Annotated in this window: 39 protein-coding genes and 3 pseudogenes (1 of these 42 running past the window's edge); 25 read left to right on the top strand and 17 right to left on the bottom strand. The window is 68.4% G+C overall.

Annotation, left to right across the window (positions count from 1 at the left end; genetic code table 11):
• Positions 1-706 precede the first annotated feature (706 nt).
• The 4 genes and pseudogenes from IM689_RS15180 to IM689_RS13335 all read left to right on the top strand — a co-directional run.
• A pseudogene (locus tag IM689_RS15180) lies at positions 707-899 on the top strand (DJ-1/PfpI family protein); the annotation flags it as partial.
• A gap of 274 nt (positions 900-1,173) precedes the next feature.
• Positions 1,174-1,968 carry an aldo/keto reductase gene (locus IM689_RS13345; protein ID WP_319803892.1) on the top strand — a complete coding sequence of 265 codons (795 nt, stop codon included), beginning with the start codon at positions 1,174-1,176 and terminating at the stop codon, positions 1,966-1,968.
• A gap of 108 nt (positions 1,969-2,076) precedes the next feature.
• A complete protein-coding gene (locus IM689_RS13340; RefSeq protein WP_193644352.1) occupies positions 2,077-3,249 on the top strand; it encodes a low temperature requirement protein A in 1,173 nt (390 codons plus the stop codon).
• 166 nt (positions 3,250-3,415) lie between these two features.
• Complete coding sequence (locus IM689_RS13335; RefSeq protein ID WP_193644369.1) at positions 3,416-3,901, top strand: DinB family protein; 486 nt, start codon at positions 3,416-3,418, stop codon at positions 3,899-3,901.
• Between the two features lie 407 nt (positions 3,902-4,308).
• On the opposite strand, the gene IM689_RS13330 is transcribed toward IM689_RS13335, so the two are convergent.
• Positions 4,309-4,944 (bottom strand): hypothetical protein, encoded by a 636-nt coding sequence (locus IM689_RS13330; protein ID WP_193644351.1) that lies wholly within the window; start codon positions 4,942-4,944, stop codon positions 4,309-4,311.
• Between the two features lie 524 nt (positions 4,945-5,468).
• Between IM689_RS13330 and IM689_RS13325 the strand changes: the two genes are divergently transcribed.
• The 4 genes from IM689_RS13325 to gdhA all read left to right on the top strand — a co-directional run bounded on the left by IM689_RS13325 (position 5,469) and on the right by gdhA (position 9,427).
• Entirely contained in the window at positions 5,469-5,831 is a 363-nt protein-coding gene (locus IM689_RS13325) for a zinc ribbon domain-containing protein YjdM (RefSeq protein WP_193644350.1), read from the top strand.
• 80 nt (positions 5,832-5,911) lie between these two features.
• Positions 5,912-7,189 carry a TerB family tellurite resistance protein gene (locus tag IM689_RS13320; RefSeq protein ID WP_193644349.1) on the top strand — a complete coding sequence of 426 codons (1,278 nt, stop codon included), beginning with the start codon at positions 5,912-5,914 and terminating at the stop codon, positions 7,187-7,189.
• Between the two features lie 65 nt (positions 7,190-7,254).
• Entirely contained in the window at positions 7,255-8,019 is a 765-nt protein-coding gene (locus IM689_RS13315; RefSeq protein ID WP_193644348.1) for an SIR2 family NAD-dependent protein deacylase, read from the top strand.
• A 58-nt stretch (positions 8,020-8,077) separates the two neighbouring features.
• Positions 8,078-9,427: an NADP-specific glutamate dehydrogenase gene (gdhA, locus tag IM689_RS13310; RefSeq protein ID WP_193644347.1), complete on the top strand. Its 1,350-nt coding sequence runs from the start codon at positions 8,078-8,080 to the stop codon at positions 9,425-9,427.
• 57 nt (positions 9,428-9,484) lie between these two features.
• Here gdhA and IM689_RS13305 read toward each other — a convergent pair whose 3' ends face one another.
• The gene (locus IM689_RS13305) at positions 9,485-10,084 is read right to left on the bottom strand and encodes a hypothetical protein (protein WP_047310338.1); all 600 of its coding nucleotides are present in this window, start codon (positions 10,082-10,084) and stop codon (positions 9,485-9,487) included.
• A gap of 71 nt (positions 10,085-10,155) precedes the next feature.
• Here IM689_RS13305 and IM689_RS13300 point away from each other — a divergent pair, with 71 nt between their 5' ends.
• Complete coding sequence (locus IM689_RS13300) at positions 10,156-11,424, top strand: alpha-hydroxy-acid oxidizing protein (protein WP_193644346.1); 1,269 nt, start codon at positions 10,156-10,158, stop codon at positions 11,422-11,424.
• Positions 11,425-11,455: 31 nt separating this feature from the next.
• Here IM689_RS13300 and trpB read toward each other — a convergent pair whose 3' ends face one another.
• Together trpB and IM689_RS15095 are read right to left on the bottom strand one after the other, a co-directional pair.
• The gene (trpB, locus tag IM689_RS13295; RefSeq protein WP_193644345.1) at positions 11,456-12,661 is read right to left on the bottom strand and encodes a tryptophan synthase subunit beta; all 1,206 of its coding nucleotides are present in this window, start codon (positions 12,659-12,661) and stop codon (positions 11,456-11,458) included.
• 131 nt (positions 12,662-12,792) lie between these two features.
• Positions 12,793-12,993, bottom strand: a pseudogene (locus IM689_RS15095) (AMP-dependent acyl-CoA synthetase); the annotation flags it as partial.
• Positions 12,994-13,275: 282 nt separating this feature from the next.
• On the opposite strand from IM689_RS15095, the gene IM689_RS13285 reads away from it, so the two are divergent.
• Entirely contained in the window at positions 13,276-14,613 is a 1,338-nt protein-coding gene (locus IM689_RS13285) for an MFS transporter (protein WP_227484848.1), read from the top strand.
• Between the two features lie 19 nt (positions 14,614-14,632).
• Here IM689_RS13285 and IM689_RS13280 read toward each other — a convergent pair whose 3' ends face one another.
• Positions 14,633-15,847, bottom strand: coding sequence for an MFS transporter (locus IM689_RS13280; protein WP_227484847.1), 1,215 nt, complete (start codon positions 15,845-15,847; stop codon positions 14,633-14,635).
• Positions 15,848-15,883: 36 nt separating this feature from the next.
• Between IM689_RS13280 and IM689_RS13275 the strand changes: the two genes are divergently transcribed.
• From IM689_RS13275 to IM689_RS14775, 3 genes and pseudogenes are all read left to right on the top strand, one after another.
• A complete protein-coding gene (locus IM689_RS13275; RefSeq protein ID WP_193644343.1) occupies positions 15,884-16,861 on the top strand; it encodes a mycothiol transferase in 978 nt (325 codons plus the stop codon).
• 60 nt (positions 16,862-16,921) lie between these two features.
• Positions 16,922-17,155: pseudogene (locus IM689_RS15165) on the top strand (NAD-dependent epimerase/dehydratase family protein); the annotation flags it as partial.
• A gap of 107 nt (positions 17,156-17,262) precedes the next feature.
• Entirely contained in the window at positions 17,263-17,667 is a 405-nt protein-coding gene (locus tag IM689_RS14775; protein ID WP_227484865.1) for a hypothetical protein, read from the top strand.
• Between the two features lie 89 nt (positions 17,668-17,756).
• Here the strand turns inward: IM689_RS14775 and IM689_RS13265 are convergent, their stop codons facing one another.
• The gene (locus IM689_RS13265; RefSeq protein WP_193644342.1) at positions 17,757-18,479 is read right to left on the bottom strand and encodes a S1 family peptidase; all 723 of its coding nucleotides are present in this window, start codon (positions 18,477-18,479) and stop codon (positions 17,757-17,759) included.
• Between the two features lie 136 nt (positions 18,480-18,615).
• Positions 18,616-19,017, bottom strand: a complete 402-nt coding sequence (locus tag IM689_RS13260) for an SMI1/KNR4 family protein (protein ID WP_193644341.1) — start codon at positions 19,015-19,017, stop codon at positions 18,616-18,618.
• Positions 19,018-19,173: 156 nt separating this feature from the next.
• Between IM689_RS13260 and fumC the strand changes: the two genes are divergently transcribed.
• Complete coding sequence (fumC, locus tag IM689_RS13255; protein WP_193644340.1) at positions 19,174-20,571, top strand: class II fumarate hydratase; 1,398 nt, start codon at positions 19,174-19,176, stop codon at positions 20,569-20,571.
• A gap of 78 nt (positions 20,572-20,649) precedes the next feature.
• Here the strand turns inward: fumC and IM689_RS13250 are convergent, their stop codons facing one another.
• The 3 genes from IM689_RS13250 to IM689_RS13240 form a co-directional block, all read right to left on the bottom strand.
• Entirely contained in the window at positions 20,650-21,594 is a 945-nt protein-coding gene (locus tag IM689_RS13250) for an L-lactate dehydrogenase (protein ID WP_193644339.1), read from the bottom strand.
• Positions 21,595-21,642: 48 nt separating this feature from the next.
• Positions 21,643-22,311, bottom strand: coding sequence for an HAD-IA family hydrolase (locus IM689_RS13245; RefSeq protein ID WP_193644338.1), 669 nt, complete (start codon positions 22,309-22,311; stop codon positions 21,643-21,645).
• 91 nt (positions 22,312-22,402) lie between these two features.
• Positions 22,403-24,046 carry a VWA domain-containing protein gene (locus IM689_RS13240; protein ID WP_193644337.1) on the bottom strand — a complete coding sequence of 548 codons (1,644 nt, stop codon included), beginning with the start codon at positions 24,044-24,046 and terminating at the stop codon, positions 22,403-22,405.
• 261 nt (positions 24,047-24,307) lie between these two features.
• Here IM689_RS13240 and panD point away from each other — a divergent pair, with 261 nt between their 5' ends.
• On the top strand, positions 24,308-24,718 hold the full coding sequence (gene panD / locus IM689_RS13235; protein WP_118912186.1) for an aspartate 1-decarboxylase: 411 nt from the start codon (positions 24,308-24,310) through the stop codon (positions 24,716-24,718).
• 50 nt (positions 24,719-24,768) lie between these two features.
• On the opposite strand, the gene IM689_RS13230 is transcribed toward panD, so the two are convergent.
• Positions 24,769-25,491, bottom strand: coding sequence for a VIT1/CCC1 transporter family protein (locus IM689_RS13230; protein ID WP_193644336.1), 723 nt, complete (start codon positions 25,489-25,491; stop codon positions 24,769-24,771).
• 251 nt (positions 25,492-25,742) lie between these two features.
• Between IM689_RS13230 and typA the strand changes: the two genes are divergently transcribed.
• The 7 genes from typA to IM689_RS13195 all read left to right on the top strand — a co-directional run bounded on the left by typA (position 25,743) and on the right by IM689_RS13195 (position 35,776).
• The gene (gene typA / locus IM689_RS13225; RefSeq protein WP_193644335.1) at positions 25,743-27,656 is read left to right on the top strand and encodes a translational GTPase TypA; all 1,914 of its coding nucleotides are present in this window, start codon (positions 25,743-25,745) and stop codon (positions 27,654-27,656) included.
• A 115-nt stretch (positions 27,657-27,771) separates the two neighbouring features.
• Entirely contained in the window at positions 27,772-28,719 is a 948-nt protein-coding gene (locus tag IM689_RS13220) for a PIG-L family deacetylase (protein ID WP_193644334.1), read from the top strand.
• A complete protein-coding gene (locus IM689_RS13215) occupies positions 28,716-29,219 on the top strand; it encodes a flavin reductase family protein (RefSeq protein ID WP_129662533.1) in 504 nt (167 codons plus the stop codon). Before IM689_RS13220 ends, IM689_RS13215 begins: the two co-directional genes overlap by 4 nt.
• Before the next feature lie 108 nt (positions 29,220-29,327).
• Positions 29,328-31,046 carry a VanW family protein gene (locus IM689_RS13210; RefSeq protein WP_193644333.1) on the top strand — a complete coding sequence of 573 codons (1,719 nt, stop codon included), beginning with the start codon at positions 29,328-29,330 and terminating at the stop codon, positions 31,044-31,046.
• An 81-nt stretch (positions 31,047-31,127) separates the two neighbouring features.
• Complete coding sequence (locus IM689_RS13205; RefSeq protein WP_193644367.1) at positions 31,128-34,040, top strand: FAD-binding and (Fe-S)-binding domain-containing protein; 2,913 nt, start codon at positions 31,128-31,130, stop codon at positions 34,038-34,040.
• A gap of 611 nt (positions 34,041-34,651) precedes the next feature.
• Positions 34,652-35,167 carry a hypothetical protein gene (locus IM689_RS13200; protein ID WP_193644332.1) on the top strand — a complete coding sequence of 172 codons (516 nt, stop codon included), beginning with the start codon at positions 34,652-34,654 and terminating at the stop codon, positions 35,165-35,167.
• A gap of 123 nt (positions 35,168-35,290) precedes the next feature.
• Positions 35,291-35,776, top strand: a complete 486-nt coding sequence (locus IM689_RS13195; protein WP_193644331.1) for a hypothetical protein — start codon at positions 35,291-35,293, stop codon at positions 35,774-35,776.
• Positions 35,777-35,815: 39 nt separating this feature from the next.
• Here IM689_RS13195 and IM689_RS13190 read toward each other — a convergent pair whose 3' ends face one another.
• From IM689_RS13190 to IM689_RS15090, 4 genes are read right to left on the bottom strand one after another with little or no spacing between them, the layout of a single operon-like run.
• Positions 35,816-36,682, bottom strand: a complete 867-nt coding sequence (locus tag IM689_RS13190; RefSeq protein ID WP_193644330.1) for a 5-oxoprolinase subunit C family protein — start codon at positions 36,680-36,682, stop codon at positions 35,816-35,818.
• Entirely contained in the window at positions 36,679-37,302 is a 624-nt protein-coding gene (locus tag IM689_RS13185; RefSeq protein ID WP_319803891.1) for a 5-oxoprolinase subunit B family protein, read from the bottom strand. The genes IM689_RS13190 and IM689_RS13185 overlap by 4 nt, the downstream gene beginning before the upstream one ends.
• Positions 37,299-38,081 (bottom strand): LamB/YcsF family protein, encoded by a 783-nt coding sequence (locus tag IM689_RS13180; protein ID WP_193644329.1) that lies wholly within the window; start codon positions 38,079-38,081, stop codon positions 37,299-37,301. The genes IM689_RS13185 and IM689_RS13180 overlap by 4 nt, the downstream gene beginning before the upstream one ends.
• Positions 38,082-38,112: 31 nt before the next feature.
• Positions 38,113-39,180: a GNAT family N-acetyltransferase gene (locus IM689_RS15090; RefSeq protein WP_193644328.1), complete on the bottom strand. Its 1,068-nt coding sequence runs from the start codon at positions 39,178-39,180 to the stop codon at positions 38,113-38,115.
• 119 nt (positions 39,181-39,299) lie between these two features.
• On the opposite strand from IM689_RS15090, the gene fdxA reads away from it, so the two are divergent.
• The 3 genes from fdxA to IM689_RS13160 all read left to right on the top strand — a co-directional run bounded on the left by fdxA (position 39,300) and on the right by IM689_RS13160 (position 42,263).
• Entirely contained in the window at positions 39,300-39,623 is a 324-nt protein-coding gene (gene fdxA / locus IM689_RS13170) for a ferredoxin (protein WP_047310317.1), read from the top strand.
• Positions 39,624-39,763: 140 nt separating this feature from the next.
• Entirely contained in the window at positions 39,764-40,879 is a 1,116-nt protein-coding gene (gene dapC, locus IM689_RS13165; protein WP_193644327.1) for a succinyldiaminopimelate transaminase, read from the top strand.
• 121 nt (positions 40,880-41,000) lie between these two features.
• Positions 41,001-42,263 carry a citrate synthase gene (locus IM689_RS13160; RefSeq protein ID WP_187035790.1) on the top strand — a complete coding sequence of 421 codons (1,263 nt, stop codon included), beginning with the start codon at positions 41,001-41,003 and terminating at the stop codon, positions 42,261-42,263.
• Between the two features lie 71 nt (positions 42,264-42,334).
• On the opposite strand, the gene IM689_RS13155 is transcribed toward IM689_RS13160, so the two are convergent.
• Together IM689_RS13155 and dapD are read right to left on the bottom strand one after the other, a co-directional pair.
• The gene (locus tag IM689_RS13155) at positions 42,335-42,541 is read right to left on the bottom strand and encodes a hypothetical protein (RefSeq protein WP_129662554.1); all 207 of its coding nucleotides are present in this window, start codon (positions 42,539-42,541) and stop codon (positions 42,335-42,337) included.
• 152 nt (positions 42,542-42,693) lie between these two features.
• On the bottom strand, positions 42,694-42,758 hold the end of the coding sequence (dapD, locus tag IM689_RS13150; RefSeq protein ID WP_129662556.1) for a 2,3,4,5-tetrahydropyridine-2,6-dicarboxylate N-succinyltransferase. Its footprint extends 865 nt past the window's final position; the window shows 65 of its 930 coding nt (coding positions 866-930); the start codon falls outside the window, past its right edge — the gene reads right to left on this strand; the stop codon is at positions 42,694-42,696.

Below are 42,758 nucleotides of genomic sequence, written 5' to 3'. Positions count from 1 at the left end.
CGCAAGTCCTGGTCGTACTTCTTGGGCATGGTCCGATTCTCCTTCAGGAAGGACGGAACCAAACCCAGGGCGCTTCAGGGGTCCTATGCGGGCCAGGTCAAATGCATCTACATCGATCCGCCGTACAACACAGCACCGCGGCCACGGTTACGTAGACGAGATCCTCGAGTGCATCACCCGATTCCATATCGGGGATGGAGCTCGACGAATTACCGCGACCACAGATGCGGTCAATACCCCGATGGCGGCGGCGTTCGACCCGGGCCGGTTACAAGCTTGGTCGAGGTGCGCATCGACCTGGAGCCGTCCCAGATGTACTGACCGGCGACGACGGCACCCGCCAGCGGGCGAGGACTATTCTTCGCAGACCCCGCTGATCATCCGGTTCGGCGAAGAGTTCGCCGCGTGTCCTGTGAAATGTTCGATGCCGATGACAGGCGATCAGCAGGCCAAGAACCTCGAGCTCGCGGTGGGCTAGCCCGTGCAGGTCCTCGCAGGGTGAGAGCACGACGACCAGGCTCAGGTGGCGGGGAGCGTCTTGAGGCATGCCCAGAGCCATGACGCGCAGGTAGCCGCCGGGTTCGGTTGGCGCGGGCAGCAGGAACGAGGTCCGCGGTCCGCCGAGCATCGCGCGGGGCCGCGGCCAGTACTGGCGAGCGGGGGCGGAAAGTGGGGTGGTCGGGCAGACCGAGCAGGGCCATGACGTCTCGTGACCGGCTGGACCCTGACCTCATTCCCCAGCATCCGCACCGACCTGCGCAACACCGGCGCGAATGTGGTGGACCATGGGGGTGGCTCGAGACGGGAACCTGGTCACCAGCCGCTCACCCGATGATCTCTTCCCTCTGTTTCGCCGTGGGAGTACTGTTCAGTCCACCGACGCCGGAAACTGCTCGTGAGCAGCCCGGTACGCCACATGGCGCAGGCGGGGCTGACTAGCAGCTCGACACCCGGCACCTCGGTAGCTCCAACCCTCCTGGAGGTAGGTAGCGCATGAGATGAGCTGCGTACGGGCCGTCTTCCAAGTCGACCGATGACCCACGCAGTAAGCCAGCACCGGTCTCGGATGCGCCGGCCCTTCGAGGATCGCAGCCCACGTCCCACCTCAGGACAACCAGAAGGAAGTGATCGCGGATGCGACGGATAACGCTGCCGAGCGGGGAGTCCATCCCTGTGCTGGGCCAGGGCACCTGGGGCTGGGGAGAGGACCCCGGCCGCCGCGGCGACGAGGTCGCCGCGCTGCACGCCGGCCTCGAGCTGGGCATGACGCTGGTCGACACCGCCGAGATGTACGGCGACGGCGGCGCGGAGGAGGTGGTCGGTGAAGCATTGGCGGGTCGCCGCGACGAAGCATTCGTGGTCAGCAAGGTCCTTCCGTCCCACGCCTCCCGTTCCGGCACGATCGCGGCCTGCGAACGCAGCCTGAAACGCCTGGGCACCGATCGGATCGACCTCTACCTGCTGCACTGGCAGGGCAGGTACCCGCTGCAGGACACCGTCGCGGCCTTCCAACAGCTCGTCGAGGACGGGAAAATCCGATACTGGGGCGTCAGCAACTTCGACCACCGGGCCCTCGCCGACCTGCAGGACGTGCCGGGCAGCAGCGGGCTGGCCACGGATCAGGTGCTGTACAACCTGTCGCGGCGAGGACCGGAGTACGACCTCCTGCCGTGGTGCGCCGACCACCAGCTGCCGGTCATGGCGTATTCGCCGATCGAGCAGGGCCGCATCCTTCACGACACGACACTGAACGACGTCGCGGCGCGTCACAGCGTCAGCGCCGCGGCGGCGGCCATCGCCTGGGTGCTGCGCCGCGACTCGCTCTGCACGATCCCCAAGGCGAGCAGCCCGCAGCACGTGCGAGACAACGCAACAGCACTGGACGTGGAGCTGACCCGCGAAGACCTGGATGCTCTGGACCGTGCGTTCCCGCCCCCGAGCGGACCGCGACCACTAGAAATGCTGTGACCCTGACCAAGGGCGCAGCCCGGTTGGTCCGGACAGCGCTCCGGACAGCGCGGCAGCACCGTCGGTGAGGATGGGAGTTGTCGGGCTTGAAAGAGGATGATTTCGCGGATGTCAGAGAACTCTGAGCCGGGCAGCGAGGCCGACTCGCGGGACAGCGACAGCGGGTCGGTGGGCAAGCTAGAGCTGTTCTTCGACCTGGTGTTCGTGTACGCCATGGCGCAGCTGACCGAGCTGGTGCGGGACGACGTTTCGTGGCGGGGTTTCGGTCATGGTGTGCTCGGCCTACTGGCGGTGTGGTGGGCCTGGGTCTGCTACACGTGGCTCACCAACACCTTCACTACGAATCGGGTGGTATTTCGCTGCCTGGTCATCGCCGCCATGGCTGCGATGCTGCTGGCCGCAAGCGCACTCCCGACCGCGTTCAGCACCGGAGCCCTCGTCTTCGGGCTTGCCCTGCTCGCCATCCGCGTCATCCACCTGGTCTTGTTCGTCGTGGACGCCTCCCACGACGACGAACACCTCCGCGCAGGCCTCCTGCGGCTGGCCCCGAGCCTGCTCATCGCACCAGTCCTGATCGCCGTCGCCGCCGCCTTCCCGGCCCCCTACCGAGAGCTGCTCTGGATCGGCGCAGCCATCATCGACTTCGGCGGACCCCTGGTCGCCGGGGTCGGGGTTTTCCGGGTAGTGCCCTCCTACTTCGTCGAGCGCCACGGCCTCATCATCATCGTCGCGCTCGGTGAAGCCGTCGTCGGGCTGGGCACCGGGGCCAGCGAGCACCTGCAGCAACCGGTCGTGCTCGCCGCCGCCGTCCTCGGAGTCCTGATCGCCGCCTCGTTGTGGTGGACCTACTTCGGTCTGACCGCCGGCGCCGAGCAACGCCTCAAAGACGCCGACGGGCCCGAACGCGCCCGACTGGCCCGCGACGCCTACAGCTACCTACACCTTCCCCTGGTCGCCGGGGTCGCCTTCTTCGGCTTCGGCGCCAGCGTGGCGCTTGAGCACGTGTTCGACCCGTTACCGCTGCTGCCGGCCATCGCCCTCAGTGGCGGGGTGGGCCTGTTCTACGCCGCCGATGTCGCCTACCGATGGCGCGATCACCATCAGCTCGTGCCGGACCGCCTCCTCACGGCGGCCGCATCCCTGCTCATCATCCCGCCAGCACTGATCATGCCCGCATGGTCGGTTTTGACGGTTCTCACCGCGGTCGGCGCCCTGCGCCTGACGTGCGAACTCGTGCGACGGCCGCGGATCGGTCCCGCAGCCGCCGGCCAAGTCCACTGAGGCCGGAACGCCTAGGGCGTGTCTGACAATGAATCCAGGGGTCGGCTGGCACCGTCGAAGACGTGTCCGCAGTTCCCGACTCGCTGAAGCTCAAGGGTGCCGCTTTGTCGGCAGGGGCCTGCGGGACGCAGCGGCGCGCTGAGGACGCCGAGGGACTGCGCGGGGCCTGGGGCGCGTAAAAGGCTCATGGCGCCAGACGACCGACCGCGCATCGGCGCTCCCGGACGGCGCAGTCGACGTCTCGGTCGAGGGAGAGTGGTGCTTCTCCCAGACCCTGCGCCACCTCGTCTTCGCGACCGGCGCCTGGCTGAGCCGGGGGATTCAGGGCGCCGAGGAGCCGTTCCACCCGCTCGGCCAGCCCCGCGCGGGTTGGGAGGACGATGGTGTCGACCTCGCCTTCTTCGCGTCCACGCCCCCGCCCTACGAGGAGATGCCCGCGGTGCGGTCCGAGCGCCTGGCCCAGGTCCGCGAGTTCCTGGCGTCCGTGGACGACGCCGGCCTGGACGAGGAACGCCGCCACCCGTGGAGCCCCGAGTATCCGGAGACGGTGCGCTCGTGCTTCCGCGTGATCCTCGAGGAGGAGTGGGAACACCTGCGCTACGCCCTGCGCGACCTGGACGCCCTCGACGACGCCGCGGCCCAGGGGCGCTGAACGACCACGGTCGTCGCCGCATCAGTCCCTGACTGCGGCAGTGGGAGTGCCGCCTGGATGCTTCTCGCTCACCCGCGCCAGGATTTTCCGGCCGGCCAGGCCACCACCGTCCTCCGCACCCTCGCTCCCGTCGGCGTCGAGGAGACGCGCGTGAGTCTCACGGCTGAAGTACCTCTGGACCAGTGCGGATATCACCCGGCGCACCTCAGGCGTGGACGGCAACTCTGAGGGCGGCACGGCATACGGTGGAGTTCCGCTTCAACGTGTGACGAGTGAGTCGCCCGGCGGTCAACCGCCGCGTCTCCGCCAGGCACACGAGAACGCCCGAGGTTGGGAGTTTTTCAGCCGATGCCGAGTGCATTTGGTGAAAAACTCCCAACCTCGGGCGTTTGCCGTGACGGTCGGGGTCAGCCGCGCACCACGTCCTGGCCGTGCTTCGACGTCAGGGTGACGCCGTCGAGGTCGATCTGACCCTTGTCGGAGACGCGTGCGGCGTCGGAGCCATCACCCTCGGCCTCGATACCGCCGTCAGCGGCGAAGCTGCCGACCTTGCCGTCGACCTCGAGCGTCGTGACGTTCGAGCCGCTCGTCGCGAGACGACCACCGATGTTCAACTCGTCGACGACGCCGGTCTCCTTGACGCTCAGCGCGACGGCCTGCAGGGTCACCTGAACGCCCTTGACGAGGCTGAGTCCCTCGCCGCCGGTCGTCGTGACGTCGCCCGCCACCGACAGCTTCGGCAGCGGCTTGCTCACCTGGATGCCGATCGAGCCGTCACCCGTCGTCGCGATGCTCGCGAAGCGCGCTTCGTTGAGCGAGCCGTCGTACAGGTTGAACCCGCGCGCACCCTTGCCCGTCGTCAGGATCGGGGCCTGGACGTCGAGCACGTCGATGTCGCCGAAGTTGACGAACCCGATGCCGCTCGGGCCGTGCGACGCAACCTGCTCGCTCGCCGTCCACGTGCCGACGTTGCCCCAGTTGTCGAGCACCATGTCGTTCTGGCCGTAAGTCGTGACTCGGCCGACCGAATCGACCTTCTCCACGTTCGCGCCCGTGATGACGAAGACGGGCCCGAGGTGAGGTCCGGCGTCCCCGGCACGATGCCGCCGTCAGTGTGCACCTCACCGGTGCGCAGCGTCGTGACGTCGATCGTGCCGCCGTCGTCCTTGCCTTCCCAGTCGCCGTGCCCGCCGACGAAGATGCCGGAGCCGCGCACCGGCTTCTCCTCGGAGCCGACCGCGATGTCGAGTAGCTCGGCGGTGAGCTTCCCAGCGGCGTCGGCCTGACGGTTCCACAGCGTGAAGCCCCCTTGGAGCGCCTCCACGCCGAAGCCGTGCGGGCGGTGGAAGCGGCCACGCACGTCGGCCGGCATCGGCGCCGTGCACGCTGCGACGGGGGAGTGCTCTGTGCCGCTGGCTGTCCTCGGCCTGCTCCTTGTGGTTCAGCTCGTGGCAGGTGTGCTGGCCAGCCGCACCAGGTTCGTCGGGCAACGCCGAGGCTCCGGCGGTCAGTAGGTCGGGCTGGCGACTCGCGGGCGCCGTGACCTCCGGCATGCGAGAGCTTTCCCGTGTGTGACGAGACGCTTCCCCCGTGCCCTGAGTGTTCCGAGCCGTACACCTACGAGCAGGGCTCCCTGCTCGTGTGCCCCGTGTGCGGGCACGAGTGGTCACCGGAAGATACCGGTGGCGATGCCGCTGACGCGCCTGTCATCCGGGATGCTGTCGGCAACGTTCTCGTCGGCGGTGACGCAGTGACGATCGCCAAGGACCTGAAGCTCAAGGGAGCCGGTGGCGGCGCGCTCAAAGCGGGTACGAAGGTGCGCAGCATCCGGCTCGACCCCTTCGGCCCCGGCGGGCACGACATCGACGCGCAGATGCCCGGCTTCGGGCGCATGCATCTCAAGTCGAGCGTCGTGAAGAAGGTCTCGTAACCGCGCTTTCTCGGAGGTGATGCAGATTAGTCTGGGCCTGCCTCCTCCGGTCGGAGACGGCGGAAGACTCGGAGGATCACATGACGAACTCGAACGACGAACTCAACCTGGACGACGTCGACCTCGCGGAACTTGATGGGGCCGAAGCCCCCGACGCTGCCGACAAATCCGTCGTGATCAAGCAGGTCGATGAGATTCGCGACTTCGTCGGCGGTCTGTCGATGGATGACATCAAGAGTGGCGATTGGTTCGCGCGCCTTCTGAAGGTCTCACTGGCTCAATACTCCGAGCAAGTGACGGCGGAATGGTTTCGCGAGAAATACCCGCACCTCCCCGCAGACGCGATCGTCGATGCTCGCATCAAGCTCGCGGCTAAATATGCGGGCATCGAGGGTGGTCTGTCAGCTGCTGCGTACACCGGTGCCGTCGCCGCCACGATCGGTTCACTGGGCGGTGCGAGTCCTCTGACGGCCCCTGCTGCAGTAGGCAGCTTCGTCGTCGATCTGGCTTACACGACGCGTCTCCAGCTTCGTCTCGCGCACGACATCGCAGTGCTCTACGGAGTGCCGATCGACGTCAACGATTCCGAAGACCTCTGGAAACTCATCAGAATCGCACTTCTCATCAAGTCGGGAGAGGCCGGTCGCGGCGCCGTGTCGAAGGGCGTCCCCGTCGTGCTCCGCCCGGTCATCAAGAAGATCTTCAGCGGCTCCACGCTGACGGCAGTGAAGAGCCTGCCGGTCGTAGGCAAACACCTTCTGCAGCGCAACATCATCAAGTTCTCAATTCCCGGCGTGACGGTTCCCCTTTCCACCGCGATCAATTACTGGACGACGAAGTCAGCCGGCGACTATGCGCGCTCGTTCTTCCGAACGCAGGCCCAGATCACGGAAATCGTCGGAAGGATGATGGCCAAGACACCGCATCATGAGGAACTGTTGTGGGCGACCTGGCTCGTCATTCAGGCTGACGGGAAGGTGGCGGAGGAAGAGAAGCTCCTTCTCCACCACGTCACGTCATCCATCTCGGATCGCAATCCCGCGAGTGTGGCTCTCGTGCAGCTGCGCGAAACCATCGATGCCGACGAGGCGGAAGTGTTGGCCAAGTTCGAGCCTTTGGACGGCGACCTCCAACCTCTGTACGAGTGCGCGGTGTTGGTGGCGGGAATTGACGGAAAAACCGGCAAGGACGAGCTCGCTGTCCTCGACCGCCTTGCCGAGGCGTGCCGTGTCGAGTCGCCCACACACCGTGAGGCAACCTCGGGCCGAGACTTCACGGCGGTGCGCGCGCTCGGAGGACGCATGGCGGGGCGGTTCTCGAAGCGAAAGGGTGAGCGCGAGACGCCGTCCGACGAATGAGGCCGGCGGTGTCGCTGGGCTTGCGGCGATTCAGAGTTGAGCGCACGACTTACTAGGGTGGGCGCATGCGCGTTCCCGAGGAAGTTCTCGAACTCGCCCGCACGGCCAAGGGCGTCACCGTCCTCACCGGTGCCGGAATGAGCGCCGAGAGCGGTCTCGCCACCTTTCGCGATGAACAGACCGGGCTGTGGGCGAACCAGGATCCCGCATCCCTGGCAACTCCGGAGGCGTGGGAGGCCGACCCCGCCCGCGTCTGGGCCTGGTACCGCTGGCGCATGACGCTCATGACCCGCGCCCAGCCCAACGCTGGGCACCGGGCGCTCGCCGAGTGGAGCGAGGTCGGCGATGCACACCTGTGGATCGTCACCCAGAACGTCGACGACCTGCACGAACGCGCGGGCAGCGACGTGCTCGCCCACCTGCACGGCAGCATTTTCGCGCTGCGCTGCTCCCGCTGCGGGCAGGACGCCGAAGCCGTCGGCGAACCGCTCACCGAACCAGTCGAGCGCCTCGACCCGCCCGTCTGCGTCCACTGCGGCGGCCTCGTGCGGCCCGGCATCGTCTGGTTCGGCGAAGCACTCCCGCAGGATGCTCTGGAACGAGCCGAGGCCGCGACGCTCTCCGCCGACCTCGTCCTCGTCATCGGCACCTCCGGGATCGTCTACCCCGCAGCCGGCCTGCCGATCATGGCGCACCACCGCGGTGTTCCTGTCGTCGAGATCAACCCTGAGGAGACCGACCTCAGCGACATCGCCACCGCCACATGGCGCGTCCCAGCAGGTGAAGCCCTGCCGGCGCTGCTCACGGCTCTTCGTGAGAACACGGCATAATCGATCAAAACCCCACACGATCCGTCGGCGTGATCCGTCGGCGCTTAGGAGGCACGCCATGTCCCCGACTCTGCACCCCCGGCTCGAGCCGGTCCGCGAGACGATCCTCAAGCGCAACCCCGGTGAGGCCGAGTTCCACCAGGCCGTGGACGAGGTGCTCACGAGCCTCGGCCCGGTGCTCGAACGTCGCCCCGACTACGTCGAGGCCAGCATCATCGAGCGCCTCGCCGAGCCCGAGCGTCAGATCATCTTCCGCGTGCCGTGGGTCGACGACCAGGGCCGCGTCAACGTCAACCGCGGCTTCCGCGTCGAGTACAACTCGGCCCTCGGTCCGTACAAGGGCGGTCTGCGCTTCCACCCGAGCGTCTACCTCGGCATCGTGAAGTTCCTCGGCTTCGAGCAGATCTTCAAGAACTCCCTCACCGGCCTGCCCATCGGCGGCGGCAAGGGTGGCGCCGACTTCGACCCCAAGGGCAAGAGCGACGCCGAGGTCATGCGCTTCTGCCAGTCGTTCATGACGGAGCTCTACCGCCACATCGGTGAGTACACCGACGTCCCGGCCGGCGACATCGGCGTCGGTGGTCGCGAGATCGGCTACCTCTTCGGCCAGTACAAGCGCATCACCAACCGCTACGAGGCGGGCGTACTCACCGGTAAGGGCCTCTCCTGGGGCGGCGCCGCGGCGCGTACCGAAGCCACCGGCTACGGCACGGTCTTCCTCACCCAGGAGATGCTCGCGACGAAGGGTCGCTCCTTCGACGGCACGAAGGTCGTCATCTCCGGCTCCGGCAACGTGGCCATCTACGCCGCGCAGAAGGTCGCCCAGCTGGGCGGCACCGTCATCGCGATGAGCGACTCCGGCGGCTACGTCGTCGACGAGAACGGCATCGACCTCGAGATCGTGCGCGACCTCAAGGAGAACAAGCGCGCCCGCATCAGCGAGTACGCCGACCTGCGCAAGCAGTCGACGTTCGTCGCCGACGGCTCGATCTGGGACGTCGCCTGCGACGTCGCGCTGCCGTGTGCCACGCAGAACGAACTGCCGGCGGACGCCGCGAAGACGCTCGTCAAGAACGGCTGCGTCGCCGTCGCCGAGGGCGCCAACATGCCCACGACGCCGGACGCCACCGACATCCTCCAGGAGGCCGGCGTCCTGTTCGCGCCGGGCAAGGCTTCCAACTGTGGTGGTGTGGCCGTCAGCGCCCTTGAGATGCAGCAGAACGCCTCGCGTGACTCGTGGACGTTCGAGCACACCGAGAAGCGTCTCGAAACCATCATGAAGGGCGTCTTCGAGCGCTGCCAGAGCACCGCCGACGAGTTCGACGTGCCCGGCGACTACGTCAAGGGCGCCAACATCGCCGGCTTCGTCAAGGTGGCCGACGCGATGCTCGCCCTCGGCGTCGTCTGACCCGGACGCTTCGCCGCAGAGCCCGCCCGAACCTTGCGCTCGGGCGGGCTCTGCGCGTTAGAGCCGCCAACCGGTGCGGTAGCCGTGCAGCGCCGCCCGAAGGATCTCGGGCAGCTCGCGCTGGTACTTGAAGATCGTCGGCACGGTCCACACCTGGGTACCGACGACTGCCGCGTCGGCCCGGGCCAGGCCCCGCGCGACCGCCCCCGACGTCGCACGCCGGAGATCGGCCGCCTCGGGCGTGAGGACACAGTTGGTCATCGACGTACTCCGGTGACGGAACTGGCTGACCTCAGCGACGTTCTGCCACGCCAAGGCTGCAACCTGGCGCCCATCACCGCGCAGCACGCGTACCCCCTCGCGTTCGATGACGAGCGTTTGGCGACGTAGGAACTGGATCGTCAACGACGGGATGCCGAGCACCCCGAAGAACAGCACCGCGACGAGGCACACCCACGAGCCCGGTGTGCTCGTGAACGCGCCGAGCACGCCGCGCTCGCCGATGACGACCGTGAGACCGGCGCCGCCGATGGCCGTGAAACCGAGCGCGCCGACCATGCACGCCACGAGCTTGCCGGTGCTCGACGCGATACGCGTCGCGCCCGTACGCCACAGCTCCTGCACGTGGGCGTCGATGATCTCGGGGCGCGCCTTCATGCCTCCCAACCTAACGAAGCGGTAAGCGCCTGCGGACCCGTTGCAGGGGAGGGACTTCTACCGTGGGTGGCATGGACGCGATCAACCTCGGACGCAGGATTCAGGGTGCCATCTACGGCGCCGGTGTCTACGGACGCACCCCGGTGGTTCCCGTCGAACCGGGGCGACTGCGCGAGGCCGCCCGCAAGGCAATGAGTGATCGTGCGTTCGCATACGTCGACGGCAGCGCGGGGCGGGGACGCACGAACGACGCCAACGTCGAGGCCTTCGCGCGCTACCGCGCGGTGCCCCGCATGCTGCGCGACGTGCGTGAACGCGACCTCGGCATCGACCTCTTCGGCCGTCGCTACGCGCACCCGCTCCTGCTCGCGCCCATCGGCGTCCTCGAAATGGCGCACCCGCAGGCCGAGCGCGCCGTGGCGAAGGCCTCCGTGTCCACACAGACGCCGATGATCCACTCGACGCAAGCCAGCGTCGCCATGGAGGAGGTCGCCGCCGAACTCGGCGAGACGCCGCACTGGTACCAGCTGTACTGGAGCAACGACGACGACCTGGCCCGTTCGCTCGTCCAGCGCGCCGAGGCGTGCGGTGCGGAGGCAGTCGTCGTCACGCTCGACACGCACCTCATGGGGTGGCGGCCCGAGGACCTCGACCTCGGGCACCTGCCGTTCGCGCGTGGCCAGGGCCTCGCGCAGTACCTCAGCGACCCGGTCTTCATGGCGCGGGTCGAGGAGCGCGCAGCCCGCGGATCGGCCCGACCGACCGAACGTCCGACGCCCGCGGCGGCCCGCTCGCTGGTGTCGATAGCCCGGCACTACCCGGGCGACCTGCGCGAGAACCTCCGTTCGCCGCTGCCTCGCGCCGCGGTCGAGACGTTCCTCGACGTGTTCCCCTCGAGCGGTCTCACCTGGGACGACCTGGCCAAGCTGCGCGAATGGACGTCGCTCCCGATCCTGCTCAAGGGCATCCAGAGCGTCGACGACGTGCGCCTCGCCGCCGACCAAGGGCTTGACGGCATCGTCGTGTCGAACCACGGCGGTCGGCAGGTCGATGGCGCCGTCGCCTCGCTCGACGTCCTCGCGAGCCTGGGTGACGAGGTCGGCGATCTCACCGTGCTCTTCGACTCCGGGGTGCGCTCGGGCTCGGACGTTTTCACGGCGCTCGCGCTCGGGGCAGACGCCGTCATCCTCGGGCGGCCCTACGTCTACGGTCTGGCGCTCGCGGGCGCCGAAGGGGTGCAGGCCGTCGTCGAGCACACCCTCGCCGAGCTCGACCTCACGATGGCGCTGACGGGTCATGCGTCCGTGGCCGAGATACACCGCGGCGCGTTCGCTCGGTGACCGAACGAACGCGCCGCGACGAGGCTCGCGCTCAGGAGCGCGGGTGCTCCGCGAGGTACTCGGCGACGTAGTCGACATCCTTGTCGCCGCGCCCCGAGAGGTTGGCGACGACGATGCCGTCCTCGCCCAGCTCGCGAGCCAACTTCATGGCGTGGACGATGGCATGCGAGCTCTCCAGCGCCGGGATGATGCCCTCCACTCGCGAGAGGGTGCTGAAGGCATCGAGGCACTCGTCGTCCGTGGCCGTCACGTACGTGACGCGGCCCAGCGACGCGAGGTACGCGTGCTGCGGGCCCACGCCCGGGTAGTCGAGACCGGACGCGATGGAGTGCACCGCCGACGGCTCACCGGACTCGTCCTGCAGCACCGTGGTGGCCATGCCGTGCAGGGTGCCGGGGGTGCCCTTCGTCATCGTCGCGGCGTGACGGCCGGGCACCTCGACGCCCTCGCCGGCCGGCTCGACGCCGTAGAGCCGGACGCCCTCGTCGTCGAGGAAGCCGCTGAACAGGCCCATCGCATTCGACCCTCCACCGACGCACGCGACCGCGGCGTCCGGCAGGCGGCCCTCGAGCGACAGGATCTGCTCGCGCGCCTCGCGCCCGACGACCGACTGGAATTCGCGCACCATCGACGGGTACGGGTCGGGGCCGACGACGGAGCCGATGCCGAAGAAGACGTCCTCGAAGTCGCGTGCGTAGGTGTCGAACGCCGAATCGACGGCCTCCTTGAGCGAGCGTCCGCCGAACTCGACCGGCACGACCTTCGCGCCGAGCATCTCCATGCGCACGACGTTCGGGTGCTGCTTGGCGACGTCGATCGCACCCATGTGGATCTCGCACTCGAGACCCATGTACGCGGCCGCCGTCGCGAGAGCGACGCCGTGCTGGCCGGCACCCGTCTCCGCGATGAGCTTCTTCTTGCCCATGCGCTTCGCGAGCAGGGCCTCGCCGAGGCAGTGGTTGATCTTGTGCGACCCGGTGTGGTTGAGGTCCTCACGCTTGAGGTAGATGCGCGCGCCGCCGACGTGGCGCGTCAGGTTGTCGGCGGGGAACAGCACCGACGGGCGGCCCGCGTAGAGGGTGAGCAGACGCTCGTACTCGCCGAGGAACGTCGGGTCGGCCTTCGCCTCGGCCCACGCGCGTGCCACCTCGGCCATCGGCTCCTCGAGGTGCGGCGGCACGAAACGGCCACCGAACTCACCGAAGAATCCTTCGGCGTTGGCGTCGTATGAGGTCATGGTCGAACTTCCTTTCGCGGGTGGGGCGTGGCACGACCGTAACCGGCATAAGGATGCTCGCCGCACCCTCGAGCGGCGGACGGGCCGGCCGTCTCAGCCCGTGATCGTCATGGGGCTGCGTCAGGCGGTGGTCAGGCCTGAGAGGCCGAACTCAGCGTCTGCTTGACGTCCGTCTTGAGCACTTTTCCGACCTTTGACCTCGGCAGGTCAGGCCACACGAAGACCTCCTTGGGGGCCTTCACGCTGCCGATGCGTTCCTTCGTGAAGGCCGCCACCTGCGCCGGATCCGGGTTCTCGTCGGACGTAGGTTGGGCGACGGCCTCAACCTGCTCGCCGCGCTCCTCGGGGCGTCAGCCGTGCTTCGATGCCTTCGCGTTCTCCTTCCGACTTCCAGCACACGAGCACGGTCCAGTCGCTGCTCGAGCCGGCCCCGCGTGACGAGGTCGCCGCCATCTACGGCCGATTGGAAGCGAGCGGGCGTGCTCCTCGACGCGCTGGTTGCTCCGTCGAGAGCGTGACGCACCAGACTTTTCCTCTTGTTGACCAAAAGGGGTTCGATCGGGCTACTCTTTTCTCCGGCACGACTTTGTGCCTAACTGACGAAAAGAGTGCCCATGTCCATGACGACCGAACACCGAACTCGCGAGGAGCGTCTCGACGCCCTGCCGTTCAACCGTCGTCACCGTTCGTTGCTCGTCGGCTCCGGCCTCGGCTGGGCGCTCGACGCCATGGACGTCGGCCTCATCTCCTTCCTCATGGTTGCCGTGAAGAAGGAGTGGGGCCTGTCGACCACCGACCTGTCGTGGCTCGCGTCGATCGGCTTCATCGGGATGGCGATCGGCGCCGGCGCCGGTGGCGCCCTGGCCGACCGCATCGGCCGCCGCACGGTCTTCGCCGGCACGCTCGTCGTGTACGGCCTTGCAACGGGCCTGTCAGCCCTCGCACCGACGTTCCTCGTGCTGTGCGCTCTGCGCTTCGTTGTCGGTCTGGGCCTCGGCGCCGAACTGCCCGTCGCCTCGACGCTCGTGAGTGAGTACGCGCCGCGCCGACTGCGGGGCCGCATGGTCGTCGCTCTCGAGTCGTTCTGGGCCGTGGGCTGGCTGCTCGCCGCCGTCATCGGCTTCACCGTGGTGCCGCGCGAAAACGGGTGGCGTTGGGCCATGCTCCTCGGCCTCGTGCCCGCGCTCTACGCCGTGTGGGTGCGTCGAGGCCTGCCCGAATCCGTGCGCTTCCTCGAGCGCGCCGGACGTGAGGAGGAGGCCGAGCGATCCGTCCGCGAGTTCGAATCGGCGTCCGGCATCGAAGCTCCGAAGCGCGCCGCCGTCGCGCCGACAGGCCACGAGGCTGCGCCCAAGCCGAAAATGACCGACGCCTTCGCGCCGGCGTACCGCACCCGCACCGCCGCGCTGTGGACCACGTGGTTCGGCGTCAACTTCGCCTATTACGGCGCGTTCCTGTGGATTCCGACGTTCCTCGTCGCCGGTGGCTACCCGGTGGCCAAGTCGTTCGGCTTCACGCTCATCATCACGATCGCGCAACTGCCCGGGTACCTCGCGGCTGCGGTGCTCGTCGAGAAGACTGGCCGACGTCCCACGCTCGCCGCGTTCCTCGCCGGCTCCGCGCTCTCGGCGCTCGCGTTCGGCAACGCCGGCTCCGAAGCCACGATCATCGCGGCCGGATGCGCACTCAGCTTCTTCAACCTCGGCGCCTGGGGTGCGCTCTACGCCATCACGCCGGAGATCTACCCGACCGCGATCCGCGCCGCGGGTGCCGGAAGCGCGACGGCGTTCGGCCGCATCGCGTCGATCGTCGCGCCGCTCATCGTGCCGGTCGTCTTCACCGAGCACGGCGAGGTGTGGACGTTCGCGCTCATCGCGTTCGCGTTCGCCGTCGCCATGGTGGCGTCACTGCTCCTGCCCGAACGACGTGGCGCGAGCCTCGAGGAGGCCTGAGCAGGCTCCTTGGGGTCGCTCAGGCGCCTACGCGCTCGTCCTGCGAATCGCGCAGGGCGGGCGTGAACGTCAGCGCGGTGAGCAGCAGGCCCGCCACGAGCGGTAGGAGCATCGCGCGCTGGATGTCGAAGTGTGAGCTGAGGTAGCCGATGACGCCCGGCCCGGCGAGGAACGCGGTGTACCCGAAGCCGGTGACGATGGCGAGCACCCGACCGCCGCCGATGTGGCCCGCGATCGCGTAGATCTGCGGCGCGATCATGCCGACACCCAGGCCCACGAGCAGCCAGCCGGCGAGGATGACAGGCAGGGACGACGCCACCACCGTCACCGCGAAACCCGCGACGGCCACCGGAGCTCCGAATCGGACGACCGCGACGCGTCCGTAGCGGCGCACGAGCGCGTCGCCGACGAGGCGGATGACGACCATCGTCGCCGACACGGCGACGAGACCTGCTGCGCCGGTGCCGGCGTCGACCTTCGCGACGTCGGTGACGTGGATCGAGGCCCAGTCGATGGCCGTTCCTTCGGTGAAGCCGAAGAACAGGGCCATGACGCCGAGCAACCACGCCTGCGGCGGGATGCCCGTGGCCTTCGCGGACGCCGAAACGTCGGCCTCATCCGTCGCCTGCGCGCCTGCGTCGTCGTGGGGGGCCTTGGGGGTGCGGGCCAGCAGTGCGGCGAGCGCGAGGAGCGCCGCGACGGCGATGACGATGAGGGCCGAGCGTGGATCGGCGTCGTCCTGCAGGCGGGCGAACGCCACGACGATGACCGCGCCGACGAAGCCACCGAGCGAGAAGAACGCGTGGAAACGACTCATCGTCGGTATGCCGGAGGCCTTCTCCGCGTCGATACCGAGGGCGTTCATCGCGACGTCCATCGTGCCGTTGCTCGCACCGATGAGCGCTCCCGCGAGGACGAGAGCCACGTAGTTCGGTACGAAGGCGAGGAGTCCGACAGCCGCAGCCATCGCGACGCCGCTCACGAGAGACGGCAAGCGTGGGGTGATGCGGTCGGAGACGCGCCCGCCGATCTGCATCGAGACGATGGCACTCGCGCCGGTGACGAGGAGAACGGCGCCGATGCCGCCCGCGTCCGTACCGACGCGCTCACGCAGGCCCGGCAGTGAACCGCCCCACGCGCCCATCATCACGCCGTTGACGAAGAAGATCGCGAAAACGGCGCGCACGAGCGCACGTCCCTGCTCGCGCGTGAAGGCTGTGGGGGATTCAGGCATACCGACCATTGTGACGCGCGGCCCTAGGCTGGTCGAATGGACGACAAGGCGATGCTCAAGACCTACCTCGACTCATGGCGTTCCGCGGTGTTGTGGAAGCTCGAGGGGCTCGACGAGTGGCAGGCGCGATGGCCCATGACGTCGACGGGCTCGAACGTTCTCGGCATCGTCAAGCATCTTGCTGCGATGGAGTACGGCTATCTCGGCATCGTCTTCGGCCGTCCCGGTGAGGAGTTGCCCTGGATCGGGCCGGGTGCGGAGCCCAACGCGGACATGTGGGCGACCGGCGAGGAGTCGGTCGAGGACGTCGTGCTCCTGTACCGCCGCGCTGTTGCCCACGCCGACGCGACGATCGATGCCCTCGATCTTGAGGCTCCGGGCAGCGTGCCCTGGTGGCCCCAGCCCGACGTGACGCTGCACCGGATTCTCGTTCACCTTGTCGTCGAAATCGCACGGCACGCAGGGCATCTCGACATTCTGCGCGAGCAGCTTGACGGACGCGTGGGGTTGCGTGAGGCGAACCCGAACCTGCCGTTCGGTGACGACGCGTCGTGGGCCGACCACGTCGATCGGCTGCGCGACGTTGCCATCGAGGCCCAGTGGCCGGGAGCCCGCGCCGGCCTCTACGCATTCCCGGGTCCGCTACGCGACACGCTGCTCGCCGCCATCATCAGCGGTACGAAGAGTTCCACGTCGGCATTGCTGGAGGGGTACCGCACGGACGGTGAGCCGCTGCCCGTCGTGGGGGAGCGTGAGGTGCTCATCTCCTCGACCGGCCTGCCGGTCGGCATCACGGAGACGACCGAGGTGCGCGTCGTCAGCCTCGACGAGGTCGACCTCGATCACGCCCTCGACGAGGGTGAAGGCTTCCGGGACGTCGCCGAATGGCGGGAAGCGCACGAACGTTTCTGGACGAGTGACGACGTGCGCGCCGAGTCGGACGACCCGAACTTCACGGTGAACGACGACACCCAGGTTGTCCTCCAGCGCTTCGCGCTCGTGAAGAAGCTCTGAACGCGCCCTCTGGTTGACTGGGCACAGCGGCTCGATTCCACCGCAACGCAAGGAGAAGTCATGCGTGTCGCCATCGCCGGCTCGACCGGCCTCATCGGAACCAAGCTCGTCGAGCTGGCTCGCTCCGACGGTCACGACGTCGTCGAGGTGTCGCGTTCCTCCGGCTTCGACCTCACGGACGAGGCCGTCCTGCCCCGCCTCGCCGAGGCGCTCGCGGACGTGGATGCCGTCGTCGACGTCACGCAGGGCGCGAGCGTCGAGGAGGACGAGGCGGTCAGCTTCTTCCGTTCGGTGGCCGGCCATCTCGGCCAGGCAGCTCACGAGGCCGGCGTGCGACGCACGGTCGTGTTGTCGATCGTCGGCATCGAGGAGAGCCCCGACTACGGCTACTACGTCGGCAATTGGCACAGGAGAAGGCCCACCGGGAGAACTCCCCGGGCGTCCTCGTTCTGCGCGCCACCCAGTTCCACGAATCCCCGGGCCAGATGGTCGAGTGGTTCACCACCGACGGCGTGGCCGACGTCATGGACGTGGAATTCCAGCCGGTCGACTCCGCCGAGGTCGTTCGTCTGCTGCTCGAGATGGCGACGGGGTCGTTCGACGGCGATGTCCAACTCGCCGGGCCGCGCACCGAGAGTCTCGTCGGCCTGGCCCGCGAGCACGTTGCGGCCAAGGGGCTCGATGCCGCTGTGAAGCCGGGCGAAGCGCCTGCATCCATGGCCGAGGGCGGCATGTTGCCGCGGCAGGAGGACGCCGTCATCGTGCGTGGCCGCTCGTGGCACGAGTGGATGGATCAGGAGAACTGACGCTCCCGCGCTGATTTCGGCGCGTGGCGCGAACGAGGGGCGCCGCACTCGTCGTGAGTGCGGCGCCCCTCGTCAATCGTGGTCGTGGCTCAGACGCCCGCGGTCTGACGGATCCAGGCGCGGTGGCCGGTGATGTTGGAGTAGTTCGAACCGGCGTGGATGTTGCTGCCCGGGTCGGCCGTGTCGCCCGTCGAGCAGACGCCCACGATCTGACCGTTGATGACGAGCGGGCCTCCGGAGTCACCGTGGTTCGAGGCGCCGTCGATGCCCTGGACGTGGATCGCGCGGCCGCGGTAGGCATCCGTGCTCGAGCCGAGGACGGTGACGTTCGCCTTGAACAGGCCGGTGGACTGCTGGCTGTTGGCGCGAAGGCCGTAGCCGCTGATGACGCCCGTCTGCCCACGCTGCGCCGTGTACGAGTTGGCCATCGGCATCGGGTTGGCGCCGACCGGCTTGGCGAGGTGGACGAGTCCGACATCTCCGTAGGGGGAGTTGACGAGGCGGTCGCCGGAGACCGGCGTGCCGGGATTCGTCGTCGAGTTGGAGGTGTAGACCTTCATCCGGCTGCTGCCCTCGGTGCAGTGACGTGCGGTGAGGACCCACTGCGCGGCGATGACCTCGCCGGTGCAGCCGTACTGACCGCCGTCCTGCGTGAAGACGAGTTGTACGACGGACGGGTTGGAGGCCTGGGAGCCTCCGACGATGTACTCGGGCTTGTCGACCGTGGGGGAGGCGCCTGCCGTGGGGGCGAGCGCGAAAGCCATGGTCGTGCCGGCCGCGGCAGCGGCGAGGCGGAGCGTCGGTCGGGTCATTTTCATGCCTCTTTTTCGCGTCGACCCCGGGAGGTGGGGTCGTGAGTGCCCACAACGCTTACATAGGCGATGCAAAGAGAGTGCGTGAGCGAGGTCACAATAAAGTTACAAATTGTGAACCGTGGAACTATGTCGCTCAGTCGAGGAGATTGTTTTCCGTCTCGAACTCGCCGCGCAGCGACTCGAGGAAACCGACGAACGTCGCGCCGAGTTCGCTCAGTTCCTCACCCGTGCCGCGTTCGACGTCGACCCAGCGCGTCGGGTGGCCGGGAACGACACCGAAATCCCAGTCCTCACCGCGACCGAACACGCACGCCTCGCCCACCCTCGTCACCGAACTCGGGTGCAGCACACGCAGGTACGGGCCAGGACCGCCGTCGGCGGTGAGTACCTGGCCGTTGAAGGTGGCTGACGTCAGCCAAAAGGCACGCAGGTCGTCGGGGAACGTGACGCCGAGGGCCTCCTCGGCGTGAGCGATCTCGTCCTCGGTGGCGGGGGTGTCGAGTTGGTCGGACGCGAAGTACTCGGAGTAGGACATGGCGCCAGTCTGACATTCCCCGAGCCCTCCCGCGCCACGTCGTTCGAAGCGCTCTGGGGTCCTGGCCGAAGGCTATCGGGGCGAGCTTCTGCGTCGCCCGGCCGCAGGCCGCACCGCGTGTGGAAGTGGGGGCTGGAGCGTGCCTAGAGTGAAGGTATGGCTACGCGTACTGAATCCGACAGCATGGGGCAGATCGAGGTCGACGAGGCGGCGTACTGGGGTGCTCAGACCCAGCGCAGCATCGAGAACTTCGACATCGGCCGCGACACCTTCGTGTGGGGTCCGGTGATGGTGCGGGCCCTGGGCATCCTCAAGAAGGCTGCGGCCCAGGCGAACGCCGAACTCGACCAGCTGCCCGCCGACGTCGCCGAACTCATCGAGCGTGCGGCTGACGACGTCATCGAGGGTCGGATGAACGACCAGTTCCCGCTGGTCGTCTTCCAGACCGGCTCGGGCACGCAGTCGAACATGAACTCCAACGAGGTCATCTCCAACCGTGCGATCGAACTCGCCGGTGGCGAGCGCGGCTCGAAGAAGCCCGTGCACCCGAACGACCACGTCAACCGCGGCCAGTCGAGCAACGACACCTTCCCGACGGCCATGCACATCGCCGTCGTCCTCGATCTCGTCGAGCGCCTCTACCCGGCCGTCACCGAACTGCGTGACGTGCTGGCCGCCAAGGCCGAGGAGTTCGCCGACATCGTCAGCGTCGGTCGCACCCACCTGCAGGACGCGACGCCCATCATGCTCGGACAGGAGTTCGGTGGCTGGGTGGCGCAGCTCGACTTCGCGCTCGAGCAGGTGCGTCAGGCCGAGCAGGCCACGCGCGCTCTGGCCATCGGGGGCACGGCCGTCGGCACCGGCCTCAACGCCCACCCGGACTTCGGCAAGCTCGCCGCAAAGAAGATCTCCGAGATCTCCGGCCAGGAGTTCCGTCAGGCCGACAACCTCTTCGCCTCGCTCTCGGCCCACGACGAACTCGTGGCTGTCTCCTCGGCGCTCAAGCTGCTCGGCGGCGCGCTCATGAAGATCGCCAACGACGTGCGCTGGCTGGCCTCCGGCCCGCGTAACGGCATCGGCGAACTCAACATCCCCGAGAACGAGCCGGGCAGCTCGATCATGCCGGGCAAGGTCAACCCGACGCAGGCCGAGGCCATGACGATGGTCGCGACGCGCGTGTTCGGCAACGACGCCACGGTGGGCTTCGCCGGCTCGCAGGGCAATTTCCAGCTCAACGTCTTCAAGCCCGTCATGGCGCACGCCGTGCTCGAGAGCATCCGCCTCATCTCCGATGCGTGCCGCTCGTTCACCGAGCACTGCGCACGCGGCATCGAGCCGAACCGCGAGCGCATCAAGGCGAACCTTGCCTCCAACCTCATGGTCGTCACGGCCCTCAACCGCCACATCGGCTACGACAAGGCGGCCGCCATCGCGAAGAAGGCCCACAAGGAGGGCACCACGCTGCGCGAGGCCGCAGTCGCCTCCGGTGAGGTCTCGGAGAAGGACTTCGACGCCTGGGTCGTGCCTGCCGACATGACGCACCCGTCGGCCTGACCCGCACACGCGAAGCCCCGGAGACGCCAAGGCTGTCTCCGGGGCTTCGTCGTGGCTGCTTGGCCGCCGCGACGTTCGTCAGGTCGCGCGCAGGTTCGCGTCGTCGACAATGCGCCCGAGCACCTCGGCCGAGTGGGCGAGGCCGGCTGCTTCGGCGTCGGTCAGGCTGAGTTCGACGACGCTGCGCACACCCTTGCGCCCCAGTACCGCAGGCACACCGAGGTAGAGATCGGTGACGCCGTAGGGCCCTTGCAGGTACGTCGAGATCGGGATGGCTGCGTACTCATCGCGAAGGAGCGCCCGGGTGATCCGCGCAAGGGCCATGCCGATGCCGTACGACGTCGAGCCCTTGGCGTCGATGATCTGGTAGGCGGCGGTGCGTGTTTCGTCGAAGATGCGCTCGATCTCGTCGCGTCGGCCGGGCACGGCGTCGAGGTCCCGCGAGAGGGGAGCACCGGCCACGTTCGCCGACGACAGCGCGGGCACCTCGGTGTCGCCGTGCTCCCCGATGATCGCGGCGTGCACCGACGTCGGCGCCACGTCGTACAGCTCACCGAGCATGAAGCGCAGGCGCGCGGTGTCGAGCGCGGTGCCGGAACCGATGACGCGCTCCGACGGCAGGCCGGAGAACTTCCACGTCGCGTACGTCATGACGTCGACGGGGTTCGTGGCGATGAGGAAGACGCCGTCGAAGCCTGTCTCCATGACCGAGGCGACGATGGAACGGAAGATTTCGACGTTGCGGCCCACCAGGTCGAGGCGGGTCTCGCCGGGCTTCTGTGCGGCGCCCGCCGTGATGACGACGACGTCGGCGTCCGCGCAGTCGGCGTATTCGCCCACGGTGACGCGGGTCGGTGTCGGTGCCCAGACGACACCGTGGTTGAGGTCCATGACCTCGCCGAAGACCTTCTGCTCGTTGATGTCGATGATCGACAACTCGTGCACGAGGCCCTGGTTGACGAGGGCGTAGGCGTAGGCGACGCCGACGTCGCCGGCGCCGATGAGAACGACTCGATCACTCATGAATCCACCGTAGGTGGGCCGGGTGAACGCCAGGTGATCGACCGGGCGTCAACGGGATTCGAGCGCGACGCCCTCGGAGCCCGGAACGAACTGTACGGACGCCAGGGATGCGACGACGGCGTCGGCGTCGAGTGCTTCGGCAGGCGTCGTCGAGGTGAGGGCGAGGGTTGCGCACCCGGCGGCTGTGGCGGCTGTGAGTCCACTCGGAGCGTCCTCGACGACGAGACACTCGGCAGGGTCGACGCCGAGACGCTCGGCCGCGAGAAGGAAGGGATCGGGGTGCGGTTTGCCGCGCTCCACGTCGTCGAACGTGACGACGACGTCGGGCAACGGAATCCCCGCTGCGGCGAGTCGGGCGAGGCCTAGCTCGCGCGTCGCCGACGTCACGACGGCGCAGCGCTTCGGGCCGATGGCCTCCACGGCCTCGACGGCGCCCGCGATCGCACGGACGTCGTCCGTGTCGGCGACCTCGAGTTCCGTGATGCGCGCCAGCGCGGCCCGTGCGTCGAGGTGCGGGGCGATGCTCGCGATGATGCCGGCCGCAGGCACCCCGTGGTGGCGACCGAGCAGGGTGGGATCGATGTCGTATTCGCGAGCCCACGCGAGCCAGGAGCGTTCGACGGCCGGCGTCGAGTCGACGAGCGTGCCGTCGTTGTCGAAGAGGACCGCGGCGAAGGTGCGCCCGGTCAGAGCGGTGAGGTCGTCGAGCGTGGGCATGGGCTCATCCCATCATGTCGACGCGGGACGCCGAAGGGCACGCACCGCGAGCTGCGGCGCGTGCCCTTCGGCGAACGATCAGCGGGAACGATCAGTTGCTCGAGCGGTTCTGCAACGACGCGGCGAGCACGGCCGACACGTCCTGCGGCGTCTTGGCCGTGTAGACCGTACCACCGCTGCCGGTGATCTTCGCGATGTCGCTCAGTTCCTTCGTGTTGACGTCCTCGCCAATCGCAAGCGTCGAGATGTCGACGGGGCGCTTCGGGTCGACGGCGTCCCGCAGCTTCTTCTTGAGCTCGCTGAGCGACAGGCCGCCCTTCGGGTCGTCGTTGCGGCCGTCCGTGACGAGCAGGACCGTGCTGATCTGGCCGTCCTTGTAGTCCTTCTGGGCGGCCTGGTAGGTGGCCCAGATGGTGTCGTAGAGAGCGGTGTCGCCCTTGACCCGCTGCGGAAGGGTGTCGATCGAGGCCTGGATGCGCTTGAGCTTGGCAGGGTCGGAGATCGGCGACATCGGAATGCGCTCCTCGTAGTCCTTCTTGCCGTCGAGCTCCGTCGAGAACTCCCACACGGCGATGGACGTCGATGCGGGCACCAGGGAGAGTCCGTGCTTCGTCGCCTTGGAGACAGCCTCGATACGGCTGACGCCGCGGGTCTTCTCGCGCATCGAACCGGACACGTCGACGACTGTGGTCAGACGCAGCGGCTTGGTGGCCTCGGCCCAGCTGGCGACGACCTGGCTGACGCTCTCGTCGCTCGCACCGGAGGTAGCTCGCACCGCGTCGGCGCCTGCGGGCGCATTCGAGGGCGGCTTCGACCCGTCTGCGGTGCGGTACCCGGCCGCAGCGAAGGCCTTCTGGCCCTCGGCGGAGGTGAAGCGCGACATGAGGTCCCTGTACGCCGCGTCCGTCTGCGGGTCGTCGGCGATGAGCTTGGCCGCGGAGACCTTGACGAGCGGAGAGCCGCCCTCGAGTCCGATCTCGGAGAGCTTGGTCGAACTCTTCGCGTTGCGAGCCGCCAGGGCGGCCTCGGATGTCACGTGCGGAGCGTCCGAGGGAATGCTGTCGCGGGCCGTCAGCGCGAGCCGGCCGAAGACCTCGCGGGCCTTGGAGTTGTCGGTGCCCAGCGCCTGGGACGCAGCGGTCACGGCGAGGGCGCTCGCACGATCACGCGTGATGTTGGCGACGGTCAGCGGTGGGTTGGCTGACAGGATCTTCGTCCATGCCGCCTCGTCCGTGCCCAGCTTCCTCAACTGCGCGCTCGGCCCGCTGATGATGGCAGGCGATGAGGCGAAGGCGGTGCCCGGCGTGATCTTCGTCCCGGCGGCCTCGGAGGCTTCGTCGAACGAGCCGGGGTTGTCGCTCACCCAGATCTGGGCACTGGGGGATCCGTTCTCGATCTGCTGCAGGGTCTCGGAATCCGTGGCGGCCTGCACGGCGTATGTGCGTTCGCAGCCCTGCCCGTCCTGGCCGCCCTTGTACCCCTCGAGCGCCTTCGTGAGGGGGCCGGACAGCGTCGGGTTCGCGGTGATCGTGATCTGGGCTCCGGCGCACTTGTCGCCACTGGCGGCGGCGTTCTCACCGTTACCGCCGTTGTCGTCCCCCGCCTTGTTGCAGGCCCACGCTCCACCGCCGATGGCGAGGAGGGCAACGACCACCGCAGCGACGGGCTTGCCTGGGTTGGAGCGCGCGGACTCGCGACGGCGCGCAGAACGGCTCGTGTAGTCGGCCTCAGTCATGATGAACCTGCCTGGGGAACGAAGCGACGGCGGCTGCTGCACCCACCGGCGCGTCGCCCGCACGGCCGTGCTCGAGAGACGACTATGTCGCGCGTCTCGCACCGGTAGTCTAGGGGGTCGACGTGATCGAGGCCTCGGGGTTCAGCGTTCACGCGATGGTGCGACAGGCGTGGTCGAGCTCACGGGCACAAACCGGGGGCCGTGCGCGTTACCCCACTGCTCGCACGCTCGATCCTCAGGTCACCAGGAAGGTTGCTTGCCATGCTCCGCACGATGATGCGCGCCAAGATCCATCGCGCCACGGTCACGCATGCCGATCTGCACTACGTCGGCTCGTGCACGATCTCCGCCGACCTCATGGAGGCCGCAGATCTTCTCGAAGGTGAACAGATCGACATCGTCGACGTCGACAACGGCAACCGCCTCACCACCTACGTCATCGAGGGGCCGCGCGGTGAGGGCCGCATCGGTATCAACGGCGCGGCGGCGCACCTCGTGGGCGTCGGTGACACGGTGATCCTCATCGCCTACGGCCAGTTCGGCCCGGACGAGCTCGCCGCCCACGAACCCCGCGTGGTGTTCGTCGACGGCGACAACCGCATCGTCGAGAAGGGCAGCGACCCGGCGCACGCGCCGCAGGGCTCCGGCCTCGTCGACCCGCGCGAGGGCTGACCGGTCGCAGGTGCCGTGTCGCAGACGTGACACGACGGGCAGTGTCGGGCTCAGCCGACGCCGGTGCCGACGAGCGCGCCCACGCCGAAGGTGATGGCCATGGCGAGCAGGCCGCCACCGACGTTGCGTACGACGGCGCGCTGGGGTGCCGCGCCGCCCAGACGGGCACTGACGAAACCCGTGACGGCGAGGGCCAGGACGACAGCGACGACCGTCACCGGCACCCGCAGGTTCGTCGGGGGCATCAGGATGGCGAGCAGCGGCACGAGAGCACCGAGCGCGAAGGCGAGGAAGGATGCGCCCGCGGCGCTCCACGGGTTCGTCAGGGCCTCCGGATCGAGGCCGAGTTCGGCCTCGGCGTGGGCCTTCAGAGCGTCCTTCGCCGTGAGTTGCTCCGCGACCTGACGGGCGAGCTCCGGCTCGAGCCCCTTGTCGACGTAGATGTCAGCCAGCTCGGCGAGTTCCTCGTCGGGAAGGTGTGCCAGTTCCCAGCGCTCCTTGGCGATGAGGGCCCTCTCGCTGTCGCGCTGCGTGGAGACGGAGACGTATTCGCCTGCTGCCATCGACAGCGCGCCCGAGACGATGCCCGCGATGCCGGCGACGAGAATGGGCGTGCGCTGCGTCGTCGCGCCGGCCACACCCATGACGAGACCGGCGACGGACACGATGCCGTCGTTGGCGCCGAGCACCCCGGCACGCAGCCAGTTCAACGTCGAAGCGTGAGTGGCATCATGCGGCTCTCCGGCATGCGCGGCAGGTGCGGAACTCGTCATGATCGTCAGTGTGAAGAGCCAGCCTCCCCGCGCCAAGGTAGGAAAGCCTTGTGTAACTCGCCGGAGCGCCGACATGGTCACCACAGCGGCCGCAGCTCACGCCGCCGACGCCAGCGCCTCCGCCACCTCCATCGGCCCCGTGCACTTCTGAGCGTTGCGTGCGGTCGCGGCAGGTGTCGGACGATGTGTGCCTCGTCATGCTCCGAACGACGTGTCCTCGAGCACGGAAAAACCCTGCGACAATGGAAAGTATGGCTTTGAAGTCCCGTAACGACGTCCGAAACGTCGCGATTGTCGCCCACGTTGACCACGGTAAGACCACGATGGTCGACAAGATGCTCTGGCAGGCCGGCGTCTTCGCCGAGCGCGCCACGGTCGAGTCGACCGGTGAGCGAGTCATGGACTCGGGTGACCTCGAGCGCGAGAAGGGCATCACGATCCTCGCGAAGAACACCGCGATCCATTACAACGGCCCGGCGGCCAAGGACGTCGCCGGGCTCGCTGACGGCGAGTTCGTCACGATCAACATCATCGACACCCCGGGCCACGCCGACTTCGGTGGTGAGGTCGAGCGCGGCCTCTCCATGGTCGACGGCGTCGTCCTGCTCGTCGACGCCTCCGAGGGCCCGCTGCCGCAGACGCGCTTCGTGCTGCGCAAGGCGCTCGACGCGAAGATGCCGGTCATCCTGTGCATCAACAAGGTCGACCGTCCCGACGCCCGCATCGGCGAGGTCATCGACGAGGTCTACGAACTCTTCATGGACCTCGACGCCGACGAGGACCAGATCGAGTTCCCGATCGTCTACGCCTCGGGCAAGAACGGCATCGCCTCGATGACGCGCCCCGAGGACGGCACGCTGCCCGAGGGTGACTCGGTGGAGCCGCTGTTCCGCACGATCCTCGACACGATCCCGGCGCCGACGTACGACGACGAGGCGCCGCTGCAGGCTCACGTCACCAACCTCGACTCGGACAACTTCCTCGGCCGCCTCGCGCTGCTGCGCGTGTTCAACGGCGAGATCGCCAAGAACCAACAGGTCACGTGGTGCAAGGCCGACGGCACGCAGCAGAAGGTGCGCATCACCGAACTGCTCATGACCGAGGGCCTCGAGCGCAAGCCGTCCGAGAAGGCCGCCGGGCCCGGCGACATCATCGCCGTCGCCGGCATCTCCGACATCACGATCGGTGAGACGCTCGCCGACGCCGAGAACCCGATCCCGCTTCCGCTCATCACGGTCGACGAGCCAGCCATCTCGATGACGATCGGTACGAACACCTCGCCGCTCGTCGGCAAGGAGCGCGGCACCAAGGTGACGGCGCGCCTTGTCAAGGACCGCCTCGACAAGGAGCTCGTCGGTAACGTCTCGCTGCGCGTGCTGCCCACCGAGCGTCCCGACGCGTGGGAGGTGCAGGGCCGTGGTGAGCTCGCGCTCGCCATCCTCGTCGAGCAGATGCGTCGCGAGGGCTTCGAGCTCACCGTCGGCAAGCCGCAGGTCGTCACGCGTGAGATCGACGGCAAGCTGCACGAGCCGACCGAGCGCCTCACGATCGACACCCCCGAGGAGCACCTCGGTGGCATCACCCAGCTGCTCGCCGCCCGCAAGGGCCGCATGGAGCAGATGACGAACCACGGCACCGGTTGGATCCGCATGGAGTTCGTCGTGCCGGCGCGTGGCCTCATCGGCTTCCGCACCGAGTTCCTCACCGAGACCCGCGGTACGGGAATCGCGCACAGCATCCACGAGGGTTACGAGCCGTGGTTCGGCGTCATCACGACGCGCGTCGCCGGCTCGCTCGTCGCCGACCGCAGCGGCCCCGTCACGTCGTACGCGATGGTCAACCTGCAGGAGCGTGGCGTCCTGTTCGTCTCCCCGGGCACCGAGGTGTACGAGGGCATGATCGTCGGCGAGAACAGCCGCGCCGACGACATGGACGTCAACATCACCAAGGAGAAGAAGCTGACGAACGTTCGCGCGTCGTCGGCCGACAACTTCGAGAAGGTCATCCCGCCGAAGCAGCTCTCCCTCGAGCAGAGCCTCGAGTTCTGCCGTGAGGACGAGTGCTGCGAGGTCACGCCGACCGCCGTGCGCATCCGCAAGGTCGTGCTCAACGCGAACGAGCGTGCTCGCGCCACGTCGCGTGCTAAGAACGCGGCCAAGAGCTGACGCTCCGCGCCTGCTGAAGGCGGTCACCCTCTCCGGGGGTGGCCGCCTTCGTCGTTGCCGGGGACGCTTCACGAACGCTTTGCGTTTCGATCGATCCCGTACGAAGGTTGACCTCATGGCCCGTCTGCTCTTCATTCACGCACATCCCGACGACGAATCGCTGTGGACGGGCGTCGCGTTGGCCCATCATGTCGCCGCGGGCGACGAGGTGCACGTGCTCACGTGCACGCTCGGGGAGGAGGGCGAGGTCATCCCCGACGACCTCAAGCACCTCGAACTTCCCGCAGACGAGGCGCGTGATCCTGACGCAGCCGACCCGCTGGCCGAGGTGCGCCGCGACGAACTGCGCGCCGCGATGGAGGCCACGGCCGTCACCTCGTCGGTCGTCTTCGGCGACGATGAGTTCCGTCGCGTCAGCGGGCGCGAGTCGGCGCCTGCGTTCCGCGACTCCGGCATGGTCGGTACGCCGTCCGCCGCGCACCCGCGCGCCTTCGCGAGCTGCGACGTCGACGCCGTGGCAGCCGATGTCGCCGCCTACATCGATGCGCTCGCCCCGGACGCCGTCGTCACCTACGACGAGCAGGGCGGCTACGGCCACCCCGATCACATCCGCACCCACGAGGTCACGGTCTCCGCGGTCGCGGCCTCGCGGACGCAGCCGCAGCTGTTCATCACGCTGACGCCGCGCTCGTGGGCCGTCGAGGACCGGGCCTGGCTGCACGCGATGTGCTCCCCGCAGTTCCTCGAGGAGACGGGCTTCCTCGTGCCCTCGGCCGACGGCCCGTTCCCGCCGTCCGTCGCGGAGGACGCCGAGGTGACGCACGCCGTCGTGGACGAGCAGGCCGTCACCGCGCAGATCAGGGCGCTTCGAGCGCACCGGACGCAGGTCACCGTGGCCGACGAGGTCTACGCCCTGTCCAACGACATCGCCGCGCGACTTTCCGGCCGTGAGGGGTACGCCCGCTATGACGCCGAAGCGCGTGCACGTGTCGGTGTCGCGGCTCCCGGCGAGCACGCCGGGCCGGGAACCGACGGCCACCGAGCGCCCCTGGTGACGCGATGAGCACCCACCACGAACCGGTCGACCCGGACCACTACCGCAAGGCCATCGGGCGATTTGCCACGGGCGTCAGCGTCGTCACGACGAAGGCCGGCGGTCTTGATCACGCCATGACGGTCAACTCCCTCACGAGCGTTTCGCTCGAGCCCGTCCTCATGCTCATCAGCGTCGAGCGCGAGGCGCGCTTCTGGGACGCCGTCATGGAGTGCGGCGAATGGGGTGTGTCCCTGCTCGGTGCGGACGCTCAGAAGACCGCGAGTTGGTTGTCGACGCGTGGCCGCCCACTGCACGGGCAGCTCGACCGCGTCCCGCACCACCGCGGCGAGGTCACCGATGTCGCCCTCCTCGACGGTGCGCTGGCAGAGTTCGAGTGCCGCACGACCAGCACGCTCGATGCCGGCGACCACACGCTCGTCGTCGGTGAGGTGCTGTCGCTGGCGATCGGCGACGACCCCGGCGATGCCCTCACGTACTACCGCGGGGCCTTCGGTCGCCTCGTATGACACTCGTTCGGGTGAACGGCGGCGCGTCGAGCATCAGCGTGCACGCCGCAGCCTCGAACTCGTGTTGCAATGGGTGTTCACACGACGAACGGTATTCAAGGGGTTTCAGTGAGCGACGACGCACGGAACGCATCTGCGCGCCGAGGGAAGAAGGGCCTGCTCATCGGCAGTGGCGTCGGTGTCGTCGCTCTTGCCGCGGCCGCCTACGTCGGCGCGTGCTACCACTACAAGGACGCCATCCCCGAGGGCACGACCGTCGCGGGCAAGAGCATCGGTGGCATGACGTCCGAACAGGCCACCCGCCAGGTCCTCACGCTCAAGCACCCGAACGCCTCGACGAAGGCGAACGTCACGGCCGGCGATCAGTCCTTCGACCTGGCGCCGGCATCCGCGTGGAAGCCCGACGCCGAGAAGACCCTCGACGGCGTCACCGAGTTCAGCCTCTCCCCGGGCCGACTGCTCGATCAGATCAACGGCGGAGGCGAGAAGATCGAGCCGGTGTACTCCGTCGACAAAACCGCCCTGACGACCTTGGTCAAGAAGGCCGCGGAGTCGAAGATCGACGGTGCTCCGAAGCAGGGACGCGTCAAGTTCATCGGTGGCAAGGTGTCCATCGTCGACGGGGCACCGGGCCACGGCGTCGACGAGAAAAAGGTCGCCGACGCCATCGCGAGCGGCTGGCCGAAGAAGACGGACTACACGACCGAGCTCGTCGAGAAGAACTCCGACGCCTCGGACAACGCCGTGCAGGCTTTCGCGGAGGGCGACGCCAAGAAGGCGATGTCTGCCCCGCTGGAGGTCAGTGCCAACGGACAGAGCGTCACCCTGACGCCGGCTCAGGTCTCCGACGTCATCTCCTCCACGACCGGGTCCGACGGCAAGCCGGCGATCAAGGTCGACACCGAGGCTCTGCTGACGACGGTTCTCTCGCGCGGCGACAAGATGCGCGTTCCGGCAGTCGACGCCAAGGTCGTCTGGAAGGACGGTCAGCCGTCCGTCGTCGAGGGTCGTTCGGGTAAGGAGATCGACGAGTCGAAGGTCGCCAAGATCGTCGGTGACGCCCTCGTGGGCGATCACAAGGCCACGCTCGCCATGAAGGAGCAGAAGCCGGCGGTCATGGCCAAGGACGTCAACGTCGAGGCACTGCCCAGCACCTCCATGGCTCACTTCGAGTCGCCGTTCCCCACGGGCCCCAGCCAGCAGGCTCGCATTCACAACATCACGACGGCCATCAACCGCCTCAACGGCATCGTCGTCCAGCCGGGCGAGCAGTTCAGCCTGCTGCGCGCGCTCGGGTACGAGTTCACGAAGGAATCCGGGTACGTCGAAGCGGGCACGCTGCAGGGTGGTCTGCACCTCGACGGCATGGGCGGCGGCGTCTCGCAGGTCTCCACGACGATGTACAACACGGCGTTCTTCGCCGGTGTCCAGCTCGATGAGCACACGGCGCACGCCGTGTACATCTCGCGCTACCCGATGGGTCGCGAAGCGACGATCTGGAACCCCGGTATTGACAACAAGTGGACGAACGACACCGGCAAGCCCATTCTCATCAAGGCCCACGTCGAGTCGAACAAGGTCGTCATGGACTTCTACGGCACGAAGAAGTACGACGTGGCCACCCGCACGAGCGGCAAGTACAACATTCAGTCGCCCAAGCACCGCACGGTCAAGAACGTCAAGGGTTGTGAGAACACGGTCGGTGGCGGTGTTCCGGGCTTCGACGTCGACGTCTACCGAGAACTGAAGTCGGGCTCGACGACCGTGCGTACGGAGAAGATCCACACGAAGTACAAGCCGGACGATATCATCACGTGTCAGAACTGAGACGCGCGCAGGCGACGTCTTGACTCGTGACAGGGTGACGCGTCCACGAGCGTGCTCGGGGACAATGGCGACGTGACCACGATGCCGAAGCCTGCCGCCGAAGTGACCGCTCACGCCGCGACGATCGATGTCGAAACCATCGCGCACGAACTGCGGCACCACGAGGTGGGCGACGTTCTCGTCGACGGTACGAACCGCGCCGCCTACTCGAGCGATGCAAGCCTCTACCGCGTGCTGCCGCGGGCGATCGTGCGTCCGCGCAACACCGACGACGTGCTGGAGACTCTCGCCGTCGCACGCATGCTCGGGGTGCCGATCACGCCCCGCGGCGCCGGTACGTCCTGTGCGGGCAACGCCGTGGGCCCGGGCATCGTGCTCGACTTCAGCAAGCACATGAACAAGGTGCTCGACGTCGATGTCGCAGCAGGCCGGGCCGTCGTCGAGGCGGGCGTCGTACACCAGAGCCTGCAGAAGGCCGTCGTGCCGCACGGCGTGCGATTCGGGCCGGACCCGTCGTCGCACACCCGGTGCACGATCGGCGGCATGATCGGCAACAACGCGTGCGGGTCGCGCGCGCTGGCGTACGGCAAGACGAGCGACAACCTCCTCGGCATGGAGATGGCCACGGCCGCAGGGGAGTTGCTGCGCCTCGACCATGGTGCGCCGCGCGATCAGCTGACGTCGACTCATCCCTACCTCGAGCGGCTCGACGCCCTCGTCGGCGGCAACCTCGCCACGGTCCGTCAGGAGTTCGGTCGCTTCGACCGCCAGGTCTCCGGCTACGCCATGGAGACGCTCCTGCCCGAGCGCGGCTTCGACGTCACCCGCTTCATGGCGGGCACCGAGGGTACCCTCGGCGTGCTCACGGAGGCGACGGTGCGTCTTGTCACCGACCCGACGCACCGCGTCCTCGTCGCCCTCGGCTACGAGGACATGGCGAGTGCCGGCGACGCGGCACCGCTCGTGCGCGCCTTCGACCCCATCGCGTGTGAGGGCATGGATCGTCGCTTGGTCGACGTGCTCATCGCTCGCCGCGGCGCGCAGGCCGTGCCCGCGCTGCCGAAGGGCTCGGGGTGGCTGCTCGTCGAGATCGCGGGTGACGACCACGCCGAGGTCATGGCGCGCGCTGAGGCCTGCCTCGTCGGCTGCAATGCTCTCGACGGACGCGTCGTCACCGATGTCGCCGAGTCGACGGCCCTGTGGAAGGTGCGCGAGGACGGCGCCGGCCTGGCCGGGCGCTCGCCCAAGGATCTGCCCGCGTGGCCGGGTTGGGAGGACGCCGCCGTCCCGCCGGAGAAGCTGGGCGCGTACCTGCGTGACTTCGACGAACTCATGGCCGGCTACAACCTCTCCGGCCTGCCCTACGGTCACTTCGGTGACGGGTGCCTGCACATCCGCATCGACTTCCCCCTCGGCGCCCCCGGCGGCACCGATGTGCTGCACGAGTTCCTCGGTGAGTCGGCGAAACTCGTAGCTCGCTACGGCGGTTCGATGTCCGGCGAGCACGGTGACGGGCGGGCCCGCAGCGAGTACCTCGCTTCGATGTACTCGCCGGAGGCACTCGGGCTGTTCGCCGGCGTCAAGGAGATCTTCGACCCGACGAACCTGCTCAACCCCGGTGTTCTCGTCGACCCCAACCCTGCTGCGGCCGACGTCCGAATGGCACACGTCGCGCCCCTGACGAGGAACCTGGCTCTTGCCTACGCCCACGACGGCGGCGACTTCGCGAAGGCCGTCCACCGGTGCACCGGTGTCGGAAAGTGTCGCGCCAGCACGCTCGGTACCACGAACGTCATGTGCCCGAGCTACGCCGCCACCGGCGACGAGAAGGACTCGACGCGCGGCCGCGCCCGCCTCCTGCAGGAGATGGTGAACGGCGGCCTCGACGGCGGTTTCGTGCGCGACGGCTGGAAGTCGAAGGAGGTGCACGACGCGCTCGACCTGTGTCTGTCGTGCAAGGGCTGCACCTCTGATTGTCCGACCGGTATCGACATGCCGGCGTTCAAGTCCGAGGTGTTGCACCAGACGTACAAGGGGCGCGTGCGGCCGCGCTCGCACTATGCGCTCGGTCAGCTGCCGCGGTGGGTTCGCCTGGGCCGTCGCGCGACGGGGCTGTTCAACCTCGCGCTGGCCACGACGCAGAAGGTGCCGGTGCTCAAGAAGGTGGCCGGCGTCGACCCGCGCCGCAGCGTTCCGGCGATGGCGCGTGAGTCGTTCCGCGACTGGTGCCGCACGCACGATGTGAGCTTCTTCGAGGATGCCGACCGCGCGGGCTCGGTGAGCGAGAACGCCGTCGTCATCATGGTCGACACCTTCACCGATCACTTCTCGCCCGAGGTCGGCCAGGCCGCCGTGCGCGTGCTGCGTCGTGCGGGATGGGAGCCCTACATCGTCGAGCGCGCGGGATGTTGCGGCCTGACGTGGATCTCCACCGGCCAGCTCGACGGGGCCAAGAAGCAACTTCGCGGACTCGTGGGCGATCTCGCGCCGGTCGCGCGCCGCCACGTGCCCGTCATCGGACTCGAGCCTTCGTGCACAGCCGTGCTGCGGGGCGACTCCGCCGAACTGTTGCCCGGAGACGAGGACGCTGCCCTCGTCGCGCGCTCGACCTCGACGCTCGCGGAGTTCCTCGCGGGGGACGACGCGTGGACCGCGCCCGACCTGAGCGGCACCGATGTCGTCGCCCAGCCGCACTGCCACCACCACGGCGTCATGGGCTGGTCGCCCGACGCGAAGCTGCTCAAGGACGCCGGCGCGAACCTCCAGCAGCTCGGCGGGTGCTGCGGGCTCGCCGGCAACTTCGGCGTCGAACAGGGGCACTACGAGGTCTCCGTCAAGGTCGCCGAACAGCAGTTGCTCCCGGCCATGGATGCCCGTCCCGACGCCGATGTGCTCGCCGATGGGTTCTCGTGCCGAACACAGATCGCGGACCTCACGGAGCGTCGGGGCATCCACCTGGCGCAGCTGCTCGATCGCGCCCAGAGCGAGCAGTAGGGCAGTTCGGCGCGTTGGCGCCGCGTGGCTGTGCGGCGCGTCTACGGTGAACCCACGAGCGAAGGGGCAACCGATGACGCACTGCAGGGCCACCGATCAGAGGGTGCCTGCGCTCCGCAGCGACCCGGGGCCGTCGTCGTGAGACGCAGTACGTCGATCCCGGCGGTGCTGCTCGCGGCCGTCGTCAGCTTCTTCATGGCTTGGTTCGGGTTCGTCGCGATCTTCGCCACGAACAACGGGTTCGACGGCCCGTCGGCCCTCAGTTCGACGCTCACGGTCGTGACTTGCGTCGGCACGGGCGTCGTAGCGCTCGTGTGCGTGTTGCGACTGTGGACCTCGCGCGTGGGCGATCTCGGCCGTGCCTTCGCCACGATCCCGTTCGTCCTCGTCATCGTGGCGGCGATCTGGTTCCTCGTCAGTGCGTTCGGCGGCGAGCAGGGCCACGACTTCGGCCTGGCCGGCCCCGATGGCGCCTGGCTCGCACTCGTCCTCACCTGCTTCAACCTTGCCCTCGCGGGCGGTTTCGTGGCCGGCCTCGGGGCGATCGAGCGGCACGCCGACCGCGGTCGCAGACCCTGCAGGCCCCGCACAGTGCCGTCGAGAGTGCCCCCGTGGCGCCGAGTTCGTCGGCGGTGCCTGACGCCGGCAACCCAGTGCTCCGCGGCGTCGGCCAGGTGCACGAACTGCCGACGTGGTTCGGGTGGAGCAGCGCCGTCGCGGCGGTTGTCATTGCGATCGCCCTGGCCCTCGTCAACCGCTACGTCGCGCTGTCCACCGTCAGTGGAAGCGGGAGCGCTGGAGCGTCGGGCCAGCGGGCTGTCATCGGCCTGATCGCCACTGCCCTCCTTCTCGTCTCGGCGATCGGGTGTGTGTTGGCGCTGCGGGGACAGCCCCTCGGTTTCGGTACGCGCGCCGTTGCCTTCTTCGCCTACGGCCTCGCAGCGTTCGGCCTCAGCATGGGGCTGCTCTCCGAGATCGTCGCCTTCGTCGCGTTTCCCACCTCGGGCGGTGGGGACGGCGAATCGGGCGGCTACGAGGTGCTCCTTCCGGCGTTGCTGTCGCTCGTCCTGCCGCGGTTCGTGCGAGGTGGTGCCCGCACCGACGTCACGCAGCTTCACGCCGGCTGACTCGAGCCCCGCGCAGCAGTTCCCACGCGATGCAGATCGGTTGCAACCGAACGGGGCGTCCCTGCGTCCTAGGGGTTGAAGGCGGTCGGCGAACGCCGAGCGAACAACTGCAGGGGGTTGGTCATGGCCATGTGGGAAGCCACGCAGGAGCACGAGACGTCGTTCACCGAGGAGTTCGGGCGCGACCTGCTCGTCCTCGCCGCTGGAATGGGCGTCGCTGCGACGCTCGGTGCCGTTGCGGTCTGGGTCGTCGAGCCCGTCGGTCTGCTCACCGGGTGGAACCGTAGCGCCGCGCTGTGGAGCCTCGTGCCCGCGCTCGCGCTCCTCGCCGCGCACTGGCAGGTGGCCAAGGCCTGGACGGGCGGTTCGCGGGTTCCCGGGGTCGATTCGCGCGCCACGATCCTCGCGGCGCTCATGCTGGCGCCCGCCGTCCTCCTCCTGAGCGGAGCCCTCGTCGCGGCTCTCGTCGGTCTCGTGGGTGGGCCGAGGCACACCAACCTCGTGGCCGACGACCTCACGACGGGCGCGCACCTCTTGCGCGCCGGGGTGGGCGTCGTGATCGGCGTCGGGGTCGCCCTCGCCGCACGTCGCCTCACGCACCGTCGCTGAGGGAACCTCCGACCTCCGCGGTCACTCGGCCAGGCTCGGTCAGAGCGTTCGGCGCTCGCAGACGAAGCGCACGCGGGTGCCGGGCCGAGCCTGAGCGAGATGGTCGACGTCCTCGTCGCGGATCACGGCGATGACGGGGTAGCCGCCCGTCGTGGGGTGGTCGGCGAGAAACACGATCGGCTGACCGTTCGCGGGTACCTGGATCGCTCCGCGCACGAGTCCTTCGCTCGCCAACTCGCCAACGCGCGACCGCTTCAGAGCTGACCCCAGCAACCTGACGCCGACTCGATCACCCTCGGCGCTCACCTCCCACGCCTTCGCCGTGAACGCGGCGCGAGCTTCGTCGGTGAACCAGTCGTCACGTGGCCCCCACACCGCGCGGAGCAACAGGTCACCGGAGCGCACGAACGCGGTGCCGGCATCGACGCCCGGTACGTCGCCTGCGGTGTCGTCGCCGAATGGCAGTTCGTCGCCGACCGTCACCGGGGCGGGCCCCAGACCTGTCGTCGGGTCGCTCGAACGCGATCCGAGCACCGGCACCACCGCGAAGCCACCGCGAACGGCGAGGTAGGTACGCAGGCCGTGCGTCGGCGCACCGACGGCGATGTCGTCACCCGCCCGCACGTGCACGGCCTCGCCGAAGGCGACAGGACGCCCGGCCACGTTCACTGCCGCGGGCGCTCCGGTGAGCGCGATGACGGCATCGGTCGTCACGCTCGCGCGCAGACCACCGAGAAGCACCTCGAGGGTGGCCGCACCCTCTGCATTGCCGACGAGGGTGTTCGCCAGTCGGTGGCTCGCTCGATCGGCCGCGCCGGAGGGACACACCCCGAGGTGGCCACACCCGGGGCGTCCGAGATCCTCGACGAGGGCCAGCGGCCCGAGCGCCTTCACGACGAGGCTCATCGGTCCTCCTCGACAAACCGCACCCGCGTGCCTGGTACGAGCACAGCCGGCGGCGTGCGATCCGCGTTCCACAGGTCGACGTCGCTCATTCCGATGAGCTGCCAGCCACCGGGGGAGGAGCGGGGGTAGAGGCCGGTGAAGTCGCCGGCGAGCGCAACCGAACCGGCAGGAATCCGGGTTCGAGGTGACTCGCGGCGGGGAACGGTGAGGCCGCCGTCAGAGCCGATGAGGTAACCGAACCCCGGCATGAACCCTGCGAATTCGACCGTCCAGAGCTGGCCGGTGTGGCGCGACACGACCTCGTCGGCGTCGATGCCCAGGTGCTCTGCCACCCAGTCGAGATCCGCGCCGTCGTAGCGCACCCTGAGCTCGACGACGTCGCTCGTCGCGTTGCCATGAGCTTCTTCGGTCAGGTCGAGCGCCCGCACAGCCGCTGCCACTCCGGCCACGGCGTCCGGATCGGTGCAGCGCACGAGCACGGTCGTCGCTGCCGGAACGTGCTCGACGACGCCGTCGATCGACGTGCGGCGCAGAGCCGCGTCGACCCTGCGACGTTCTTGGGCATCGGTGAGGTCGATGAGGAAGGCACGCTCCCCGACCGGGCGCAGCTCGCACGTCACACGAACGCCGCGATCGTCGCGCCGGCTCCGGTGAGCGACTCCTTGACGCGTACCGCCATGTCCACGGCACCGGGCGAATCGCCGTGGACGCAGATGGACTCGGCGTCGATGCGCGCCCGCGAACCGTCGATGGCTTCGACCTCGCCGGTCGTCACGAGCGAGAGCATGCGCTCGGCGACGAGGGCGGGGTCGTGGAGGACGGCGCCGGGTTCGCGCCGCGGCACGAGGGTTCCTTCGGCGGTGTAGGCGCGGTCGGCGAAGGCCTCACGCACGGCGCGGATACCGCGGGACTCGGCGAGGTCGAGCACGACGCCACCGGGCAACCCCAGGATCGCGAGCGGCTGCCGCGCGGCCGCGTTGAACCGCTCGACGGCTCGGACGACGGCCTCAGCCTGCGCTTCGTGGTGGACGATGGCGTTGTAGAGCGCCCCGTGGGGTTTCACGTAGCCGACGCTCGTGCCGTGCGCGCGGGCGACGCCGTCGATGGCGGCGAGCTGGTAGAGCACCTCGGCCTTGAGGCGGGCGGGTTCGACGTCGACGAAGGTGCGCCCGAAGCCGGCGAGGTCGCGGTAGGCGACGTGCGCGCCGATCGTGACGCCCCGCTCGGCTGCTGCGGCACACGTGCGGGCGAGGACGAGGGGGTCGCCGGCGTGAAAGCCGCAGGCGACGTTCGCCGAGGAGACGACATCGAGGAGGGCCGCGTCGTCGCCCATTGTCCAGGCCCCGAAGGATTCGCCCATGTCGGCGTTGAGGTCGATGGTGCGCGCGTCGGCAGACATGCAGGCAGAATCGTCGACTCGCACGGGCGCGTCAAGCGGTTCGCGGGCTCGCCGGTTCGGGCGTGCGAAGGTAGACGTAGGTGTGGTGCACCGTGAACCCAAGGCTCTTGTAGAGCGCAACGGCAGGCGTGTTTTCGGCACCGACCTGAAGGTAGAGCGAGCGCGCACCGCGGCGAGCCGCTTCGTCGGCACACCGCCCGACGAGGGCTCGCGCGAGACCGCGTCGGCGCCGCTCGGGCGTGACGGCAACTTCGAACAACCCGCCCCAACCCTGAGCGAGGGCCATGCGCCCGTGCGCCACCGTCACGCCTTCCTCGCGCACTGTGACGAAGGCCTGACTCGGCGAGCCGGTGAGGATCCGTCGTGCCACGGCGTCGTGCGAGCGGGCGCGCTCATCGGCGAGTTGCCACCACTCGGGCGTGATGTCCGCGTCGACCTCGACGTCCAGTGACCTCGTCGAAGGCTCGGTGCCTCGGTCGCTCACCTCGGCGCTCGCCGCCGTCATGACGAGCGTCGGGGAGGTCACCTGCCACCCCATGGCCGTGACCTCACGGACGAAGTCGTCGTCCTGCGGTCCGGAGTCCGGTGCGAGCGGTACCTGGAGCAGGGGCGGCAAGCCTCGTTCGCGGTACCAGGTGATGATGTCGTCGAGCGCCGTCACGGTTTCCCGCTCGGTGGGCCCGAGAACGAGGCACGAGTTGGCCCGCCGCGTGTAGCCCTCGCCGGCTCGCAGCAGCCAGCGCCCACGGCGTTCGACCTCGAGCGGGCGCCAGCCGTCCACCATGAGTTCCTCGAGGTCGCTCACCGTGACGGCCCGGTGCGGGCGGCCTCGCCGCCCGGGCGACGGCGGAATCTCCTTGGCGGCCACGACATCCGACACCGCGATCTCGACGTGCGGCCCGCGCCGCGGTTCGACGACGAGCGTCGAAACATCGCGACGCACGAGGGTGCCGACGACGTCGGTGAGGGTGTGCCCGGCGCCCGGCGTCCCGGCGGCGGAGCCCCTCTCGGCGTCGCTCAACCGGCGGCGCACCATGACGCGGGTGCCCTCCCGCAGCGCGGACGTGGGGTCGGGCCGATTTCCAGGTGAGTTGCTCACATCGGCATACTAGGAGTGGGACTCGGAACGTTGGTAACGTAATGTTCTGAAATGCATAACGTTCGCTTTTGCTTCCGCAGTCGAAAGCGCAACGCACGACGATCAGCGAGGAGCTATTCGTGACCTACGTCATCGCCCAGCCCTGTGTCGATGTCAAGGACAAGGCCTGCATCGAAGAGTGCCCGGTCGACTGCATCTACGAAGGTGAGCGTTCGCTCTACATCCACCCTGACGAGTGCGTCGACTGTGGTGCCTGCGAGCCGGTCTGCCCGGTCGAGGCCATCTACTACGAGGATGACACCCCCGAGGAGTGGGCCGACTACTACAAGGCGAACGTCGAGTTCTTCGACGACCTCGGTTCGCCCGGTGGCGCCGCCAAGATGGGCGTCATCAAGAAGGACCACCCGATCATCGCGGAGCTGCCTCCGCAGAACGAGGAGTGAGGCGAAGCCTCTTCGTCGTGACCGACGTGCTGCCCGTTGTCCCGTGTGGGGCGGCGGGCTTCGCGTATTCCCGAGAGCGTGGTCACCCGGATGCGTGGACAGTGCGAATCCCGCGTCGCACCCGGTGAGAGGATGGACGCATGGCGCTCGATCTCCCCGATTTCCCCTGGGATTCCTTGGCTGCGGCCAAGGCGAAGGCCCAGGAGCACCCCGACGGCATCGTCGACCTCAGCGTCGGCACGCCCGTGGACCCCACGCCCCGCGTCCTCCAGGAGGCGTTGGCGGAGGCCGCCGACGCGCACGGCTACCCCCAGGTCTGGGGCACGCCGCCCCTGCGCGAGGCCATCGCGGGCTGGTATGCGCGCCGGCGCAACGCAACCGGCGTCAACCCGGACGGCGTCCTGCCGACGATCGGTTCGAAGGAGCTCGTCGCCTGGCTGCCGACGTTGCTCGGTCTGGGCCCCGGCGACGTCGTCGCCTTCCCCGAGGTGGCCTACCCGACGTACGACGTCGGTGCGCGCCTCGCCGGCGCAACGCCGCGCCCGATGCGCAACCTCACCGAGTTCGGCCCCGAGGTGCCGAAGCTGCTGTGGCTCAACAGCCCCGGCAACCCGACCGGGCAGGTGCTGCCCGTCGAACACCTCGCCAAGGTCGTCTCGTGGGCGCGTGAGCGGGGCGTCATCGTCGCCAGCGACGAGTGCTACGCCGAGCTCGACTGGCGCGAAGGTGCCGGCAGCCCCGGCAACCTCACAGCGCCGAGCATCCTCGACGACCGCGTGTGCGGTGGTGACCACACGGGCCTGCTCTCGGTCTACTCCCTGAGCAAGCAGTCGAACCTCGCCGGTTACCGGGCGAGCTTCGTCGCCGGGGACCCGGCGATCGTCGGACGCCTCGTCGAGGTGCGCAAGCACGCGGGCATGATCGTGCCCCGTCCGGTGCAGCGGGTTCTCGAGGTGGCCGTCGGGGACGACGAGCACGTGGCCGCGCAGAAGAAGGTTTACGCCGCGCGTCGCGCGATGCTGCGCCCCGCCCTCGAGAAGGCGGGCTGGCGCATCGATCACTCCGACGCCGGGCTGTACCTCTGGGCCACCCAGGGCCGCCCGTGTCGCGAGTCGGTCGCCGACCTCGCCGAACTCGGCATTCTCGTCGCGCCCGGCGACTTCTACGGCCGCGCCGGGGAGGCGCACGTGCGCATCGCGCTCACCGCGACCGACGAGCGCATCCATGCCGCTGTGACGCGCCTCACAACACTTTGACAGTCCGTCAACGATTTCCGACTACGTACGAGTAGCGGATTAAAAGCAGGGGAAATTCTCGGGTAACGTCGTGCTCGCTACTCCGGTACAACCCTGCCGGTCCGCAAGGAGGAACAACCGAATGACTTCACAGGGCAACGCCACGTTCTCGGCCGACGGCAAGGAACTCGAGTTCCCGCTCGTGCCCGCGGTCGAGGGCTGCAGTGGTTACGACATCTCGTCCCTCATGAAGGAGACCGGCAACGTCACGCTCGACGTCGGCTTCGTCAACACGGCGGCGTGCAAGTCCGCCATCACCTACATCGACGGTGACGAGGGCATCCTGCGTTACCGCGGCTACCCGATCGACGAACTGGCCGAGCACGCCACCTTCCTCGAGGTCGCCGCTCTGCTGTTCGACGGTGAACTGCCGTCCCAGGAGCGCCTTTCCACCCTCAAGGAAGCCGTGCGCGAAGCGTCCGTGCTTCCCGAGGGCCTCGAGAAGATCTTCGACGCCTTCCCCGAGGGCGCGCACCCGATGCACATCCTCTCCTCGGTCGTCCCGGCGCTCGGCACCTACTACGCCGACTCGCTGTCTATCAAGGACGAGGCCGCTATCGAGAAGGCCTCGGCCGCTCTCCTCGGCGCCATCCCGACGCTCGCTGCCTACGCGTACCGCAAGTCGATCGGCGAGAGCTTCATCGCTCCCGACCCGTCGCTCGAGTACGTCGAGAACTTCATGCACATGATGTTCGGCAAGAAGGAGGACAAGGAGACGGTCGACGCACTGGCCATGCTCTTCGTCCTGCACGCCGACCACGAGCAGAACTGCTCCGCCTCGACGGTGCGCATGGTGGGCTCCTCGGAGGCCGACCTCTTCCAGTCGATCACCGCAGGCATCGGCGCCCTGTCGGGTCCGCTGCACGGCGGCGCCAACTCGGCCGTCCTCGAGATGCTCGAGACAATCCAGTCGACGGGCGACACGGCAGAGTCCTTCATGGACAAGGTCAAGAACAAGGTCGACGGCGTGAAGCTCATGGGCTTCGGTCACCGCGTCTACAAGAGCTACGACCCGCGTGCGGCCATCGTCAAGAAGACGACGCACACGATCCTCGAGAAGAACGGCAAGGACGAGCAGCTCGAACTCGCCATGGGCCTCGAGGAGACCGCGCTCAAGGACGACTACTTCGTCCAGCGCAAGCTCTACCCCAACGTCGACTTCTACACCGGCCTCATCTACAAGTCGATGGGCTTCCCGACGGACATGTTCACCGTCCTGTTCGCCATCGGCCGTATGCCCGGTTGGATCGCGCAGTGGCGTGAGCAGAACCAGGACCCGGCCAAGAAGATCGGCCGACCGCGTCAGGTCTACACCGGCGCCACCGAGCGCAGCTACCCGGCCTGATCGCCGAGTTGCCGAAGCGGCCCGCCACCCCTCGAGGGGTGGCGGGCCGCTTCGCGTGGTCGTGGATGGCCTCAGAACAGGCCGATCCAGCCGAGGACGATGAGAAGAACGGGAGCGAGAACCGCCACGAGCAGGAGCCAGGCCACGATCCGGTTGCTGCGACGCTCACCGTTGAGCTGAGAGGCGAACTGGAGGCCGGGGGCTGTCTCGGCTTGGAGGCCGTGGGTACGAACCGGGTCCGGGCGCTCGGGAATCCTCGAGTCGTGTGAGGTCGTCATGGCGCGTCCTTCCGGTGCCGGGGTTGGTGGGCTCACTATGACACGCGGTGGGGCGCCCGGACACCCCTTGCGATGCCTGCAATTTCGCTGTGAACGACGCTCGGCCCTCCCCGCCGTGTGGCGGGGAGGGCCGAGCGGAACGAGCCGTGGCGTCAGTTGGCGTGCAGATCGGCGTTGAGTTCGATGCCCTTGCCCGCACGCGCACGGCACTCGACGG

Origin of the sequence: Dermacoccus barathri, from assembly GCF_015070805.1 — a bacterium.
Taxonomy (GTDB): Bacteria; Actinomycetota; Actinomycetes; order Actinomycetales; family Dermatophilaceae; genus Dermacoccus; species Dermacoccus abyssi.
This window is presented reverse-complemented; position numbering and strand designations above follow the sequence as displayed.

What these genes read in the sequence shown, in the direction of transcription:
- trpB (WP_193644345.1), bottom strand. Translation starts at nt 12,661, where the DNA reads ATGACCTCATACGACGCCAACGCCGAAGGATTCTTCGGTGAGTTCGGT.
- IM689_RS13265 (WP_193644342.1), bottom strand. Translation starts at nt 18,479, where the DNA reads ATGACCCGACCGACGCTCCGCCTCGCCGCTGCCGCGGCCGGCACGACC.
- IM689_RS13260 (WP_193644341.1), bottom strand. Translation starts at nt 19,017, where the DNA reads ATGTCCTACTCCGAGTACTTCGCGTCCGACCAACTCGACACCCCCGCC.
- IM689_RS13315 (WP_193644348.1), top strand. Translation starts at nt 7,255, where the DNA reads ATGCGCGTTCCCGAGGAAGTTCTCGAACTCGCCCGCACGGCCAAGGGC.
- IM689_RS13215 (WP_129662533.1), top strand. Translation starts at nt 28,716, where the DNA reads ATGAGCACCCACCACGAACCGGTCGACCCGGACCACTACCGCAAGGCC.
- fumC (WP_193644340.1), top strand. Translation starts at nt 19,174, where the DNA reads ATGGCTACGCGTACTGAATCCGACAGCATGGGGCAGATCGAGGTCGAC.
- IM689_RS13280 (WP_227484847.1), bottom strand. Translation starts at nt 15,847, where the DNA reads ATGCCTGAATCCCCCACAGCCTTCACGCGCGAGCAGGGACGTGCGCTC.
- IM689_RS13300 (WP_193644346.1), top strand. Translation starts at nt 10,156, where the DNA reads ATGGACGCGATCAACCTCGGACGCAGGATTCAGGGTGCCATCTACGGC.
- IM689_RS13245 (WP_193644338.1), bottom strand. Translation starts at nt 22,311, where the DNA reads ATGCCCACGCTCGACGACCTCACCGCTCTGACCGGGCGCACCTTCGCC.
- IM689_RS13220 (WP_193644334.1), top strand. Translation starts at nt 27,772, where the DNA reads ATGGCCCGTCTGCTCTTCATTCACGCACATCCCGACGACGAATCGCTG.
- IM689_RS13250 (WP_193644339.1), bottom strand. Translation starts at nt 21,594, where the DNA reads ATGAGTGATCGAGTCGTTCTCATCGGCGCCGGCGACGTCGGCGTCGCC.
- IM689_RS13195 (WP_193644331.1), top strand. Translation starts at nt 35,291, where the DNA reads ATGGCCATGTGGGAAGCCACGCAGGAGCACGAGACGTCGTTCACCGAG.
- dapC (WP_193644327.1), top strand. Translation starts at nt 39,764, where the DNA reads ATGGCGCTCGATCTCCCCGATTTCCCCTGGGATTCCTTGGCTGCGGCC.
- IM689_RS13155 (WP_129662554.1), bottom strand. Translation starts at nt 42,541, where the DNA reads ATGACGACCTCACACGACTCGAGGATTCCCGAGCGCCCGGACCCGGTT.
- IM689_RS13240 (WP_193644337.1), bottom strand. Translation starts at nt 24,046, where the DNA reads ATGACTGAGGCCGACTACACGAGCCGTTCTGCGCGCCGTCGCGAGTCC.
- IM689_RS13180 (WP_193644329.1), bottom strand. Translation starts at nt 38,081, where the DNA reads ATGTCTGCCGACGCGCGCACCATCGACCTCAACGCCGACATGGGCGAA.
- IM689_RS13320 (WP_193644349.1), top strand. Translation starts at nt 5,912, where the DNA reads ATGACGAACTCGAACGACGAACTCAACCTGGACGACGTCGACCTCGCG.
- gdhA (WP_193644347.1), top strand. Translation starts at nt 8,078, where the DNA reads ATGTCCCCGACTCTGCACCCCCGGCTCGAGCCGGTCCGCGAGACGATC.
- IM689_RS13275 (WP_193644343.1), top strand. Translation starts at nt 15,884, where the DNA reads ATGGACGACAAGGCGATGCTCAAGACCTACCTCGACTCATGGCGTTCC.
- IM689_RS13190 (WP_193644330.1), bottom strand. Translation starts at nt 36,682, where the DNA reads ATGAGCCTCGTCGTGAAGGCGCTCGGGCCGCTGGCCCTCGTCGAGGAT.
- IM689_RS13285 (WP_227484848.1), top strand. Translation starts at nt 13,276, where the DNA reads ATGTCCATGACGACCGAACACCGAACTCGCGAGGAGCGTCTCGACGCC.
- IM689_RS13230 (WP_193644336.1), bottom strand. Translation starts at nt 25,491, where the DNA reads ATGACGAGTTCCGCACCTGCCGCGCATGCCGGAGAGCCGCATGATGCC.
- IM689_RS13340 (WP_193644352.1), top strand. Translation starts at nt 2,077, where the DNA reads ATGTCAGAGAACTCTGAGCCGGGCAGCGAGGCCGACTCGCGGGACAGC.
- IM689_RS13205 (WP_193644367.1), top strand. Translation starts at nt 31,128, where the DNA reads ATGCCGAAGCCTGCCGCCGAAGTGACCGCTCACGCCGCGACGATCGAT.
- IM689_RS13305 (WP_047310338.1), bottom strand. Translation starts at nt 10,084, where the DNA reads ATGAAGGCGCGCCCCGAGATCATCGACGCCCACGTGCAGGAGCTGTGG.
- IM689_RS13160 (WP_187035790.1), top strand. Translation starts at nt 41,001, where the DNA reads ATGACTTCACAGGGCAACGCCACGTTCTCGGCCGACGGCAAGGAACTC.
- typA (WP_193644335.1), top strand. Translation starts at nt 25,743, where the DNA reads ATGGCTTTGAAGTCCCGTAACGACGTCCGAAACGTCGCGATTGTCGCC.
- panD (WP_118912186.1), top strand. Translation starts at nt 24,308, where the DNA reads ATGCTCCGCACGATGATGCGCGCCAAGATCCATCGCGCCACGGTCACG.